Raw genomic sequence first — 57,671 nt, forward strand, 5'->3', positions numbered from 1 at the left:
GGCAAGGTGAGAATGGCGCAGGTACCACGCCCCGGCCGCGAACGCAGCTGCACATCGCCCTGATGGGCGCGCGCCACTGCCTTGACCACGGCCAGGCCAAGCCCGGTGCCGGTGGTTTTGGTGGTAAAAAAGGGTTCGCCAAGCCGCGCCAGTGTCGCGCTGTCTATGCCTGGGCCGTTGTCGCTGATGCACAGGCGCAGCGTTTCGCCGCGCTGATACAGATGAATCTTCAAACGCGCTTCACGGCCGCCGGCCTGAATCGCGTTCTCGATCAGATTGAGCACGGTGCCAACCAGGGTGTCGCGGTTGCACAGCAACTCGCCCGCACGGCTGTCGCACTGCCAGCGCACCTGCATATCCAGCACATGGGGCTCGGCGGCACTGCGCAGCGCATCGAATAGCGCCTTGGGCGCCAGACGATCCGGCAGCGGCAACTCACCACGGGCGAAGATCAGCATGTCGCGCACCTGATGCTCCAGCTCGTGCAGGCGCTCTTTCAGGCGTCCAGCAAAGCGCTGCTGTTGCTCAACTGGCAGCACCTGCTCGGTCAGGTGACTGGCATAGAGCAGTGCAGCGGAAAGTGGCGTGCGTATCTGGTGAGCCAGAGAAGCGACCATACGGCCCAAAGCAGACAACCGCTCATGACGAGACAATTGATCCTGCAAGCGCCGGGTTTCTGTCAGGTCAGTTAATAGCACCAGCTGACCAGGCTCGGCATGCAAGGAGCGGGTGGCAATCGACAAACGCCGGCCATCCTTCAGGGAGATTTCGTGACCGTCATCCTCGCGCGGGGCAAAGTTACGCGCGATGACCTGGCGCCAAAGCATGCCCACCAGCGGTTGGCCGAGCAGGTTACGCGCCACCGGGTTGGCCTCACGCACCACGCCCTGACCATCAATCACGATCACCCCGCCGGGCAGCAGATCCAGCAGGCTCTGCAGGCGATGAGCCAGGCGCTCTTTCTCGGCCAGCTCTTGCATACGCTGAGCACTTACCAGCGCCAACTGGCCCTTAAGCTCAGTTACCCGCGCCTCCAGCATGCTGTAGCTGGTGCTGAGTTGAGTCGACATCTGGTTGAACAAAGCAAAAGCCTGTTCGAGCCCGGCACGGCTGGCCTGCTCCGCGGGAGCGGGCGCTTCGGATTCTTCAGGGCGTTGGGCGTTAGCGTTCATGGTTCTCTCTCGCGCAGCGAGCCGTCATAAGACAGTCAGTTGCAAGAGAGTTAGCAATACCCGTGCCTGAAAAAATATCCTTTTAAATCAATACCATAAAAAACAAAGCCGAAGGTTTCGTCAAACCTTCGGCTTTATTAGGGAGACTGCGCCAAGTCACTGACGATTGCCTGACGCAGAAAGGTCAGTCGTCCAGACCCTCATCATCACGCCGGCTCATGCCGTACTTGCGCATTTTCTCGACCAGGGTGGTGCGCCGAATACGTAAACGTTCGGCAGCACGCGCCACCACACCACTGGCATCGTCGAGCGCCTGTTGAATCAAGCCCTGCTCAAGGTTGCCCAGGTAATCTTTCAGGTCCAGGCCTTCCGGCGGCAGCATGGCCATCGAATCCACACCCGGCAGACCGGCCAGGATAGTCGCGCGCTCATCCAGCTCATCACGCAAGCTGGCCACCATGTTCTCGTCTTCATCGTCGACATGGCGAAATTTCTTCGGCAGCTCGCCCACGCCAATCACGCCGTAGGGATGCATGATCGCCATGCGTTCGACCAAGTTGGCCAGCTCGCGCACGTTACCCGCCCAGTCATGCCGGCACAGCGACATAATGGCCGCCGAGTTGAAGCGGATAGAGCCACGTTTCTCGAACTCCATGCGCGAGATCAGCTCATTCATCAGCAGCGGGATGTCCTCGATACGCTCACGCAGCGGGGCCATCTCGATCGGGAAGACGTTGAGGCGGTAATACAGGTCCTCACGGAAGCTGCCGTCCTCGATCATTTTCTCGAGGTTCTTGTGCGTGGCCGCAATGATCCGCACATCGGCGCTCTGGGTCTTGTTGCTGCCGACGCGCTCGAAAGTGCGCTCCTGCAATACGCGCAACAGTTTGACCTGCATGGGCAGCGGCATGTCACCGATTTCATCGAGAAACAGGGTGCCGCCATTGGCCAGCTCAAAGCGCCCGGCCCGACTGGTGATTGCACCGGTAAACGCGCCCTTCTCATGGCCGAACAGCTCGCTCTCAAGCAACTCGGCAGGGATTGCGCCGCAATTGACTGGAACAAAAGGCGCTTCACGACGCTTGGAGTGGTAATGCAGATTGCGCGCGACCACTTCCTTACCCGTGCCCGATTCACCAAGGATCAGCACGCTGGCCTCGGTATCGGCCACCTGCTGCATCATCTGTCGCACTTGCTGGATGGCCCGGCTGGTACCAACGAGGCTGCGGAACAGATTGGTCTCGCGCTGACGGCCGCGCTCACGGGCCTGATCGTACATCTCGCGATAAACCTGGGCACGGTGCAGGGAGTCGAGCAGCTTGTTGTAGCTCATCGGCATTTCCAGCGTCGCCAGTACGCAGCGGCGCTGTTCTTCTGGCCACTCGGCAGCGACCTGATCGTTAATCAACAGCGTCGGCAGGAACTCATCCCAGACGGCCAGCTGTTTCAGCATCTCTAGCACGCCACCTTTGGCTTTCACTTCACCAAGCAAGACGCTAAGTACTTCACGACTAGACCCCAACTCCGCGACGCATTGGCGCCAGTTTTGACTGTCACACGCCAGATGATCTTCACCGAGAAAATTCAAGATCACCGTCAAGTCGCGACGGCGCTCGCTGTTATCGTCAATCAGGAGGATTTTGGTTTCACGCCACATAATTTATTTACTGATCCTGGAGTGAAAAACGCGCCCGCCGCCCAAACATCGCTCAACCCAGCGCCGGGAATTGGCCAGTAGTTAAGTCAATTTTTTGTTAATAGTCAATTTAATGGCGTGCTTTTTATTGGACTCGCCAAGCAAACTCAGCTTGAGCAACAACTTAGGGGAAATGGAGAGAAGATGAAGCGTTACCAGAAGGTCAATACTGGACAGCATCGACCGAAGACAGCCAATCAACCAAATAGCTGATAGACCTTGGCACCTTGTTGCGACTGGTTCAGCTGAACGAGCTCATGGGCCAAGCGCTGCTGTTCGGCTTGGCACACATTCACCAGTTCGCGATAAAGATCCAGCAACTCCTGCATGCGAGCACGCAGGGTTTCTTCATCGTTCGCAGATTCAACCATCGCTTCGTCAACAGCCAGGCGGCACTGTAGGTCTAACTCGCCAATGGCGGCCCAATCCTGACTGGCCAACGCAGTGCGCAATGCGCTACCGGTTTCTTCAAGACGCTGCACGGATGAACTCATAAACAATTCCTCAGGCGGGAAACAGCATCACTCAGCGATAGCATCCCAGCCAGCTTTTACATTACGCAGCAGGCCTGCAACTTCATCAAGCGGCGCGATCTCATTCTGCACATTGGCATCCACCAAACGCGTGGCCATGTATTCATACAGACTATCGAGATTGGCAGCGACTTCACCGCCTTGCTCAAGGTTAAGACCTTCACGCAAGCCGCCAATAATACCAATGGCCTTGCTGATCAGCTCCCCTTTGAGGGCGACCTGGTTGCGCTCCATCGCACCACGCGCTTGCGCCAAACGCGTCAGCCCACCTTCCATCAACATCTGAATCAAGCGATGCGGGCTGGCTTCAACAGCCTGAGCCTGAGTGTTGACGGTTTGATACTGCTTGAGAGCCGCCATAGCGTTCATCGTTGTTCTCGCTGTTCTGTTTACTGAATACCTTGGGTATCGGCGCTGCAGAACAAAGCTTTAACAACGAAATCAGTTTCCTACAGCTGGCTCGACTTCTGGACCGATGGCGTCCCATGCACTCTTGATTTGCTCAAGCAGCGCCTGAACCTCATCCAGCGTACGCGGCGTACTGTCTACTGCTACGCCCGCCAACCGACGTGTCATATAGTCGTAAAGCGAATCCAAGTTTTCGGCAATCTCACCACCCAGCTCTTTGTCCAAGCTGGCCTGTAATACACCCAGAATAGTAATGGTGCTACCAACAGCCATACCGCGAATCTCGGCATCGCCCTCAACCTGGGCATGCTTAGCCAACATCACACGTTGCAGGGCCCCCTCAAGCAGCAACTGAACAGTGCGATAGGGCGAAACATCATGACTGGTATTGACCTGTTTATAGGTGTCGATCGGTTTCTTGCTCATTACTAATCCTTTTTAACGAAGCCTGGCAGGCTGGCGAGCTGGCCTGCCAAACTTTCGCTGGTTTTCTGCAGACGCCCTACAAGGGAATCCATAGCGTTGTATTGAGCATAAAGGCGCGTCTGCAGGCTCTCGACTCGAACAGCCAATGCCTTGCGCTGCTCATCGACACCAACCTTAGTGGCTTGCAACGCATCAGTTCGCTGCTCGAGCACACCCGAGGCGCCAACATATGCGCCAACAGATTTGGATAGACGCCCCATCAGGCCATTGTCACCGGCAAGATAACCGGCCACTTGATCGAAATTGCTATCCAGCGATTTGGTTAACGCGGCGTCATCAATCTTGAGCTGACCGGTTTTCCAATCAGAGGTAATACCCAAATCTGCAAGCGCCCGCACACCGCCTTCACCGGTCAGATTGACCATTTCATTGCGCAAACTGGACAGCACATTGCGTATAGAGGAGTCACCGAGCAAAGGGCCCGTTACCGGCTTACCTCCATCGACCGGCACAACGGCGGTCAACTGAGAAGTCGTACTGATCAACGCGTTGTATGCATCAACAAACTTCTGCAGGTTGGTTTTCACTGCGCCTTTATCGACGCCAACAGTGACACTGATGGTTTTACCATCGGCCAAATCAGTGGAGCTCTGCGCTGCAGTCAGATCCAGCGTCACACCTTCTAGAGCGTCTTCAATGCGGTTGGTATTGCGCACCAACTCCAAACCATCAATCGATATCTTGGCCGACTGGGCCTTGCTGATCACACCACCAGTACCCGTAGTGGAATTAGGTTTAAGGAAGGCATCGGCATTGCCGGGGTCGACCGTCGGAGCAAACGCCTGAGAGGTCAACGCATTGGTTCCAGTGGTGACATTGTCTTCGCTGGCTACGACCTGAATATCATTGCCTGCACCACTTTTGGTTGAGTTCAGCACCAGCCGCGAGCCCGAATCATCCGTGATGACGGTTGCACTCACACCGCTGCTTTTACCCGCCTCGTTGATCGCATCGCGCATACCCGCCAGGGTGTTATTGCCTGAGGTAATGTTGACGCCGAAGCTCGAACTGCCCGTAGAAATAGTCAGTGAACCGCTGTTGAATGTAGCGGTATTACCACCAGTGACCGACTGCAACGCCACCTTGCTGCTGGTCGCCAGCTGCTTGACCTGCACGTTGTAGTTGCCTGCCGGGGCGGTAGTAGAGGCGGTGACCTTAAGAGCGCTGGTATTGGAAGAACTCGCCGTTCGCGACTCGAATAAGGAAGGCTTATTCAGCGAGTCGACGGCAGTTTTGAAGGTATTGAGCGCGCTGGTCAGCGAGCCCATGGCTGAGATGCGTGCAACGGTGGTTTTCTCGAGACGGTCAAGTTGGTTGGTCTTGGGTGCCCTTTCGGCATTGACCAACGCTGTGACGATTTCGTCGATTTTGATTCCTGAGCCAATGCCCGTAATCCCGACCATGCTTCACCTCGCCAAAATAATGACTGCAATCACGCTAGATAAGCGTTAACAGTCAAAAGCTGTGCCAACCTTGTTGGCTAGGCCTCAGCTTTGAATAACAAACTACGAACCTCCGAGAGATTCTCTGCTAATTGCAGCGCTTCCTCAGAAGGGATCTGCCGAATCACATCGCCTGACCCAGCATCAGTCACTTTGACCACGACACGCCCACTGCCCTCTTCAAGGGAGAAATTGAGGCTGCGACGAACCGATTGGACAAAGTCCTGAATCGTCGCAACTGCCGCTTCAACCTCTTCACGAGAAGACGCAGGGCCACTCTCTACCTGTGTAGCGCTTCCAGTTGTAGCGTCTTCAGAAGGCTTACGCTCAACACCATCGGCACCAACCTTGGCAGATGGACTGGGCGTACGCTCTGCTTTAGAAGCAACAGCGGTGGATGCCGACGAAACCTGAATTGAACTAATGTCCATAACTTTCTCCTCAGAATGAGGGAACGGGGAGAAGAGCTAAGCCCTTCTCCCCGGAGTCTAGCGCGTTTACCCTTAGCCGAGCAGGCTGAGTACAGCCTGTGGCAGCTGGTTAGCCTGGGCCAAGATCGCAGTACCAGCCTGCTGCAGGATCTGATTTTTGGTCAGTTCCGAAGTTTCAGCAGCGAAGTCAGTGTCACGGATCCGGCTGCGAGCTGCAGATGAGTTCTCAGAAATGTTCTGCAGGTTCGAGATGGTGTTCTCGAAACGGTTCTGAACAGCACCGAGCTGAGCACGCTGGCTATCGATGTTAGAGATCGCACCGTTGATGATACCCAGAGCATCTTGAGCACCTGTGGCAGTACTAATGTCGATTTCCTTAACGCTATCAAGCGAACTAAAGCCAGGAGTACCAAGACCGCCACCAGTACCTTTCACTTCAAATGCATCGGCAGCCTCAAGTTGCACTTGCCCATCAACGCGAGCACCACCGCCACTAGCAGCAACTGTTGCGGGGGTTCCCCCCACATTTGCCGAACCGTCAAAGTTTTTAGCTTGCAAGGTAGCTGTACCTACACTGCCACTACCAGCGGTATATCCAGTAATGCTGATAGCATCACCACGAGAGCTCACCAATTCGATAGTACTTCCTTTTGAAACAGCCGAAATACCAGTCTTTCCAGTCTCGCGGTTAATTGCATCAGCCAAAGCAGAAAGATCAGTGGTATCAGTCACTACTGCAGACACAGTGGCCGCATCGCCCGAAACAGAGTTACTGGTCACACCCGCCAAGTTAAACGAGATAGTACCCGATGAGGCAGCATCGACATCCAGCGAGGCAACTGTACGAGCATTAGCAGTAACACCTGTCTCATCGCTCTTAGCATTTACTGCCTTGGCAACTTCACTTGCAGATCCACTGGTAGCCAAGGAAATAGTGACATCTCCATCGGAAAGCTTGGAGTTAATAGTGAACGAACCACCACTGTATGCAGAGCCCGAAGTAGCACTAAAAGCAGCGCCCGCACCAATAGCTGCACCAGCAGCACCGCTGGTGGTGACTCGGTTGATACCAATACGGTCGGTTGCGGCCGAACCAATAGAGACACTGATAGTCTCGTAGGCATTAGCACCCACCTGAAACGCTTGAGAACCGAATGAACCGTCAAGGATCTTACGGCCACCAAAACTGGTGGTTTCAGAAATACGGTTCAATTCTTGTTGCAGCTGCGACACTTCGCCTTGCAGAGCGGCACGTTCGGTAGCGCCATTGGAACCGTTGGCCGACTGCAGAGCCAGGTCACGAATACGCTGCAGGATGCCAGTCGACTGCTGCAGTGCACCTTCAGCAGTTTGCGCCAGGGAAATGCCGTCGTTGGAGTTACGGGTCGCAACGTTCAGACCGTTGATCTGGCTGGTCAGACGGTTGGAAATCTGCAAGCCGGCGGCGTCATCCTTGGCGCTGTTGATACGGAAGCCCGTGGACAGGCGCTGCAGCGAAGTGTCCAGGCCTTTGGATGAGCTGTTGAGGTTACGCTGAGTGTTGAGTGACGCTACGTTTGTGTTGACTGTAAGGGCCATGGTGTTTGCCTCCAAAGGACCGTGCTACTGAGTTTGTCTGAGCCTGCGAGCTTCGGGCCTGCTTTGCTCAGACGCCCCATAAAGTTCGCATTCGATCTTTATATCGGCGGCCTTAGGAACAGCTTTAGCAACTCGTTCTATTTTTTTTTCCACAAACAGAACAGACACTTAAGCAGCACAGCCGAGAAAAATCGGGTATCTGTCGACATCCCGACGGCAAATACCAAGCTCTTCGCATACAAAAACAACCAACCACCGGCTCTACGCCGATTATCAACACTACATCAGCATCAGCATCAGCATCAGCATCAGCATCAATCAGGCAACCATGAGGTTCTCCATGCCTCAAGATTTATTCCCTCAAGCATCCAGCTGTCCTGCACCTGCTTACGCAGGTCATCACCCATCTTGGCGCTCGCGTCCAGATCACTGATGTGCATACGAATTGCATCAACCCAGTCCTTGAAACGGTTTTTTACCCTGGTGACCGGCAAAGCGCCCTGATAACAAACCAGATCACTGCAGACCACAGGGAATCCGCAGGCACCATACTCCAACAACCGCAGGTTACTCTTGCATTCGTTAAACAGGTTCTGCTCCACCGGTGCCAAGGCCAAGTCCAAATTCATACGAGCAAGCGCCGCAGGGTATTTGTCGATGGCAATTCCAGGATGGAATTCATGCACATAGGGCCGCAGCTTGTCCGGGCACATTCCAAAGAAAACCCACTCCACCTCATCAACCAGAGCTTTGACCACATCAGATATCATTTCCAGATCACCGGTATGGCTAACCCCACCGGCCCAACCAACACGTGGCTTCTTCGAACTGCGTCGCTGACTACTTAGGCCTCGCCACCACTGGGGATCCAAACGGTTGTGCACCACCCGGATATCATCATGCAAACCATAATATGCTTCGGCCAATGGCTCGGTTGAGACGACAAAACGATTGACGTAGCTCAGACCACGCCGCAAGGAGCGAGTAATATCTTTAGGCATGTGCGCGCGGTGAGCACTTTTCATAGGCAAATTAGGTAAGTAGTCGTCTAGCTCGAACACCTTGAAGGCTGCAGAGAAGGACTTAATACGTCGTATCTGTTCAATTTGTGCATCGCTGATCTGACGTTGCAGCACGATAGCGTCTGGCCTGAAACGTTCCAGTTCGGCCACAGTTAAGAACCGATCCGACAGTACACCATCGGCCAAGCCGGCCCGATTCAGGGCACCAAGCGGCTGGATAACCCGATAGTGTCCACATCCCATCGCATCGGCAGCATGAGCAAGCACGGTCGGCAGGGGCTTCCAGGAAGACAGAGGACGCCAACTCAAAGGACTCTCCGCCAACTTAAATCCAGAAGCGTCAGACAGCGATAAGTTCGGGTTATAAGCTGGATCGCACGCCAATTGCGGCAACCAGCGAGCATACATCGCGTCTTCCTCTTTTACACTCGCAGGCGGTAGCTCTTCTTCATTGATCAGCAACTCCACTCGAGGCGTCCAGACATTCAAGTAGCCAGCCTCATGCAGCCGTAAACACAAGTCAACATCAGCCCAACGAGCCAGATCACTGCTTTGCTCGAAACCACCCGCCTCAATAAACAACTGCTTGCGCAGCATCAGACACTGGCCACCCAAGGCCGTGTAGTTCTGATCGATCTGCAGGCGCTGTAAGTATCCCGGGGCGTCTGGAGAGAGACCAATGAACGCAGGACCTGCCACCCCCCCAAGCCCCAAGACGAGTCCCGCCTGGCGAACGCTGCGATCCCCCCCCAGAAGCTTAGCCCCTACCGCGCCCACCTCAGGACGAGCAGCATGATTGAGCAGTTGCTGCAACCACTCAGCCTCAAACACGGCAATACCCGAATCCAGCCACAAGAGAAACTCGCCCCGTGCCAGTTCAGCAGCCTGATTGCGCACCTGTGACGCAGGAATATCAGCGAAGCGCAGCACACGGATATGCTCTGTACCCAGTTGTTCCAGGCCAGCCAGCCATTCCAGTAGCACCGGGTCATCATTGCCCTGATCCAGTAACAGCACTTCGTAGTGCGGGTAGGATGTTCTCTCCAGCACGGATTCCAAACAGCGCTGGACTTTACCCAAAGCACCCTTGACCAGAACCAATATGCTCACCAGAGCATTGCTAGCAACACCATAGTCCAGGTCATAGCAACCGGATAAACGCGAGCCGAGCCGAGCATCCTGAAACCCCCGCGCAAGTAAGTGGCGCTGGATAGTGGCCCTCTCATCGGGGCTATCCTTTAAATTAAGGGCATTACATATCAGCAATGGCTCACTGATATGCCCAAGCCCATTGAAACCCTGAGCCTCAATCAAGCGCAATATGTAATCCAGTTCGAAAGCCTCACCAGCCTCGGCACGAAAACCGCCCATATCCAGCCATACATCACGTTTGAACAGCCAGTGACGAGACATGCCTGCAGGCAGACTCAACAACATATCTAGATTAAGGTCTGGGCGTAGGGCAATACCTAATCCGCCACCTGCCTGGCGTATTACCTCATCGCCGTATACAGCTCGAAGAGCTGGGGCCCCCAGCAAATCCAGCGCCGCGATAAGTAAACCGCTCGGAGTGAACTCATCACCGGCATTGACCAGCATCAACCAGTCGAAACTGCTTTGCTCGATGATCTGGTTGATCGCCTCGATATGATCGCGTCCGTCAAACCGAATAAAATGCAGCTTATCCTCAGCCGACGTTTGTGGCACCAACGCCGTCGTCAGTGCAAGGATACGCACAGACGCATAAAGGCTGTGCTCCAGGCCGAGACTACTCACCGTACGCACTAATCGCTCATTGCTGCCCTCAACATCCAGAATCAGCACACCGAAAACAGGGTTAGCCACCGTTTCCAGACGACGTGAGATCAGCTCATGTTGTGCCTTGGAGGGAATACGCTCACCAAGCCAGCGTAGAAGCTCATATTTGCCAGTATTTCCCGCTCGCTCCTTTGAGGCCGCCTGAGTTACTTCGATAAAATGATCCAGCGCCGGCCAGAACTCGGCCTCAAGCCTTAACCAATTATCACGCACCTGTGGAAGCGTACTCCGAGCGCGCTCAAGCTCTTCCGGCGCAACACCCCAGGCTACACCATCACTCTGAGTCTCGTGAACGCCTATTCTGGGTGCGCCCTCTTCTAAGATAACCACGCACAGGCAACCACAAAGTGCAGCCTCGGCTCCCAGTGCTGATGACCCGCAGCAGTAGAATGTCTCACACTGCTGAAAAAGGTCAGCCATCTCCTCCCAGGAAACGGGCCACTGTGCAGTTATTTCCACTGCATCCGGTGGCAGTAACGATGGATCGATATAAAGATCCCCCCGGCGCCCTCGGTAGTAACACACCTTACCCGACACCCGCTTCTCGGGATTCTCCGGGAGACGAAAAACCGTCAAATCAAAAGGCGGCAGCATCATCACCCGATCATCAGGAATACCGGGAATAAGAAGATCCCGAGAATAGGCAAAAAGAATATCCTCTTCGCCGAACTTACCACTACCCTCGATAAACCCTGGTCGATTCAACAGATAACGCGCCACGACGCCAGCGTTCAGGGGATTGCCTTCCACGATTTCAGGATAGACCGTAATAGGTTCAAGACCTTGGGTGCGGTGCAGCTTGACGACACCATCTGTCAGTTGAGGTGTCATCAATTCAGGATTAAGCACACTAGCAGTGACATAGGCCTCATGCCCCGTACGCATCAGTGCATCACAGAGCATATGCATGACCCGAACGCCGGCAGAAGTGCGCCGGTAATCCGGCGCGTAGATGTAATAAGGATGTGGCCGTTTTGAAAACAGTTTACGCATCGCTTTCATTCTCCACTGCCACTATGGCGATAAAAAGCCCAGACAACGATCATGCCCAAGACTACTTAATAAGGCGCACTCTGATTTCGCTATCAGCATATGAGCTTTATAAAAATCAATCAGTAAGCCTGTAAGCTTGCCTTCCCCAACAGGCCATGCTGTCGATGGAAATATCCAGATCTGTCCATACATCCAGCCCCAATGAGCGCGCCCGCCCAACATCTGGCACATAAAACGACCGGACACAGTCATCCTCATTGCCCAATATGTATAGCGGCTTCCCCGGTGCGACTCGGGAGATAACCCGACGTGCCAGATCGATGATGCTGATAGCCTGATCAGAACCAACGTTATAAGCCTGCCCAGATTCACCACGCACCAAAATAGTCAGCAGCCAGGCAGCAAGATCCGCCCCGTGCAAATAGCTGCGCATAGCCGTACCACTGGAGTTCAGGACAATGGCATCCGCATAAAGCGCATCGCGCACAAAATTGCCAATGGCAAAATGCTCATTAAGTGGAAGCCCTGGCCCGGAAAACGCGAAACACCTAGCGTGTACCAACTCGAAACCATGATGATCGGCATATAACGCAGCAAGTGTTTCCGCTGCTCGCTTGGCTTCTCCATATGCACTAGCCGCTTGTTCGGATGCGCAAGCCAGCCTGCAGCTCTCGCCGACCGGACCGAGTTGTGCGTCCAGCACGCCATATTGGGCACCTGAACCGACCAGCAGGACTCGTTCAATCCCAGCCTGCACTACATTCTCCAACATATTTCTCGTACCACCGAGAATGCTGTCGTAGATGTTCAGCTGATCCTGTTGGGCAGCCACAGATGTGTCCGTGGCACCATGCAGCAGCAGATCGAAACGTTGTGACGCCAACGACACATGCCGAACATCGGCCATGACCCAGTGCAGCCATCCAGCGTTCCGATAGAACGGATTGGCATCCAGAAAGCGCGCTGGGTCACGGGAAACGACCGTAACCTGAATATCGACTCCCTGTTCGCGAAGAACGGACAGCAGTATCAACAGCCACTTGCCGAAAAATCCGGTTCCACCAGTCAGCAACAAATGCTTGCACTCAAGCCATTCCGACAACTCAGGCAACCACTGCAACGCGCGGATGACTTCCTGACGAAGCAGGGAATGGTCAATCGAGAATGACCTTTGGATTCGTAGCTGTCCGCTCACAGCCCGCGTGTCTCGATCATCCGCTGCTGATCGCTGTCTAGAAAGTCTCCGGCAATATTTCCCAGCATCAATGCAGAGTCTGCAATGACGGCTTGCTTCACTCTCAATCCGTTGAGTATTTCCCGACAGGATAGCTGCCCTTTCTGCAGCGGAACCGCCAAGTAGAAGTCCTCGTTAAAAGTTGCATGACTAACCTCATAACCCGAAGGCAGGTTGCGTCGCGCGTAGACCCCCCGCACCAGGTTGTCAAGATATTGGATCTCCCTGCTTGGCAAGACCCTCCGCTGGCTACCAGCACCGCCGCACATCTCGCGTGCCTTATGATATGCCGAGAACCACTTGGTCGCCTGATGAGGCAAGGAGCAGTATGGCGCCACCGGGATTTCATCTGCGTCGATATCGATGTGCCGCTCCCAGGTTCTGGCCCCCTTGGCATAGGAGATGAGCATAGAACTGCTCCAGTCATGGTACTCATGGGTGGAAAAACCAATCACATGGTCGGGGTAGCGCTCACGCAAGTAGTCGATCTGGTTAAGCTCCAGCTCGTGGTCTTCAGAAGGATAAAGCGAGACGCAGTGATTGATTGCCAGTGGTATCTGTCTATTACCGAAGAATCTCACCACATCATCCAGGTTCTTATCGCTGGCACCTCCCGATGAAATGATCACCGGACGGCGGGTGTGGCCGACGCGCTCGATCAAAGGCCAATCGTTGATGTCCGAGCTGGCGATCTTGATAATCGGGAAATCAAATTTCTCACACAATTCGACCGAGCGCTCGTCGAAGGGTGTAGCCATCGGCAAACAACCAGAATGCTTGATAGCTTTAACTAAGGAAGAGAACTCACCCTCAGAAAGCTTAGTATCTAGCGTCTTTTTCACATAGCGAATATCTGTGCGATGCTTGAAATCTTTATGCACGAACGCATCTACATCGCGAAACTGCAGCTTGATGGCCGCTCGGACGTTGCTGAAGCGCACTGCACTGGAAAACTGCTGAATAATTTTTAGGCCACGACTCACGCTGCCCCAGTGATTATTCGCCAACTCAAGCACGAATAGGTCTTCGAATATCTTATTTTGGTCTTGCATGGCTCATCTTCCCCTACCGCTCTGCCAATTATGGCGGCCCTATTGATGGTCTTGGTAATAGGCATAGAAAACCGCGTCAAATGAATTGGATTTATGCACTTTGAGCACCACCTTGTAATTTTTGGACAAATCATTGATAAGCAAAGGAATACGCCATAGATCGTCCCAGCGGTGGTAACCCGCAATGGCAAGGAAAGGCGGAAAAGCCTCGGCAATCAGCTTACATGCGCCTTGGAGGGCAGGAATTTCACTGCCCTCGATATCAAGCTTGATGAAGTCAATACGGGTATGCCTAAACAGGTCGTCCAGAGCCGCAACCTGGATCGTGCAGTCACCCTCGCTGTCCAGACTGCTGGCGTCGCTCTGACCAGAGCGAAATCGGAGGAAGGCTGGCGTATCGGACAGCCCTAGCGGGAACTGGATTACCGAGGATGCCTGCCCTGCAGTGAAAGCACATAAGCGCTGATAGTTGCCAGGGTCTGGTTCAAAGGCATAGATCTGAGCCGGGCTCAGCGCGGATTGAGCCATACGCAGAGTATCGCCATCGTAGGCACCGCCATCCAAATAGCTGCAGCCGCTTGCGGGCATCCAGCGCCGCAGCGACTCGGGAAAATATTGCTGTTCGGCGCAAAGAGTAATGGGATCGTCCAGAACAATGCCCAAGCGAAAACTAACGATAGCGTCATAGGCTACACGACTCTCATCGTCCACCAGCAAACCTCGAGCCTGCTCAATCAATGGCCACTGCGAACGATAACCCTCCAGCGGTGCAAGCCAGTAGCGCCAGCCCATGGCAGGCGCTACCCACGAGAAGAACTCCTGCGGAGTCCGTACATCGCGAAATCCCAACGCCAGGCATTGCTTGCGCAACCCGGTCAACTCCGCATTGATGTGGTTATTAAAGATGCCGATCCAGATCGGGTAGTGCAGCAAGTCGGAGGGAAAAGTATCCCAGACATGGATAGTGAGCCCATCGATCTCATTATCCACCTGTGTTCTACTAGACACTATAAAAGCGTGAACCTTGATGCCCTGCCCTTGACAGGCCACACGCAGGGCGCGTGCAAAACCGCCAGCACCCATGATCGATATACCATCACGGCGCGCTAGCGCCAAGGCGGACTCCAGCTCTTGTTGCTGCACACAGGCCTGATGCTCGTCGAAGCTCATGCTCATCTCCTTACTGCATTGATAGCTGCCGCCTCTGCGCGCACAGCGCGAACTTGCTCGATATCGAGGAACGGATACATGTCATCCAGCTCAGGCGTCTGGAACTTACCGTCTTCGTCCATTCGTGATTTGAGGCGCGGCTCAAACTCTTGTTCAGGGTTGACAAGGACATGCAGCAGCATTGGACCATCCCCTTCCAGAATGGCCTCCAGTAAAGGAATATCGTCCACATCATTCAGCCGATATGCTGCTATGCCGTATGCCTCGGCAAGGTGCACATAATCAGGACAGTCCACGCCGCTCTGCGGTGTTGCGCCAACTACATGCCCGAAAAAGTTTTCATGGGTCTGGCGTATGGATAAATAGCCCTGGTTGTCGAGTACCACGATCACTACGTTGGGCCCGAGGGTGCACAACGTTTGCAACTCCTGAACATTCATCTGCAAGCTTCCATCCCCAGCAAAGCAGATAACCCGCCGACTAGGTGCCGCCAGCGCAGCTCCGAGCGCAGCTGGCAAGTCGTAGCCCATCGAAGCAGAGCCCGAGTTGCTGAACATGCGCTGGCCGGCCTGCAGGTGGCCTACCTGAAAAGGCAGAATGCAGGCAGAAGCATTGCCGCATACGATAATGTCATCTACACGCAAACGCTCGAAAACATATTCGACGAAAGCATAAGGGTTGAGTTTTTGACCAGCACAGTGGTCTATGCGCCTGAGAGGAAAACGCCCGGGTAAGGTTTTCAGCCAATGCACCCAAGGCGAGAAATCCGGCAATTGATGGAGATCAAGCGCTGCTTGCAATTCACTCAGAAACACCTTGATATCAGCCTCGATACGAACGTCCGTCTGCAGCGTTGGCTTGTTTAATTCAGCCGGGTCGATGTCAACATGTATCTTGAATGCCCTGCATGCAAAAGCATCCCAGTTATAACTCGTCTGGCGAATATTAAGGCGTGAGCCGAGCACTATAACCAAGTCGGCGTTTTGCAAGGTAAAATTACCGGCCCGTGTTCCAATCGTGCCAGGGCGACCGGCAAACAAAGGATGATCGCTGGCAATCAGGTCATGAGTCCAAGCAGTCGCCAGCGGAATCTGGTGGTGCTCGACAAACGCCAGTAACGCCTGTTCTGCCCCACTAAGTCGCACACCGGTTCCTGCAAGTATCAAGGGCCGATTGGCCGCCAACAGCTGCTGTACCACTTTGTCACAATCGAGCGACAGTGATCGGCTACTAATGTCCTCCGATGCTGGGCAAGGAACGAACTCAATGAGCTCCTTACTGCCCTGTAAATCCAAAGGAATATCAATCCATACAGGGCCGGGACGCCCCTCGCATGCCAGGTGAAGCAACTTGGGCAATGCTTCTCCCAACTCTTGTACACTACCGATTGCAAGTGCGGACTTACACACAGGCATGGCCATTGCCGTGATGGGAGCCTCCTGATCGCCCAATTGCCGAAGCCCCGGCAGTGGGCGATGATCCAGAGAGGTCTCGCGCTTCACCTGCCCAGAAATAACCAGCATAGGGATCGAGTCAGTAAAGGCTCCGAATACGCCATTGAGTGCGTTTATACCACCTGGACCGGTAGTGACGTTGACCACAGCGGGTTTACCGGTAATACGGGCATACCCTTCCGCAGCCATCGCACAGGCTTGCTCATGATGCATAAAGGTGCACTTGAGCCGGGGATGACTGGCCAATGCTTGGTTGAGGAACATAGCTCCACCACCTGTCACCGCAAATACTTGCTCGATACTCTGTGTTGCCAGCCAGTCGGCTATCTGTTCGGAAATCGTTTTCATAAGCCTGGAATCATCAAATTGATGGGTGTCGGCTGACTCAGGTCAGCCAGTGAATCGTTCTTCCAGGATGCGGGTCTCGCATTCTGCATTCGTCCGCTACCGATTGGGGATCGATTGCGACACAGAGCACTATCGGCAAACCACGATAACGGGCTAAGCCTTCATCAGGCGCCATAATTGGCAACCCGCCCAGGGTACGCCCTTGCTTGTTGCGGTCATTGTCGAGAAAACCCAGAATCCGGTAATCAGCCAGCCCTCCCGCACCCAACAACCTCTGGCTCATGGAGCCAGCTCCCCAGACCAGAATTTCTGCGGATCGAGGTAGCTGCGGGGTTACAGTCAACGTGCTCTCGCGTGCCGAATCTTCAAGATAGCGGCGCATTGACACCACCAAGCCTGCGTCAGGAAGTGAACAAAATCCATGATGACCGGCTACCAGTGTCAGTGCCGGATAATTGATGCCATCGGGCAAGGGCAGGTCAGTTATAGCGGCATGCCTCACTGTCAAACCCAGAGTTCTTATCAATCGGCCTAGCGAATGCACACCAAAATGGTTGATGTGCTCACTGTCGAGGTAGTAAAACGGGGTGCGCTCAAACGCTCCGTAACGACCGGCATCCGGCACTTCGATATAGATGTGGCCAGAGTCGCTCAATAGTCCGGTCACCGCAGCCAGCAGGTTCATATCCAAGAGGTGCTCCAATACATGACTGAGCACTACAAGTTCGAAACGCTGGCCAGCAAATATCTTTGCGACTTGACCCAAAGTCCCCGTGTGTATCCGAATGCCACGATCGACCGCCGACATTGAGCAATGAATGTCCGGATCCAGCCCCTGACCTTGAGTAAAACCCTGTTCAGCCATAGCCTCCAATAGCCCACCCCGACCACAACCGATATCCAGCCATGGTGCATGCCGATCAGGTAGCCACTGAGATAGCCTGGCTGCGGTTTGCTTAAGCCGCAGACGATCCGTGCCGCTCTCTCCAGAGCCACTAGCATGGGCGCTGGCATATTTCGCAAGGCCTGCATAATAGCGGTCGTAACAGGCCTGACTGGCTGCCGTATCCGCGTAGACGAAATCACATGCGAGGCAGGCGACCAGATCATATTGATCAGGTAACGGTGAGGTGCTCGGCTGTAATACGGACACTTGTTTAAGCCAAACTGCCTCAGTGCTGCTGCACAGAGGGCAGGAACGGTATAAGACTGGCTGAAGCTCAGCACGCGTCATTTACTCACCTTATTATCCTGATTCTGCTTCAGGAACGTCCCAATATTCTGCGCAGCGTGCTCCAAATGTTCTTCGCCAAGCCCAGGCCACACACCGATCCAGAAGGTGTCGTGCATCACTTTATCGGTTACCGACAACTCACCTGAGACCCTGAAATTGCGGCCTTGCATATAGGGCTGACGCACCAGGTTACCGGCAAACAGCAGCCGTGTACCGACACCTTGCGCATCCAGATATCGCAGCAACTCAACCCGACGGATACCGCAACCATCACGCAAGGTCATGGGGTAGCCAAACCAGGAAGGGTCACTACCAGGCGTGGCCTGCGGCAGAATTAGAAAATCCTGATAGCCGGCCAGGCGCTCACTGAGCCAAGTGAAATTACGCTTGCGGGCAACGATGAAGTCATCAACGCGGTCCATCTGCGCCAACGCACAGGCAGCCTGCATATCGGTGATCTTCAGGTTGTAGCCCAAGTGTGAGTAGGTGTACTTGTGGTCATAACCCTCTGGTAAATCGCCCAACTGCCAGCAAAAGCGCTTGCCACAGGTGTTGTCCTCACCTGGCGCGCAGTAGCAGTCACGCCCCCAGTCACGAAAGGATTCGATAATGCGTTTGAGCGCAGGGTTGTTGGTAAATACGGCGCCGCCCTCGCCCATGGTGATGTGGTGAGCCGGATAAAAACTGAGGGTACCGATATCGCCGAACGTACCGACCATATGCCCTTGATAGGTCGACCCAAGAGCATCGCAGCAGTCCTCGATCAACCACAGGCCGTACTTATCACACAGGGCGCGAACCACACTCAGATCGAAGGGATTACCCAGCGTGTGGGCCAACATGATGGCCTTGGTTTTCGGGCTGATTGCCGCCTCGATCTTCGCAGGATCGATGTTGTAGGTCGGCAATTCAACATCCACAAAAACCGGCACCGCACCGAATTGCAGGATGGGGTTGACGGTAGTCGGAAAGCCAGCCGCTACACCGATCACTTCGTCACCGGGCTTGATCGCCCGATCACCGAGACGCGGCGAGGTCAATGCGGAAAATGCCAGCAGGTTGGCTGATGAACCTGAGTTGGTGGTGAGGACGCAACGGCGTCCAAGGTACTTGGCCAGACGCTTCTCGAACGCCTCATTGAAGCGCCCGGTGGTCAGCCATCCATCGAGCACAGCCTCGGTCATCGACTGCAACTCACCCGCGCCAATCACTTTTCCCGATGGCGGCACCGAGCTCTGCCCCACCACAAATGGCTTAGGCGCCATCTGCAGTTCAGCATAGCGTCCGACCAACTCGGCAATCTGTTGGCGCAGCTGTTGCGCGGTGCTGTCACTCATTGAATTTCGCCTTGGTGAGCCGCGATCTGTTCGCGGGTAACGCATGCCATGTCACGCCCGTTTTGCCAGGCCAACTGCCAGTCCAGTGTGTGCTTCAGCGTCGTATCCAGTGACCAACGCGGCGCCCATCCCAGCGATTGTCTTGCCTTGCTGGAGTCCAGCGCCAGTAAACCCGCTTCATGCGGCTGGGCATCGGCAGAGATCGACCAGAGCGCCTCACCCGGCCAGAGCTCCGCAAGACGCCTCACGACCGCCTCCACTGTCGCGAGCCCGGCACTGTCTGGTCCAAAATTCCAAGCAGCAGCATGACGTTCAGGATCAGTCAGTAGTCCTTGGGCCAGCTGTAAATACCCCATTAATGGATCAAGCACGTGCTGCCAGGGACGAGTCGCATGGGGGTAGCGCAAAATCACTTCTCGGCCTTGCTGCCAAGCGCTGAAGATATCGGGGATCAAGCGCTCCGCAGACCAGTCACCACCACCCAAGACATTGCCCGCACGAGCAGTTGCCAAGGCAACACCTGAGGCCCTGAGGAAGGAGTCGCGGTAACTGGCGCACAGCACTTCAACACATGCCTTGCTGCTGCTATATGGATCAAAACCTCCGAGAGCATCTTGCTCCCGATAAGGCCATGGCCACTCGCGATTCTCGTAGCATTTGTCAGTGGTCACCACCACAACAGCGCGTACAGAATCACTAGAACGAATGGCTTCCAGCAGGTTGAGCGTACCCATGACATTGGTGGCATAAGTCTCCGCTGGCGCTCGGTAAGACTCACGTACCAAGGGTTGCGCAGCCAAGTGCAGAACCAGTTCAGGCTGAAACTCCAGCAACACATCACTCAACCTGGCGGCATCACGAATATCCGCAAACTCACCCGTGATCTGCTGATCCAGTTGCGCCACCTGCCACAGCGACGGTGTGGTAGCCGCGGGCAAGGCAAAGCCACGCAGATCAGCCCCGAGCTGACGCAACCACAGCGCCAGCCAGCCACCCTTGAAGCCGGTATGCCCAGTCAGCAGGACTTTACGCCCTCTCCAAAAGTCCGGGTTCACCGCCATAGCTGCCACTCCGCCTCACCGCTTTTCCAGCGATCTTCCAAGAGCACCCGATCACGCAGAGTGTCCATCGGCTGCCAGAAACCACGATGCAGGTGACTCATCAACTGCCCTTCGCTGGCCAGCGCACGCATGGGCTCAAACTCCCAGGTCGTGCCGTCATCCTCGATATAGTCGATTACCGCCGGTTCCAGTACAAAAAAACCGCCGTTGATCCAACCACCATCACCCAGCGGCTTCTCCTGAAACCCACTGACCACCTGCCCTTGGATATCAAGTGCACCGTAGCGACCTGGTGGCTGTACTGCGGTAACAGTGGCCAATTTGCCATGCTGTTTGTGGAAAGCGATCAGTGCTGGGATGTCGATATCGGATACCCCATCACCGTAGGTAAAGCAGAAGGCCTCATCACTCAGGTAGTCGCGTACACGCTTAAGACGACCGCCTGTACCCGTTGACTCACCCGTATCAACCAGCGTTACGCGCCACGGCTCAGCGTGACGCTGATGGATGTGCATACGGTTTTCGCCCATGTCAAAAGTGACATCCGACATGTGCAGGAAGTAGTTGGCAAAATATTCCTTGATTACATAGCCCTTGTAGCCCAGGCAAATAACAAAATCATTGATGCCATAGTGGGAGTAGATTTTCATGATGTGCCAAATGATCGGCTTGCCACCAATTTCGATCATGGGCTTTGGCTTGAGATGAGACTCCTCACTGATGCGAGTGCCCAACCCACCAGCCAAAATCACTGCCTTCATTATTCAAACCTCAAACAGGGCATCACTGAAAAATACCTGCGGGCCATTAATATAGGCCGCATTGGAAAGTGCCAATAAACCAGCACATTACCCGCTCTACTACCGATTAAGCAAAAAATTGGCCAACTATGCTTGATTAGACACTAGCAACCTACTGGCTAGGTCAAAACACCTGATCACAATCCTTCAGCGCCACGCTCCAGACAGGCTAAATAGGCAACTTCCCATACACCAGAAACGCGAAACCCCAGTAAGCTGGGGTTTCGCGTTAAGCAATCAACATATCAAAACCATGCCACATGGCTTCAGAGCCTATTGAGACCACTGCACCAGGGGGCGCTAACGCAACTGATTAAATAAATTTAACCCCGCGATCTTCACATAGCTCTGCTGAGCAGCCTCCAATACGATCGTTTGAAATGACAAGCGAGACAATGCCTCGGCATAGTCCAGCTCACGCAGATCAGCCTGCACGGATTTATTCACAAGGGTGACATCTTCGTTATCAATTTCGGTGGTTTCGATGAGGTTCATCCGCGCACCGATTTCAGTCTGCACCTCAAGCACCCTGCCCATGCCGTTGTCCAAGTTAGTCAGGGCAATTGCCACTTCGTTGCGCACACCGAGGTTACCGGCTGGCGATGTAGGGGAAGACTCGAGTGCCTGACGCAAGCGGCTGATGGTGTTGAGAATGCTGCGCTGTTCTTGAAACTGCGGCTGCAGGCCAAATTCATCGCCTACCGCTGGCGCGCCATTAATTTCAAAGCTGGCACCGAATACATTGATCGTGTCCGGCGGGCCGACCGTGATGGGCGCATTAGTCAGAATGGGGTTACCTGCCTTGTAGGGCTGCGAGTACACGTCGAAATTCGTACCATTGAAACTCAAGAGGACGCCGGAGGTTGGAAACATTCGGTCGAACACTTCCTGATTGGTCAAGGGCGCGAATGTCGGGTTGACCAAAGCATCTACAGTTCCGCTGCCGACTATCGCGGCCGAGTTATTGGTCGAGGAGCGACTCACAGCGAAATCAGTCGGAGCGGACTGCAGAGTGAAACTATGGGTGTTGATACCTGGGGCCCCCGGAGTGGCGGTATCAGCCAACAGGTTGTCCAGATCAAGCTCATTATCCCCAGGCTGCAGGACGACATCTAACTGGAAACGCATGCCACGAAAATTGATGGTGTTGCCGCTATTGATCAAGGGATCAATCACGCCACCGCCGGGTACCTCAGATGTGACGTCCGCGCCAGCACTGTCATAGATGCGAAATTCAGTACCGCTGACAAACGCCAGCGAATAGGGCTCGCCAGCGCGAAAGTTACTGTTGAAAGCTTGATTATCCTGCACCAGACCAGGCGAGATAAACACCCGCTGATCTGCCGGATCCACTGCAGCAATGTTATCTGCAGGCAACGGCACAGGCACATTACCAGCGGTGGTTAGCGCGGGGTTGTTAATACCACCTACCTCCACGACCCGATTGGCGTTACTCACATCCTCAAACAGACGCTTGCCGTTATCGTTGATCGCCACGTTGCTTGAACCCGCAACCTGCAGGCTACGCAGGCCCTCATCACCCTGATAGGAATACGTGCCGTCTGGGTTACGCAGAAAGGGTTCGGTTTTGCCAAGAAAACCGCTGAACAAATACTCACCACGGGCGTTACGACTGTTCATCAGGTTGAGCAGCTCACCCTCGCGTTCGCCCAGTTCTTTGGCGATTGAGCGACGGTCATTACCTGACAATGCGCCGCCACCGGCCTGCACGGCAAGCTCACGGATACGCTGCAACACGTTCACCACCGAGGTGATCGTGGTTTCTTCCTGAGTCAGACTGTTCTTCGCCGCCGTGAGGTTTTCCTTGTACTGACCCAATATCGCCTGCTGCTGTTCGAGCTGTAGCAAACGCACCGAGGCAACAGGATCATCGGCCGGGGTAAGAATACGGTTCCCGCTGCTGATCTGTTCCTGGGTCCGGATCACATTGGAATAGTTGCGCCCAAGACCGTTGACGCCGTTATTGAAGGCCTGGATCGAAGAGATGCGCATCACCATAAAACTAACCTCGAAGTTCTAGACGGCGCGTCAGAACGTATTAATCAGTGTATCGAACAGGCTGCGGGCAACTTGAATGATCTGCGCTGAGGCCTGGTAGTACTGCTCAAACTGAATCAATTTGGCCGCTTCTTCATCCAGATTGACGGCTGAAATCGAATCACGGTTATCGGTGGCCTGCTTGAGAATGGCGCCAGTGGCTTCACCATCAACCCGCGCCTGACTGGTCAGGGTGCCCACCCGCTCCACCAGATCGCCGTAAGCATCAGTAAAGCTTGATCCAGTGGTTGCTGGAGCCAATGGGTTGATCCCAATGGTCGTGCGATTTTGCAGATCAATCAGCTTTAGGGCATTACGGTTATCAGACACCCCATTGGTGTTGAAGGAAACCGAAAAATTGTCGCCTCCTTGCGGCCGGCCACTGATGGCCACTTCATAGTCAAAGGGCACCGGGACGGGGGGCGGTCCAGCGGTAGCGGGCACGGTAATCGTGATCTTGTTGTTCTGCCCCGGCACGATTACCCCGGTATCAATCACGTTGCCATTGATATCAACGACGTCATAGCCCTGGGTAGCAGCGCCACCGGCGCCCATGACAATACGCAGCGGCGGCGCATTGCGCAGGCTGGTTTCCAGGTTGGTTTGAGCCACTGGGTCATAGATGTCAATTTCAGTCAGCAGAGTGGGCTGGCTGATTACCCCCGCGCCGATATTGGCCGGGCTGGTTTGCGCTTTCAGCGGCGCGGCAAAGGCCAACTCTTCCGGCCGCTTCATATCAGCGCGGATATCCTGTCCAGCATTGCGGGTGGGCATGATGCGGAAGCGGTTATCCGGCACATAGTCGGCGTTGCTAAAGAGGGGAACAGGAACTGGCAGAGTTCGGTCCAGAGGAATTCTTACAGAAAAACCATCGAAAACATCCGGAGGAACACTGTCCAAATCGCCGGTGAAGGTCGTGCCGTCTGACACACGACGGACGCTAAACTCACCATTGACTCCAGTGAAGGTGACGTCATAGTCACTAGTTGTAAGCGCCGTGGTGTCCTCTATGAAGACTTCCAGATTCGCGTCCGGGTTACCGCCTACGTTATCGGGGCGTGCCAGGCTGCGCTGAGTGAGGATGGCCGGATCATTGAGGTCACGAAACAGGCCATTGCCAAACTGCCCATTGAGGTCAAGCCCCTGACCCAGCTGGCGATTAACCTGATCGGTAACCGACAGTGCCAAACGCCCGACCGCGTTCAGCGTGGTGTCCAGCACATCTTCACGGTAGCGAATCAACCCACCCATCTCGCCGCCAGTAATCAGCGAAGTAATGCCCTGGCGTGAGCTGCCGCTGACAAACTGCACTTCACTGCGCAGTGGGTCAGACAACCCAGGGCTCACTTCCAGACGCGCAGCCGTACTGCCAACCACCAACGGCTGGCCGGAGCCTACGAATAGGTTGTAGCTGCTGTCATCCTGGGCCACCACCGTCACACCGATAAAGGTCGACAGCTTACGCACTGCCTCCTCGCGAGCATCGAGCAAATCGTTGGGCTGCTGTCCATTGGATGCGGCAATGGCAATGGCATCGTTGTAACCGGCAATCGAGGTGGCCAACTGGTTGACCTGATCAGTCACTGCCGAGAGTTGCTTGTTGATAAAGGCGTTCTGCTCGTACAAGCGGTCGTACACGGTATTAAAGCGCTTGGCCAAGCCCTCAGCTTCAGACAGCGCCAACTGCCGCGCCGGGATGTTAGCCGGGTCTTCAGCTGCGGTTTGCAGCGCGGCAAACACTTTCTGCAGCCCCGGATTGACGCCGGTGGTGCTGCCAGCCAGCAATGAGTCGAGCTGATTGATCTGCCCCAGGTAGCTCTGGGTATCGCTGTTGAGCGCCGTGCTGCTGCGTACCTGGGTATTGAGAAATTCGTTATAGATGCGCCGTACATCGACCAGCGTGGTGCCCGAGCCGATATAGCCGGCACCACTAAACTGCGGAATACGCGTGGCCTGGACAGTCTCCTGGCGCGAGAAACCCGGTGTGTTGACGTTGGTGATGTTGTGACCGGTGACCGCCAACGAGGTCTTGTTAGCGGCAAGACCGGACAGGCCAATATTGAGTAAGTCAGCCATGGTTCATCATCCGTTGGTGGACGGCGTACTGACGGCCGCGACTGTTTGATAGGTCTGCATTTGCCGCGCTATCTGAGCAATCTTGCGGGCGTATTGCGGGTCCGTGGCGTAACCGGCTTTCTGCAGCTCTCGGGCGAACTGTTCAGGCTTGTCAGTGCTGGCCAGGGCTTTCTCGTAGCGGCCATTGCCCTGCAGGAAGCTCACAAAATCGTTAAAGCTGTGCTCGAAGGAGTCATAGGCGCGAAACGAAGCGGCTTCCTTGACGGCTTTGCCACCCTTGAATTCAGTGGTTAGCACCCTCGCCGAGTCGCCTTCCCAGGTGTTATGGGTCTTGATGCCAAACAGGTTGTGACTGCTGGTACCGTCCTGCTGACGAATGATCGATTTGCCCCAACCGGTTTCCAGTGCGGCCTGAGCCACCAGGTAACGCGGATCGACGCCAATCTTCTCGGCGGCCTTCTCGGCCATCGGCAACATGGCAGCAATAAACTCATCCTTCGAACCGAACGCGGCTTTGCCCGGCGCCAGCGGTGGTTGAGCAATGCGCCGGCCGGTGATCGCATCCGTGCCGTTAAGCCCCAGCGCGGTATCGGCGGGGGCGGCAAAAGCCTTGGCCGGAATCCAGTCATTCTGTGCCAACGGCTGACCCTCGGCGGCCGTGGCCGAAGGCACAATGCCCGCCAGCAGACGGTCCGTCAGCTTGCCCGGCAGAGACAGGCGCCGCTGGTTGATCAATGAGGTGTCGTCGCGCGCACTGTCGACCTTGGCCAGGGGCTTGCTGGGTGCGCTCGGCACCGGCTCATCCACCTGGGCAAACGGGTTAGGCCGGCTGCTCGCATCCTTGATCTTCGACATCTGCCGCACCAGCACATCGGCAAGACCGATGCCGTTCTGGTGGTTGGACAGGGTCACCGACAGCTGTTGATCGTGCATATCCTGATAGGTTTTGCTCTCGCTGCTGTTCATGAAGTTGCCTTCACCGAACACTTCGTTGGCCGAACGCATGGCCTTGAGCATTTCATTAAGAAACAGCGACTCGAACTCCTGAGCCACTTTCTTGATGTTTTTTTCGCTGTCACCGCCAACCTTGAATTGGTTGAGGCGATTGAGATCGTTATAGGCACCACTGTCGACAGTGCTGGTGCCGCCGAGCAAACCGGCTGAAAGGCGAGAGTCCATAGCGTGCGCTCCCTTAAATCACGATCAGATCAGCCTGCAGAGCGCCGGCTTGTTTCAGCGCCTCCAGGATGGCCATTAGGTCGGAAGGCGAAGCGCCCACCTGATTCACCGCACGGACGATTTCATCCAGCGTGGTCCCCGGGCCGAACTTGAACATCGGTTTGGCTTCTTCTTCGGCATTCACCTTCGACCGCGGCACGACCGCCGTCTGGCCGCCCGACAAGGCATCAGGCTGACTGACAATCGGGTCTTCGGTAATGGTCACAGTCAGGCTGCCATGAGTCACAGCAGCAGGTTGTACGCGCACGTTCTGGCCAATCACGATGGTGCCGGTACGCGAATTGATGATGACTTTGGCCACGGCCTGGCCGATTTCAACTTCGAGGTTTTCCAGAATCGACAGGTAGTCCACCCGCTGACCCGGATCAAGTGGCGCACTGACGCGAATCGAGCCGCCATCCACTGCCTGCGCCACACCTGGGCCCAGCAGTTCATTGATGTGATCAACAATATTCTTGGCAGTGGTGAAATCCGGACGGTTGAGGTTGAGGGTCAGGGTGTTGCCCTGATCGAAACCGCTAGGCACCGGGCGCTCGACCGTTGCCCCACCGGGAATGCGCCCCGCTGACGGTACGTTGACGGTAATCCGCGAACCATCGCCGCCTTCGGCGTCGAACCCACCGACCACCAGATTGCCCTGAGCAATGGCGTAAACGTTGCCGTCGATACCCTTCAGCGGCGTCATCAACAGGCTGCCGCCACGCAGGCTTTTGGCGTTACCGATGGAGGACACGGTGATGTCGATGGTCTGCCCGGGCTTGGCGAACGCCGGCAGGTCAGCATGGATCGACACTGCAGCCACGTTCTTCAACTGCACGTTGCCACCTTGCGGCACCTTGATACCGAACTGCGCCATCATGTTGTTGAAGGTCTGTACCGTGAACGGCGTCTGGGTGGTCTGGTCGCCGCTGCCATTAAGACCGACCACCAGGCCGTAGCCGATCAGTTGGTTAGAACGCACGCCCTGGATGCTGGCCAGATCTTTCAAGCGCTCGGCCTGCGCCAGCGACGCCATCAGCATGGCCGCAATCACCACTAGGTATTTAGGAAGCGTCATGGTGGCCATCCTCAGAACGGCCACATTGGGCTAATAAAGAAACGACTCATCCAACCCGGCTGGCTGGCATCAGCGAAGGCGCCAGTGCCAGAGTAGGTGATGCGTGCATCGGCAATACGGGTCGAGGACACGGTGTTGTCAGTGGCGATATCATCCGCGCGCACCAGGCCGGCAATCCGCACCAGTTCATCGCCGGTATTGAGGGTCATCCACTTTTCACCGCGTACCAGTAACACGCCGTTAGGCATCACTTCGGCCACCGACACGGTAATCGAGCCGGTAAGGCTATTACTTTGCCCGGCAGCACCAGAACCATCCGCCGAGCGCGTGGCATCGAAGCTGGCATCCAGGCCTAGGGTGTCATTGGTCATGCCCAAAGCACTAAGGCCTGCCAGTGGATTTTTCGGTGCCACAGTCATACCGAACAGGTTAGGCACGCCGATATTGGCGGAGCTGTCTTTACTGATCTGGCTGTTGCTGTTCTTGCTGGCCTGGGTGCGCTCATTCAGGGTGATGGTGATGATGTCACCCACGCGGTAAGCCTTGCGATCACCGAACAGACCATTCTCAAAACCGGCCTGATAGATCGAGCCGTTGTTCTGCGCAGCCGGCAGCGGTGTACGTGGCATCACAGGCGCGTAATAGGGATCATCCGGCTTAGGCGCGGGAGCCATGCAGCCGCTCAAAGCCAAAGGGCCAAGCAGTGCACTTATGATTGTCAGCCGGTTCATATCTACTACCTCATGCGTTGCCTGGGGTGGTGCGCAACCTGAGCCACCAGTACCCGTTCAAGCGATTCCTTGCCATATCCAAAGCCGAGCCCGTCGCTGAGCGACTAACCCGCCTTACCTATCAGAGATTCTGCGAAATAAAGCCAAGCATCTGGTCAGCGGTGGAAATGACCTTGGAGTTCATTTCATACGCACGCTGCGTGGTGATCATGTTCACCAACTCTTCAACCACGCTGACGTTGGAGTTTTCCAGAGTGTTCTGCAGCGTGGTGCCCAGGCCGTTCAGGCCCGGTGTACCGACTTGCGGCGCGCCGCTGGAAGCTGTTTCCAGAAACAGGTTGTTGCCGATGGCTTCCAGCCCCGCCGGGTTGATGAAATCTGCGGTCTGCAGGTTGCCAACGATCTGTGGCTGCGGGTTACCGGCAGTGGTGACTGACACAGTGCCGTCCTCACCCACGGTAAATGTGCGCACCTCGTTCGGCAGCACAATGGCAGGCTCCAAGGCATAACCGTTGGACGTCACCACCTGGCCATCGGAGTTCAGGTGAAAGCTACCGTCGCGGCTATAGGACACCGTGCCGTCCGGCAGCAGCACCTGGAAGAACCCCCGGCCATTGATCGCCATATCCAGTGGCTGCTCAGTGGTTTGCAGGCTACCGGCGGTGAAGATCTTTTGCGTGCCGACCACCCGTACACCCGTACCCAGCTGCAGACCGGACGGCAGTTGGCTGTCCTGACTGGATTGGCCACCCGGCTGACGACGAATCTGGTACAGCAGGTCCTCGAACTCGGCGCGATCACGTTTGAAGCCCGTGGTCGAAACGTTGGCCAGGTTGTTGGAAATAGTGGTCAGGTTCATGTCCTGGGCGGACAGACCGGTCTTGCTGACCCACAGTGCCGGAAGCATATCGACTCTCCTCGGGCGCCGTTTTAACGGCGCCGCGTGCTGATAATTAGGTCATCTGCAAGACGCGCGCCATGGCCGACGAATTGTCTTCGGCGGTGCGCATCATCTTCACTTGCAATTCGAATTGGCGTGACAACGAGAGAATTGCTGTCATCTCTTCCACAGCATTGACGTTGCTTGACTCGAGAAATCCCGAGGTGATTTCCGTAGTGGCGTCCGCCAACACGGGGCCTTGGCCCTTGAAGCGGATGAGGCCGTCAGTGCCCTTCTCCATCTGCTTGAGGTCTGGGTTAACCAGTTTCAGACGGTCCACCTCGGCCAACACATTGGGCGCCTCACCCAAGGCACGAATGCTGATGGTGCCGTCCTTGCCGATTTCGATTTTCTGCTCTGGCGGCACCGCAATCGGCCCGGCGTTGCCCATCACCGGCAAGCCATTGCCGGTACGCAACACGCCCAAGGCATCGACATTAAGGCTGGCGGTGCGCACGTAGGCTTCGCTGCCGTCAGGGGCCTGTACTGCCAACCAACCCTTACCACCTACGGCCACATCCAGATCGCGACCGGTTTCCTGCAAAGAGCCTGGAGTGAAGTCAGTACCCGGACGTTCGCTCATGGCGTAAACCCGCGACGGATAACTGTCACCAAAGATCGGCATGGAACGCGCCTGCTCAAAATCCCGGCGGAAACCATTGGTGGTGATGTTCGCCAGGTTGTTGGCGTGGGCACGCTGGGCCAGGGTGTTGTTGTGGGCACCAGTCATGGAAACGTACAGCATCTTGTCCATGGTTATTCTCCGAGTGGGCTTGCCGCCCCGCTGCTCTATGCAAGTTTTAAAGCAATGGTTGTGCCAGCACTCGAAAAATAAATATAAGAACTTGATTTATATGTAATTTATAAAATAAAAAAGGCTCCAAAAGGAGCCTTCTAAATGCCAGCGCGGCGTACTTTTGCCGCCCGCGACAGGCACGCGCCTGCCGCAGGCAACACCTATCAACGCAGGTTGATAATGGTCTGGGTCACCGCACTTTCGGTCTCAATGGTCTTGGCATTGGCCTGGTAGTTGCGCTGCGCCACGATCAAGTTGACCAACTGATCCGATAGCTCGACGTTGGAGTCCTCCAAGGCACCGGACTGCAGAGCACCCAGGGTGCCGCTGCGCGGGGTTCCGCGTACCGGCTCACCCGACTCGAAGGACTGCACCCAGGCAGTTTTGCCCACCGGCGTCAGGCCTTGCACGTTGGCAAAGTTGGCCAAAATCACCTGCCCCTGCACCTTTGACTGGCCGTTGGTGTAGCGCGCGAAGATCACCCCGGTGTCGTCAATCTCCAGGCCGGCCAGCTGGCCAGTGGTGTAACCGTCCTGGCTAACACTATTGACCGCAAAACTACTTGCATACTGAGTTGAACCACGCATGTCAAAAGTAAATCCCGCAGCCGCACTATTCGCTCCGTTGGGAACGAGATTGCCACTAACCGGGTCGCGCTCAGCCGGAACCCAGTCTGCCGAATTAAATGGGATGACGCCGTTAACAGTAGCCCCAGGAATAGGAGGAGCATCAAGTAAAGGATTTGGAGGCACGCTAGCAAGCGGCGTAAAAGCTGCAGGTGTAGCGGGAGGACCAGCCGAGAAAACAGACAATTGCCCAGCAGCATCGAAATTTAGGTCGTAACTAAACGGCTGAGTACTTGAAGGGTTACGAGGATTAACCCCATCGATCAGAATATGCATCGTCCAACTATTGTTTGCAGGAGCCGCATCTTTGACAAAATATTGCGTCATTACATGAGAATTACCCTGAGTGTCATAGATGTTGGTCGACGTTGACGAGTTGTAAGACAAAGGATCGGCAGGATCAAAAGTAGGGGCAGCCATAGGACCCGCATTGGTAGGCCGCACATTGTTCGAATTCACGTTGAACGTTTGTAAGACACTCTCGGTTGCACGCGGCTCCTGACTGGCCGTTTCAATGCGCAGATCACTGACCACACCATTTTGCAGGTTGCCAGCGGCGTCAACGGTATAGCCCTGCAGCCGATAGCCAAAGTTATTCACCATAAAGCCATCGCGGTCTGTACCGAAGTAACCTGCGCGGGTATAGCTGACCTCGCCGTTGTTGCTGGTCTGAAAGAAGCCATTGCCATTGATCGCCAGGTCCAGGGCATTCTGCGTGTAATTGATGTTGCCCTGATTGAACAGCTGCGACACATCCGCCAACAACACGCCACTGCCCTGCGGGTTCGAACCAGAACCCAATACGGACGCTGCATACACATCGGCAAACTCGGCACGTGACTGCTTGAAACCCGCAGTACCGGCGTTGGCGATGTTGTTGCCGGTCACGTTGAGGTCGCTGGTGGCGGCACGCAGACCGCTCAGACCGATATTGAAACCCATAGAAGACTCCTTTGCCGGACAGCCGGCGGCTATAACCTGGCTAAAACCTGTTAGTTACTGACCGATCACCTGGACTTGCGACATTGGCACGCTGCCGAGCCCAGCCAGGTTCAACATCAACTCTTTGCCGCCCAGGGTCACACTGTCGACGTTAGCCGGCAGCATGGTGTAAAGCCCCTTAGTGCCGTCGGCGTAGGTAGCCTGCGCCTCGAACTTGTATGTGCCAGGCGGCAACAGATTGCCGCTGGCATCCTTGCCGTCCCAGATAAAGCTGACATTACCGGCCGCCTGCTCACCCAAGTTCACACGCCCGACAGCGGCACCGGCCTTGTCGTAAATGTTGACGTAGACATTGCTGCTGCTCGCCGGCAGCACCAGGCTGGCTTTAAAGCTCTCGCTGGTATCAACCACGGCTTTTTCGCTTGGGATAATCACCTTGCGCCCCACCAGCGAAGAGGCCTGCAGCGCCTGGGAAGACTGATACCCCGTGAGTAGCGAACCCATGCTGGTATTGAGTTTTTCAATACCCTCCACCTGACTGAATTGCGCCAGCTGGGCGATAAACTCGCCGTTGCCTTGCGGCTCCAGCGGGTTCTGGTTATTCAACTGGGCCACCAGCAAGTTAAGAAACTCGTTTTTGCCCAGGTCTTTGTTCGTCTTGGTTTCGCTCTTGATCTGGTATTGATCCAGTGCCGAACCAGTCACATCGCCAACAGTACTCATCGGTCTGCGCTCCTTATCCGCTGGCTTACTGACCCAGGGTCAATACGCGCTGCATCATCTGCTTGGCGGTATTCATCATTTCGGTATTGGTCTGGAATGCCCGGCTGGCAGAGATCATGTCAGCCATCTCCTCCACCACATTGACGTTGGGGTAGTACACATAACCGCCGGCATCGGCCGCCGGATGATTCGGCTCATAGCGCGGCATCAGGCTGCTTTGATCTTCGACCACACCCAGCACCTGCACGCCTACGCCAGCTTCATCCTGCTCGGCAAACAGCGAGCCACGGTCGCCGTTCTGCGCGGACTGGAACATGGTGGCGAATACCGGATGGCGCGCGCGGTAGGTTTGATCAATGCTTGAAGAAACCGATTCAGCGTTGGCGATGTTGCTGGCGATGGTATTCAGGCGAGTGCTCTGAGCGCTCATACCGGTTCCGGCAATGTTGAACACACTGGCTAGTGACATGGCATCAGGCTCCTGTTATTCGCCGCGCAGGGCGTTGACCAGCCCTTTGAACTTACTGTTGAGGAAAGTGAAGCTGGCCTGGAACTGCACCGAGTTCTCGGCGTAGTTGGATTGCTCGATCTGCAGGTCGACAGTGTTCTGATCAATCGACGGGCTGAAAGGAATGCGGTACTCCAGGCTGACATCACCGCCGGCCACCCCCTCGGCAGCAATATGCTGGCTATCCGTACGGTTCAAGCTGACCGGGCCGCGCTGGCCCTTTGCACTCTGCTCCGCCAGCACATTGGCAAACTGCAGATCACGCGCCTTGTAGTTCGGCGTATCCGCGTTGGCGATGTTGTTGGCCAACACTTCTGCGCGCTGAGCGCGAAAGCCCAGTGCTTTTTCATGGATGCCGAGTGCCCGATCGAAACTGATGCTCATGGTCTAAAACCTTTGCCGGTGGGTGGTGCGCCTTTCCGTGCAAGACCATAAGCAAGGCCTGTGCCATATTATTTTTTACTTATTTATCAACTACTTAATTTATAAATGGGACGCCGAGCGTGGGAAAGCGGCAATTGCTTTCCGCCTATTGGCAAGCAGACGGCAACGAATCTCAGTCGATTGCCGCACGCCCGATCACTCACAGCTAACTGCCACATGGGCCGCGATGACTCAAAGCAAATCACCTCACCCGCTGGCAGACGCTCACTTGCACCGTCCGTCAGGCAATTCGCAATCAACCACACACAGTTTTGACAAGCATTCTCATTAACATTAGTATCCTTCGCACTAGCCACTGCCCTGCCACGAGCCTTAACCATGTACGTGTGTCTCTGCGAAGGTATTACTGACGGTCAGATCCGCGAAGCCATCTACGAAGGCTGCTGCAGCTACCGTGACATGCGCGCCACCCTGGGTGTTGCGAGCCAGTGCGGTAAATGTGCTTGCCTGGCCAAACAAGTGGTACGCGACACCCTAAGCGAAGTACAAAGCAGCCAAGCGGCCATGGCCTACCCGGCAAACTTTGTTGCCGCATGAATTTTAGGCATAAAAAACCGGACCTAGCGTCCGGTTTTTTATGCCTAAAATTCAACACCTTAGCGCCCAAGCGCAGAACTTAAGCATTCGTATTCATATTAATTTTAACTTTAAATTCAAATACTTAGGTTTGACAGCCGAAAACCATCGGCCCAGAATTTGACGCTAACTCCCCCTGCAAGGCAGACGCAGACATGAAAGGCGACAAGAAGGTCATCCAGCATCTGAACAAGATCCTCGGTAACGAGCTGGTCGCGATCAACCAGTACTTCCTGCACGCACGCATGTATGAAGACTGGGGCCTGAAGAAACTCGGTGAGCACGAGTATCACGAGTCCATCGACGAGATGAAGCATGCGGACAAGCTGATCAAGCGCATCCTTTTCCTCGAAGGCCTGCCAAACCTTCAAGACCTCGGCAAGATCCTGATCGGTGAAAACACCAAGGAAATGCTCGAGTGCGACCTGAAGATTGAACACAAAGCGCATATCGACCTGAAAGCGGCGATTGCTTACTGCGAAAGCATCGGCGACTACGCCAGCCGCGAATTGCTCGAAGAAATTCTCTGCTCGGAAGAAGACCACATCGACTGGCTGGAAACCCAACTCAGCCTGATCGAAGCCGTAGGCCTGCAGAACTACCTGCAGTCGCAGATGGACGAATAAGCGCAAACCACTGCGCCATAAACAACAAACCCCGCTCTTGGCGGGGTTTGTTGTTTATGGCGCAGCCGAATTAAGCGCTGGCTTTCTGCACGGCGTCCTTGATCAGGGTCTGCAGCTCACCCTTATCAAACATTTCCGCGAGGATGTCGCTGCCGCCGACCAGTTCACCGCCCACCCACAGCTGTGGGAAGGTTGGCCAGTTGGCATACTTCGGCAGGTTGGCGCGGATTTCAGGGTTTTGCAGGATGTCGACGTAGGCGAATTTTTCGCCACAGGCCATCACAACCTGCGCAGCTTTGGAGGAAAAGCCGCACTGTGGAGCGTTCGGCGAGCCTTTCATGTACAGCAGAACGGTGTTATTGCCGATCTGTTCTTTGATAGTTTCGATGATATCCATTGGGCACCTCAGGACTTAACTTCCCGACTCACGGGTCGGCACGGTGACGGCATTGTAACGAAAAGCCGAGCGTGATGCTCGGCCTTCCCTGCCACTTTACTTATGCCGAATATCGCCTGATCAGGCCGCCTCAACCTGCACCGGCACACCGTTAAGCGCCGCATTACCGGACAAGGCGTCGAGTTGTCGCTCATCGGTCAGGTCATTGGCGCTGGCACCTGGCTGTTCACTGGCGATGCTCATCTGCACGCCGGGGCGCGCATGCCCCCAGCCATGCGGCAGGCTGACCACACCGGCCATCATGTCCTCACTGGCAGCCACTTCCACTTCGATGACTCCGACCCGCGAACGCACGCGCACCAATTGGCCATCGGTCAGCCCCCGCTGGCTCAAATCCACCGGATGCATCAGCAGCTGATGGCGCGGCTTACCTTTAACCAAGCGGTGGTAGTTATGCATCCAGGAATTATTACTGCGCACATGCCGGCGACCAATCAGCAGCAGCTCATCCGCCTTGGCAGCAGGCTGCGCGGCAAAGCGCTGCAGATCAGCCATGATCACCTCAGGTGCCGCTTGAATCTGCTTATTGGCGGTTTTCAGACGACCGCTCAGGTTGGGTTTAAGCGCCCCTAGGTCGAGCCCATGCGGGTGCTCACGCAGCGCAGCCAACGACAGTTTATGTTCCGACTTGTCGCCGTAACTACCAAACCGCAGACCCATATCGATCATCTGCTCGGGGGCCATGGTCGGTTTCAGCTCCACGCCCGTCTTGGCGGCAAAGGCCTTGGCCAGACCGACGAAGATTTCCCAGTCATGCAGCGCGCCGACAGGTTTGGCCAGCACCGCCTCATTGAAGCGGGTGACATTGCGCACCGCGAACATATTGAACGTGGTGTCATAGTGATCATGCTCCAGCGGCCCAGTCGGCGGCAGGATCAGGTCGGCATAGCGGGTGGTTTCATTGATATAGAAGTCGACGCTGAGCATGAACTCCAAACCATCCAACGCTTGCTCCAGCTGACGACCATTGGGCGTGGACAGCACCGGGTTGCCCGCCACTGTGACCAGCGCACGCACCTGCCCTTCGCCCTCATTGAGCATTTCCTCAGCCAAAGCCGACACCGGCAATTCACCGCCGTACTCCGGCAAGCCGGATACGCGACTCTGCCAGCGGTTGAAATGCCCACCGGAGGTTGAGGCCACCAGGTCCACGGCCGGCTCGGTGCAAAGTACGCCACCAACGCGATCCAGATTGCCAGTGACCAGGTTGATCAACTGCACCAGCCACTGACACAGGGTGCCGAAAGCCTGGGTCGAAACGCCCATGCGGCCATAGCAGACCGCCGATTCGGCAGCGGCAAAGTCGCGCGCCAACTGGCGGATCGTTTGCGCCGGCACGCCGCATTGGACGCTCATGCTTTCGGCGGTGAAACCGGCAATCGCCTGACGCACCTCATCCAGCCCATCAACTGCCAGGTGACTGGCACGGCCGAGGTTTTCTTCAAACAGGGTATTGAGCAAACCGAACAGCAACGCGGCATCTTGCCCCGGACGCACGAACACATGCTGGTCGGCAATCGCTGCTGTTTCGCTGCGCCGTGGATCCACCACCACCAATTTACCGCCGCGCTTCTGGATGGCTTTCAAGCGTTTTTCCACATCCGGTACGGTCATGATGCTGCCGTTGGACGCCAGCGGGTTGCCGCCGAGGATCAACATAAAGTCGGTGTGGTCGATGTCCGGAATCGGAATCAGCAGACCGTGGCCGTACATAAGGTGACTGGTCAGGTGATGCGGTAGCTGATCGACCGAGGTGGCGGAATAGCGGTTACGGGTTTTCAGCTGGCCAAGGAAGTAGTTGCTGTGGGTCATCAGGCCGTAGTTATGCACACTCGGATTGCCCTGATACACCGCCACGGTGTTCTGCCCGTGCCGCGCCTGCAGCTCACTCAGGCGCGTGGCCACCAACTCAAAGGCGTCATCCCATTCGATGGCTTGCCACTCATTGCCCACCCGGCGCATGGGCTGACGCAGACGGTCAGGGTCGCTCTGGATATCCTGCAGGGCCACGGCCTTGGGGCAAATATGGCCACGGCTGAAGCTGTCCTGGGCATCGCCCTTGATCGAACGGATCTGCGTGGAGCCGTCGTCCTGCACTTCGGTCTCAATGGTCAGGCCACAAATGGCTTCACAGAGATGGCATGCACGGTGGTGGAGGGTTTTGGTCATGGCCGAGCCTCTTGTTTTGATTCGATGCACGCAGCACCGTAAACCATGACTATGGCGGCTGCCTGCCCTCTGCACCAGCAGGGTTCGTTACGTGAATTGCCCGGCATCAGGTCGACCGATGGATGGTCTTTCACACAGCCCCTGTCGCTGTGACCGTGCAGGCAATTTGCGCCTGATCGGCGTTTGCTTATAAGATCGCGACTTCCCCGTTTCGTCGCATAGTGCGGCCCCCCAGCCGCAGGTTCTGCCGTTTCTTCTATTTAATTAGGCCATTGAACCTGCGCCCAGCTGTCAAAAGGTAGTTAACGATGAGCGCAAGACACTTTCTCTCGCTGATGGATTGCACACCGGATGAACTGGTGAGCCTGATCCGCCGCGGCATGGAGCTGAAGGACTTGCGCAACCGCGGTGTACTCTTTGAGCCGCTGAAGAATCGCGTACTGGGCATGATCTTCGAGAAGGCCTCGACCCGCACCCGCCTGTCGTTCGAAGCCGGCATGATCCAGCTCGGCGGCCAGGCCATCTTTCTGTCGCCGCGTGACACCCAACTGGGCCGTGGTGAGCCGATCGGCGATGCCGCCATCGTCATGTCTCGTATGCTCGATGCGGTGATGATCCGCACCTTCGCCCACAGCACCCTGACTGAGTTCGCCGCCAACTCACGGGTCGCAGTGATCAACGGCCTGTCTGATGACCTGCACCCCTGCCAACTGCTGGCCGACATGCAGACCTATCAGGAGCATCGCGGCAGCATCAAAGGCAAGACCGTGGCCTGGATCGGCGACGGCAACAACATGTGCAACTCCTATATAGAAGCGGCGATGCAGTTCGACTTCCAACTGCGCGTCGCCTGCCCCGAGGGCTATGAGCCAAACGCCACGTTCCTCGCCGCTGCCGGCGACCGTGTGCAGATCGTGCGCGACCCTCGCGAAGCGGTTGCCGGCGCACACTTGGTAAGCACCGACGTATGGGCCTCAATGGGCCAGGAAGACGAAGCTGCCGAACGTTTGAAGCTGTTCCAGCCCTACCAGGTCAACCGTGCACTGCTCGATGCCGCTGCCGACGAAGTGCTGTTCCTGCACTGCCTGCCGGCTCACCGTGGCGAGGAAATCAGCGAAGATTTGCTCGACGACCCGCGCTCGGCCGCCTGGGATCAAGCGGAAAACCGCCTGCATGTACAAAAGGCACTGCTCGAATTTCTGGTTGAACCGGCGTACCACCACGCATGAACCAGCCCCTGCTGAACTTACGTGACCTGAGCTGCGGCTACCCCGGACACACGGTGGTACAGAACCTTAATCTGCATCTGAATGCCGGTGATATCGGCTGTCTGCTCGGCCCTTCGGGATGCGGCAAGACCACCACGCTGCGCGCCATCGCCGGTTTTGAGCCGGTGCTGGAAGGCGAGATCCAGCTGGCCGATCAGGTTATCTCCAAAGCTGGCTTTACCTTGGCCCCGGAGAAACGCCGGATTGGCATGGTGTTCCAGGATTACGCGCTGTTCCCGCACCTGAGCGTGGCGGAGAACATAGGCTTCGGCATCCGCAAGCAACCTAATTGCGAGCGGGTTACCCAGGAGCTGATGGAGCTGGTCAAGCTTGGTCACCTCGGCAAGCGCTACCCGCATGAACTGTCCGGCGGCCAACAGCAACGCGTGGCCCTGGCCCGAGCCCTGGCGCCGGAACCGCAATTACTGCTGCTTGATGAGCCATTTTCCAACCTGGATGGCGAGCTGCGCCGGCGCTTGAGCCATGAAGTGCGCGATATTCTCAAAGCCCGTGGCACCAGCGCGATTCTAGTGACCCATGACCAGGAAGAAGCATTTGCCGTCAGCGATCACGTCGGCGTGTTCAAGGAAGGCAAGCTGGAGCAGTGGGATACCCCATTCAACCTCTACCACGAACCGCTGACGCCGTTTGTCGCCAGCTTTATCGGCCAGGGCTACTTTATTCGCGGCCAGTTGCTTAGCCCGGACTCTGTTCAGACTGAACTGGGTCTGATTCGCGGCAACCGCGCCTACAACTGGCCAACCGGCAGTGCGGTCGACGTACTGCTGCGTCCAGACGATATCGTGTATGACCCGGACAGCACGCAAAAGGCGCTGATCGTCGGCAAGACATTCCTCGGTGCAGCGACCCTGTATCGCCTGCAACTGCCCACTGGCAGCCAGCTGGAATCAATCTTCCCCAGCCACGCCGATCACTTACCCGGCCAGCAGGTCGGCATCCGCGTCGCCGCCGACCATCTGGTGGTATTCCCCGCACCCGGCAGCATCGCCGCCCAGGTCAACCTGGGTGAGTCGGGCGTGCGTCGCTACAGCAGCGACAGCTGACCTACCCCAACAGTAACCGGCCACTGGCAATCAACAACGCCTGGCCGGCAATCTTTACCCGCTCGCCAACCAGCTCACAGTGCAACTCGCCGCCGCGCGCCGAACACTGGAACGCACTCAGCCGGGTCTTGCCCAGGCGTTGCGCCCAGTAGGGCGTAAGGATGCAATGGGTTGAGCCAGTCACCGGGTCTTCATTGATACCGATAGACGGGGCGAAGTAGCGCGAGACGAAGTCATGCTGCTCACCTGGCGCACTGATCAGCAAGCCCAGTCCGGGCAGCGTGGCCACAGCGGCTAGATCGGGCTTATACGCTTGCACCGCCGCTTCGCTCGGCAGAACCGCTAGCAGTTCCTGAATCCCCTGCCCTTCATGCAACGCCAACACACTGTCCACCGGCAACCCCAGCACCCGCTCAACGTCTGCGTGTAAGTCGCACGGTTGCGCGCGGCGCACAGGGAAATCCAGCACCAGCATGCCGCCTGCGCGACTGACCCGCAGCGCACCCGACAAGCAGGTGAAATCAAGTACATCACCTGGCTCACCGTAGACCTCAAACAGCACATGGGCACTGGCCAAGGTGGCATGGCCGCACAGCGGCACTTCGGCCGTAGGAGTAAACCAGCGTATATGCCAGGCCGCGCCTTCCTTCACTACAAAGGCGGTTTCCGCCAGGTTGTGCTCGGCGGCAATCTGCTGCATCAGGGCATCGTCCAGCCAACGATCCAAGCGATAGACCATCGCTGGGTTACCGGTAAACGGTTGCGAGGCAAAGGCATCGACTTGGTGAAATTCAAGCTGCATGGGACGCACTCCGGATTCTTCGTGCGTTAAAGCATGCCGAAAACAGACTCGACATGACCGCTACAGCGGCGGCCAATTACAGCCATACAGCGCGCCCACAAGCCTTGCTCAGCAAGCAGACAACCATGGTCAGGGGCCCTGCACCCCATACGCCGCCAGTAAAGCTTGCAAACGACCATTGGCCCGATAACGCTGCACACCCTGCTCAAACAACGCGACATAGCGTGGACTGCTTTCCAGTGTCGGGGAGAACGCCAGGTAGATCGGCACATCCGGAGCGCGGCATCCGGCCTCACGCAAGCCTCCCGCCTGCCCCTGACTGGCCAGCATGGCCTGCATCACCCAGGCGTTTTCCAGCACTACATCCACTCGGCCGTGCATCAGCTTGCCGATGTTCAAGGCCAATGCCTTATCACCGGCGGCAATCTGGATGCGCTCGCTGTCACCGTGGTACAAGGCGATATAGGTGTTCAGTTCATCGCCATAGCTGTAGTCATTGATGACTCCCAGGCGTTGCTCGGCGAGTGATTCAGTACCGCTAAAGTGCCAGGTGGAGTCCGGCAAGGTAAAAAAACAACTACGCGACGACGCAACGGGGGTAGAACCAAAAAGAAAATCCGGCGCATCCTCAACTCCCGCGCCGATGGCCGCATTCAGCTCCCCGCGGCGCACCTGTTGCAGAGTACGCGCCCAGTTCAGCGCCTGGTACTGCACCTCGATACCGGCTTCGGCAAAGATCTCCCGCGCCAGCTCAACAAAGATGCCTGGCCGCTCGGCACCTGGCTGGCAATTCACCGGGCACCAGATATCCCCGGCGATCACCAGCGTCTCGGCCCGCGCCCAGCCGGCTACGCCCAGCAGCGTCAACAACAATCCACGAGCAACCAGCTGACGGCATATCGACATGCAGGGCTCCAAAGACCAATAAGCTTGCAGCGAGTTTTACCATCCTCAGCCTTCGCTGCGCACCCTTTTCACCGCATCCAGCCACCCGTCATAGAGTTTGCTGCGATGACTGTCCGCCATGCGCGGATCGAACCGCTGCTGACGGTGCCAATGCCGGGCAATGCTCGCCAGGTCTTTGTAAAGCCCGGCTTGCAGGCCGGCCAGATAGGCAACGCCAAGCGCAGTGGTTTCCGTCACTTCCGGACGTTCCACCGGCACCCCCAGGATGTCGGCAAGAAACTGCATGACCCAGTTGTTTTCCACCATACCGCCATCGACCCGCAGCGCACTCGGCTCAGCTGCGCCGTCCTGGCGCATGGCTTCAAGCAGGTCACGGGTCTGATAGCACACTGACTGCAAGCCGGCGGTAACGATTTCCTTGATCCCGGTATCGCGGGTCAAGCCGAAGATTGCCCCACGGGCTTTCGGATCCCAGTACGGTGCGCCCAGGCCGGTGAAGGCTGGCACCAGGTAAACGCCGCAAGCATCGCCGGTCTGCTCGGCCATGGCTTCGGTATCGCGGGCATGGCTGATCAGCTTGATGCCATCGCGCAACCACTGCACAGCAGCGCCAGCGACAAAGATGCTGCCCTCCACTGCATAGGTGACCTGGCCATTCAGGCGATAGCCAACCGTGGTGAGCAGGCGGTTTTTCGAGATCACCGGGGTGCTACCGGTGTTCTGGATCATGAAACAGCCGGTGCCATAGGTGCTTTTGACCATACCTGGCTCGAAGCACGCTTGACCGATCAGGGCTGCCTGCTGATCACCGGCCATGCCCAGCACCGGAATGGCGGCGCCGAGCAGATTGGCGTCGGTAATGCCAAAGTCGGCAGCGCAATCGAGCACCTCCGGCAGCAGGCTGGCGGGAATCTCGAACAGCTTGAGCAGCTCTTCATCCCACTGCTGGGTGTGGATATTGAACAGCAGGGTACGCGAGGCGTTGCTGGCATCAGTCTTGTGCGATTTGCCACCGGTCAGGCGCCACAGCAAAAAGGAATCCACGGTGCCAAAGCGCAGCTCGCCACGTTCGGCGCGCTCACGGGCGCCGGGCACTTTATGCAGAATCCAGCGCAGCTTGGTGGCCGAGAAATACGGATCAATCAGCAGCCCGGTCTTGGCCGCTACCGCGGCTTCATGCCCGGCGTCTTTCAGCTCGGCGCAATAGTCAGCGGTACGGCGGTCTTGCCAGACAATAGCCGGATGGATCGGTGTGCCGGTCTGCGCATCCCACACCAAGGTGGTTTCACGCTGATTGGTGATGCCGATAGCCGCCACATCACTGGCACTCAAACCGCTCTGCTTGAGCGCCTCACGGCAGACCTTGAGAGTACTCAGCCACAGCTCTTCGCCGTCATGTTCAACCCAGCCATCCTGCGGGAAGTATTGCTTGAACTCCTGCTGCGCACGCGCCACGGGCAGCCCTTGGGCACTGAAGACAATTGCCCGGCTGCTGGTGGTGCCTTGGTCGATGGCAAGCAGGTAATGAGACATGCAGATTTCCTTATTTTTATAGGCTGTAAAGCGGCTGCTAGCCGCGACCAATTGGTGCAAAGATTGCCTGCGTCAGCTGGGCCAGCACAGTAGCTTCCAGCTGCACCTCCAGTCCGCGCCGTCCGGCACTGACATAAATGCTGGGAAACTGCTGCGCCGATTCATCGATAAAAGTACGCAGGCGCTTCTTCTGCCCCAGCGGGCTGATGCCGCCGAGCAGGTAACCGGTAGCGCGCTGTGCTGCAGCGGGGTCGGACATATCGGCTTTCTTCACCCCGGCGGCCTGCGCCAGGGCTTTCAGGTCAAGCGTACCGGCCACCGGCACCACCGCCACCAGCAACTCGCCCTTCTCAGTAGCGGCCAGCAGCGTCTTGAACACTTGGGCAGGCTCAAGGCTCAGCTTTTCTGCAGCTTCCAGGCCATAAGAAGCCGCCTTGGGATCGTGGTGATAACTGTGCACCTGGTGCGCAGCTTTAGCCTTTTTCAGCAGATCGATAGCGGGGGTCATGTTCGAATGTGAAAACAATCTGACAAAGTTGGCGTACCTTAGCCGAAAAAACTGCCGGGAGCAGTTTTTAACGTCGCGTAGCAACGTCCCGAAGGGTGGCCGCTACGGACGGCAGGCCATAAAATCCGCGCGGCAGCCTATAATGGCGCGCACTTTCAAGGAGTTTTCATGACCCTGCCGCCACGCCAACACGACATTCTCGAACTCGCCCGCGAACGCGGCTATGTCAGCATCGACGAGTTGGCCCAGGCGTTTGCCGTCACCCCGCAGACCATTCGCCGCGACATCAATCAGCTTGCTGAACAAGGCCTGCTGCGCCGCACCCACGGCGGAGCAGCCAGTGAAAGCTCCAGTACGCAGAACACCGCCTACAGCATGCGCGCCGGGCAGATGCGCGATGAAAAGCAACGCATCGCTGCCGCCATTGCCGCACAGATTCCCAACCACGCCTCGCTCTTCATCAACATTGGTACCACCACCGAAGCCATTGCCCGTGAGCTGCTCGGCCACAAGGGCCTGAAGATCATCACCAACAACCTGCATGTAGCGGCCCAGCTCAGCGCCAAGGCCGACTTCGAAGTGCTGCTGGCCGGCGGTACGGTGCGCAGCGACGGCGGCATCGTCGGCCAGGCAGCGGTGGATTTTATCCAACAGTTCAAGGTCGATTTCGCCCTGGTCGGCATCAGTGGCATCGATGAAGACGGCAGCCTGCTCGACTTCGACTACCAGGAAGTGCGGGTCTCCCAGGCGATTATCAGCAATGCGCGCCAGGTCTTTCTGGCCGTCGACTCCAGCAAGTTCGGCCGCAACGCAGTCGTGCGTCTGGGCTCGGTTGCCCTGGTCGATCGGGTGTTCACCGATGCCGCGCCGTCCGCAGCCATAAACCGCCTGCTGACCGAGCACAAAGTACACCTCGACCTGGTGTAAGACCGCCAGCACTCGCCTGGCAGCTGCCTGGCTGGTATCCCGTTACCAATTCCTCACAACCGCTGAGAGCGAAAGCGCACTTCGGGGTGGCGAAGCCGTGCATATTCGACTAGCATATTTTCGAAAGTGAACATTTAAAGTTCAATACTGACTTTCGGTGCCGCCATGCCTACTCGTCCCGCCAGCAACACTCCACTCGCTGAAGTCTATGACCTTGCCGTGATCGGCGGCGGTATCAATGGTGTCGGGATTGCCGCCGATGCAGCCGGGCGCGGTTTGTCCGTGTTCCTTTGCGAAAAAGACGACCTGGCGCAACACACCTCGTCGGCCAGCAGCAAACTGATCCATGGCGGCCTGCGCTACCTGGAACACTATGAATTCCGCCTGGTGCGCGAAGCGCTAGCCGAGCGCGAGGTGTTGCTGAGCAAAGCCCCACATATCGTCAAACCTATGCGTTTTATCCTCCCCCACCGCCCGCACCTGCGCCCGGCCTGGATGATCCGTGCCGGGCTGTTTCTCTATGATCATCTGGGCAAGCGCGAGCAACTGGCAGGCTCGCGTAGCCTACGCTTTGGCGCCGGCAGCCCGTTGAAAAGCGAGATCAGCCGCGGTTTCGAGTATTCCGATTGCTGGGTTGATGACGCCCGCCTGGTGGTACTCAACGCCATGGCAGCCCGCGAGCAAGGCGCTCACGTGCACAGTCGCACCCGTTGCGTCAGTGCGCGGCGCAGCAAGGGCCTGTGGCATATCCACCTGGAACGCAGCGACGGTAGCCTGTTTTCAATCCGCGCCCGCGCTCTGGTCAATGCTGCCGGCCCTTGGGTCGCGCGGTTTATCCGCGAGGATCTGAAACAGGAATCGCCTTACGGCATCCGCCTGATTCAAGGCAGCCATATCGTGGTGCCGCAGTTGTTCGAAGGCGAGCAGGCCTACATCCTGCAAAACGAGGACCGCCGCATCGTCTTTGCCATCCCCTATCAGGAGCGTTTCACCCTGATCGGCACCACAGACCGCGAATACCAGGGCGACCCAGCCAAAGTGGCGATCAGCGAGGAAGAAACCGACTACCTGCTGAACGTGGTCAACGCCCACTTCAAGAAGCAGCTGCAGCGCAGCGACATCCTGCACACCTATGCCGGCGTGCGGCCGCTGTGTGATGACGAATCGGACGACCCATCGGCAGTCACCCGTGACTACACCCTATCGCTCTCCGCTCATCCCGGCGAAGCGCCGTTGCTATCGGTGTTCGGCGGCAAGCTCACCACTTACCGCAAGCTTGCCGAATCGGCGCTGGCGCAACTGGCGCCCTTCTTCCCCAAGATGGGTCCAAGTTGGACCGCCAGCAGCCTGCTGCCCGGCGCCGAACAAATGGACAGTCAGAGCGCACTGATTGAAGCCCTGTGCGCCCGCTTTGGCTGGCTGCCCACCTCACTGGCGCGGCGCTGGGCCAGCAGCTACGGCAGCCGCAGCTGGTTGATGCTCAAAGGCGTGAGCAACCTCAGTGACCTGGGCGAACACCTGGGCGGCGGCCTGTACACCCGTGAAGTCGACTACCTGTGCCAGGAAGAATGGGCCATGCAGGCGGACGATATTCTCTGGCGCCGCAGCAAACTCGGCCTGTTCACCACCCCGGCGCAGCAAGCCAAACTCGACAGCTACCTGCGCATCGAATCACCGCGCAGCCCAGAAGATGCGCACGCCGCCTGAGCACATGCGCCGATAAGTCTGAGGCCATAAAAAAGGGCGACCGAAGTCGCCCAAATTGCCTTGCGTGCCCCTGACAGCAGAATCAGCCCTGCTTGCGCTTGTGCGAATCCTGCCAGATGAAATAACCGACACCGGCGAAGAAGGCGACCATCAGACCGACGGTGCCGATACCGGCGAGAACTACGACATCGATAAACATGGTTGCCTCCTGCTGTGAAGCCTGTGTGGGTATGGCTTCAAATTAACAGGGGCGGCAGGGGCGCTATTGATCCAGATCAACAAGCGGCGGGCGCTGGCGGGATGAGGCTTTGATTAGCTGATCCAGATCAACAAATCAGCCTATGCCAGAACAGTTTCAAGGCTTTTTCGGTTTGCCCTTGGGCTTTTTCTTGCCTTTGGGCAGCGGCAGGGCCTGTTCGAAGGCATCGCGCATTTCATTGAGTTTCTTGTCGCGCAGGTCATGGATGCGCTTGTCGCGCTCGGCGGCGAAATCAATCAGCTTGTCGTCTTTGCTCATGGTCTCGGCTTGATCAAACGAAAGGTCAGGTTCAGGCGTGGCGCGCAGGCGCTGCGCGTCTTCGCCACTTGATGCTGCCAATAATGCTGGGTTGGCCCGCGCATGACCAGCAGCGAACCATGCGGCAGCGGCAATGAGTGTTCGATGCGGCTCTGCCCTTTTCGGCGCAGATCAAAGCGCCGGGTGCCACCCAGATTCAGCGAGGCGATTAGCGGGTTGGCGCCCAACTCAGCCTCATCATCACTGTGCCAGCCCATGGAGTCCTGCCCATCACGGTAATAATTGAGCAACACGCCATTCAGTGGTTGCCCCACGGCCCGCTCCACCTGCGCACGAATCTGCGCCAGCAGCGGCGTCCAGGGCAACGGCTGATGGGTCAACCCGGAATAGCGATAACTGGCCTCGTCGTCACCGTACCAAGCCACTAATCGCGGCACCGGCAGTTGCCGCCCATATATCTGCACCTGCGGCTGCTGCCAGGGCGTCTGCGCACTCAACTCGGCCAGCCAATGATCGGCGGTGGCTGCATCAAGCCAGCTCGCGTGCAACTGCAAGTCAGCATCAGGCAACTGCAACGGGCTGTCGGCAAATAGATCCACGGAACAAAACTCGAACGGGCGGAACACCTAGTGTGCCCAGCTCAGACTTCCACATCCACCCACAAACCCTGACGTGGCAGTTCACTGACCACCGCCTCATCGGCCTCGGCCACTTCACCTTCGGCCAGTTCTTCCGGGGTGTAGCCATGACGGCGCTGGCGACGGCGCTGCTCTTCGCGCAACAGCATTTCCGCTTCCTGCGGATGGCGTTTATCCAGGCTCACGCCACTTTCCTTGGAGCTTTCCGCAGAGGCTGTAACCGGCGGGATTTCCGGGCGCGGCTTGACCACGTCCTGCTGGACGGTAACCGGAACCAGACTGTGGGGGATCGGCGGCAGCATCTATTTAGCCCTCCTTTGGTCAGACTGTCGGCCAGCCAAGCCGCGACTTGAGCCTTGCCTCGCTACACTTTTGATCAACCTAATCACACAAAGTGCCCGATGCGTAGCAATGCGCCTTTGGCCATGGCCCGACGCTGCGTTAACATAGTCGGCTTTTTCACGCGGGAGACAAGCATGGCGCAGTATGAACCGGGGCAACGCTGGATCAGTGACAGCGAAGCGGAGCTGGGGCTGGGAACCGTTCTGATGCAGGACGGCCGCATGCTTACCGTGCTCTACCCGGCCACTGGCGAAACCCGCCAGTACGCCCTGCGCAATGCGCCGTTGACCCGCGTACGCTTTTCGCCGGGCGATGAAATCACCCACTTCGAAGGCTGGAAACTGACCGTACAGGAAGTCGACGACATCGACGGCCTGCTGGTCTATCACGGCCTCAACGCGCAGCATGAAAGCGTTACCCTGCCGGAAACCCAGTTGTCGAACTTTATCCAGTTCCGCCTAGCCAGTGATCGTCTGTTTGCCGGGCAAATCGACCCGCTGCCCTGGTTCGCCCTGCGCTACCACACCCTCGATTACACCAGCCGCCAATTGCAATCCAGCCTCTGGGGCCTGGGCGGCGTGCGCGCGCAACCGATTGCGCACCAGCTGCACATCGCCCGCGAAGTCGCCGACCGCATCGCCCCGCGCGTATTGCTGGCCGACGAAGTGGGCCTGGGCAAGACCATCGAAGCCGGCCTGGTGATTCACCGTCAGCTGCTCTCCGGGCGCGCCAGCCGGGTGCTGATCCTGGTACCGGAAAACCTCCAGCACCAGTGGCTGGTGGAAATGCGCCGACGCTTCAACCTGGATGTTGCGCTGTTCGATGAAGAGCGCTTTATCGAAAGCGATGCCAGCAACCCGTTTGAAGACTGCCAGCTGGCCTTGGTCGCGCTGGAATGGCTGTGCGAGGACGAAAAGGCCCAGGATGCGCTGTTTGCCGCCGGCTGGGACCTGATGGTGGTCGACGAAGCGCACCACCTGGTTTGGCATCCGGAACATGCTAGCCCCGAGTACGCCCTGGTCGAACAGCTGGCTCAGGTCATCCCGGGCGTGCTGCTGCTCACCGCGACCCCGGAACAGCTCGGTCAGGACAGCCACTTTGCCCGCCTGCGCCTGCTCGACCCGAACCGCTTCCATGATCTGGCCGCCTTCCGCGCCGAAAGTGAGCACTACAAGCCGATTGCCGAAGCCGTGCAGGAACTGCTCGACCAGGGCCGCTTGTCGGATGCCGCACACAAAACCATTCATGATTTCCTCGGCGCCGGCGGTGAAGAGCTGCTGGCTGCGGTCAACGCCGGTGACAGCGAAGCCTCCGCGCGCCTGGTGCGCGAGTTGCTGGATCGCCATGGCACCGGTCGCCTGTTGTTCCGTAACACCCGCGCCGCCGTGCAGGGTTTTCCGGACCGTGAAGTGCACCCCTACCCGTTGGCCAGCCCCGATGAATATATGGAGCTGCCGATTGGCGAGCACGCTGACCTGTACCCGGAAGTCAGCTACCAGGCGCAGCCGGATGTCGATGAAGAGCAGCGTTGGTGGAAATTCGACCCGCGCGTCGAGTGGTTGATCGACACTCTTAAGATGCTCAAAAAATTCAAGGTGCTGGTGATCTGTGCCCATGCCGAGACCGCCATGGACCTGGAAGACGCCCTGCGAGTGCGCAAAGGCATCCCGGCTACGGTGTTCCATGAAGGCATGAGCATCCTGGAACGCGACCGCGCAGCGGCCTATTTTGCCGACGAAGAGTTCGGTGCCCAGGTGCTGATCTGCTCGGAAATCGGCTCGGAAGGTCGTAACTTCCAGTTTGCCCACCACCTGGTGCTGTTCGACCTGCCGGCTCACCCTGATTTGCTTGAGCAGCGCATCGGCCGCCTCGACCGGATCGGTCAGAAGCACCGTATCCAGCTGCATGTGCCGTACCTGGAAAACAGCCCGCAAGAACGCCTATTCCAGTGGTATCACCAGGCACTGAACGCCTTCCTCGCCACCTGCCCGACCGGTAACGCCCTGCAGCACCAGTTCGGCAGCCGCCTGCTGCCGCTGCTGGAAAGCGGCGACGACGGTGAATGGCAAGCGCTGGTTGATGACGCCAAAGCTGAGCGCATTCGCCTGGAAGGTGAGTTGCACGCTGGACGCGACCGCCTGCTGGAACTCAACTCCGGCGGTGCTGGCGAAGGCGAGTCATTGGTTGAGGCGATCCTCGAGCAGGATGACCAGTTCGCGCTGCCGATCTATATGGAGCAGTTGTTCGACGCCTTTGGTATCGACAGCGAAGACCATTCCGACAACGCGCTGATCCTGCGCCCCAGCGAGAAGATGTTGGATGCCAGCTTCCCCCTCGGCGACGACGAAGGCGTGACCATCACCTATGACCGCGACCTGGCCCTGGCCCGCGAAGACATGCAGTTCCTCACCTGGGAACACCCCATGGTGCAAGGCGGCATGGACCTGGTGCGCTCCGGCTCGATGGGCAATACCGGCGTGGCGCTGATCAAGAACAAGGCGCTGAAACCCGGCACCGTGTTGCTGGAACTGCTGTATGTTAGCGAAGTGGTAGCGCCGCGCACCCTGCAACTGGGCCGCTACCTGCCGCCGATCGCCCTGCGCTGCCTGCTCGATGCCAACGGTAACGACCTGGCGGCCAAGGTCTCGTTCGAGAAGCTCAACGAGCAGCTGGAAACCGTGCCACGCGCCAGTGCCAACAAGTTCGTCCAGGCCCAGCGCGACAGCCTCAACCCGCTGATCAACGCCGGCGAAGGCAAGGTCGCTGAACGCCACACAGCGCGCGTCGACGAAGCCAAGCGTCGCCTGGCCGCCGAAACCGATGAAGAGCTGGCGCGCCTGATCGCCCTGCAAGCGGTCAACCCCAGCGTGCGAGACAGCGAACTCAACGCCCTGCGCCAGCTGCGCGAGCAAGGCCTGGCCATGCTCGACAAGGCGGCGTTGCGTTTGGAAGCCATACGCGTCTTGGTTGCCGGTTAATTTCGCCGAGAAAACAAAAGGCCCGCAGATGCGGGCCTTTTTTTTTGGGGTCAGGCAGGCACCGCCTCAGTCATACCCTGCTGCATCTTGGCCGCATCGGCGACGAAACAGCGCGAGGCTTGCAACAGCGCCACCATGGTCAGCATCAAGGCCACGGGAATCAGGTACATGGCGTTATGCAGGCCTACCGCCTTGAAGGTTTCGTTCATTTCACTGGCCCCAGCGGCGAGCATCGCTGCATGGGAGTAGTGATCCGACAGCATGCCCACGGCCAATGGGCCAAGGCCGCCACCGAGCAGATACAGGCCGGCGAAGAACAGCGCCATGGCAGTGGCACGCAGGCGGGGCTCGATCACATCCTGAATCGCGGTGTAAACACAGGTGTAGAAGTTGTAGGCAAACAGCCAGCCAATGCTGAACAGCGCCACGAACACAGCGATTTCAATTTGCCCGGCCAGCAGGGCGTAGCCCGTGGCGACAGAGGCAATCAACATGCTCAGTGCGGCAAACAGCAGCCGCCCGGTCTGCCAGCGCTGGTGAATTTTGTCTGCCAGCCAGCCGCCCAGAGTCAGGCCGACCAAGCCGGTTAACCCAACGATGACCCCGGTGGCCATTGCGGCCTGCTCCAGCGGCATCAGGAAGTAGCGTTGCAGCATCGGCACCATGAACGAGTTGCAGGCATAGGTGGCGAAGTTGAAGGCCAGGCCGGCCATCACCAGCCACCAGAAGGTACGAATCGCCATGACCTTGCGCAGGGGTTTTTCCACCGGCGTGGTGCGCGACTGCACCAGCTCGGCCGCACCGCGTTTGGGTTCTTTGATAAAGAACATAAACAGCGCGAGGATCAGTCCCGGCACGGCGGCAATAAAGAAGGGGGCGCGCCAGCTGTCGAACGCCTTGACCATCGCACCAATGGTGAAAAACGCCAGCAGCAGGCCAATGGGCAGGCCGAGCATAAAGATGCCCATGGCCCGCGCACGTTTGTGCGCTGGGAACAGATCGCCGATCAGCGAGTTGGCCGCCGGTGCATAACTGGCCTCACCAATGCCGACGCCCATGCGAATCAGCAGGAAGCTCCAGAAGTTCCAGGCCAGACCGTTGACCGCCGTCAGGCCACTCCAGACCGCCAGGCCCCACCCCATGATCTTGCGCCGCGCACCGGTATCGGCCATGCGCCCAAGCGGGATGCCGGCAATCGCATAGACGATGGTAAAGGCGGTACCGATCAAGCCCAGCTGCAAGTCACTGAGATTCCACTCCATGCGGATGGGCTCGATGATGATCGCCGGAATGGTGCGGTCGAAGAAGTTGAACAGGTTGGCGAGAAAAAGCAGGAACAGAATGCGCCAGGCATTCGTCGCTTGAAGGGACTGCTGCAGCATGGAATCCATCTCTATTGTTGTTATTGAAGCAAGTCGGTGACGCTTGGCCAACCGCTGTATCCAGCACGTGAAGGCGCAATCTAGAGCCTTGCGACTATGCTGTCTGTGACTATTTGTGGTGTGTATGCCGGGTAATGGGCGCCCGAGCAAGCACCCAGGTCACAAAGTGCATCGGAAAAACTCCGAATATGCCTAAGTAAAACCATGTGAAACCGCGAGATTTTCCATTTTTCATGCTACAAACAAGCCTGTTGAGCGAAATGTGGCCATTTGCCGCTCCACCCTCGTTAGCCGCCGGACTGTCTCCAAATGAAAACAAAAAAAGACGCTGTGACCCCACCTGCGACCGAAGCCACACTGGCGGGCTTGGCTGATACGCTGCTGGCCCCGCTTGAACCGTTGCCGCCCCCCGCACCGCTGGTACCGGTGCGCATCGACAGCAGCGGTGAGCAATACATGTATTTCACCGAGCGCGACATTGATCGCATCCTCGACAACCTCGACGGCCTGCGCAGCCTGGTCTTTCCTCCAGCGCCACATGACGAAGAGAACGACCGACGGGTACAGCATTTCCCATCGGTGTGTCTGATTGGCCTTGGCCGCTGCGGCTCGAACATCGCCCTAGATGTCGCCTCACTGGTCTACAACGCTCGGCAGTTCTACCTGAGCGAATTCAAAAGCGAAGAAAAAACCGTTGCCGAACAGGACTTCCGCCCGACCCGCTGGATTCGCAGCAACCTGCTGCGGGCACCGAGCAAGGACAGCAAGCCAGTATTTCTGATCGAGCCACTGGTCATGCTCGGCGATCTGGACAAGGACATCGAGGGGCGCATCCGCTTCTCGCGCAAGGGCGAAACCAGCGGTTTCCTCAGCGACTACAGCAAGATGAAGATCATGGACCTCTCCGAGGTGCATGCCGGCGGCGCCGGTAACGCGCCGATCCTCGGGCAATACCTGGCCAAGATCATCCTCAACAAGGATACCCAGCGCTTTACCAATGAAGACTGGAAATTCATTCACAGCTACCTGATCGACTCCTGCGGCATCAAGGCCAACCAGTCGCGCCTGTACTTCTACATTTTCAGCGCCGGCGGCGGCACCGGTTCGGGCATGGCCTCAGAGTTCGGCCTGGCCCAGCAATTCGCCTACATGAGCAAGACCTTCGACACCAAGAGCTTCGACGAAACCCCGGAAAACCGCGACCACAGCTTTGTCTTCGAGCCGATCTTCACCAGCGGCATCTGCATCCTGCCGAACATCTCCGACCAACGCAGCGAGATGTCCGAAGCCCTGCACATCAACGCCGGTCGCCTGCTGTGTAAGTACCTCGCCGAGGAATGGGATTTCTCCTACAACTTCGACAATGAAGAGAACAGCGAAGAAAGCGTGATGCGCCGCATCCGCCCATGGAACGCCATGATGCTGATTTCCAACGACATCATGCGCTACGCCGAGGAAAGCGATGACGGCAATATCCAGAATATCGACGTCAACGCCATGGAGCGTCACGCCAACCAGTACATCTCGCAGCAAATCTTCAACATCCTCACCGCCCAGGCGGTGACCACCGACTACGACCAGAACTACTTCCGCCGCGCGGGCATCGACATAGGCGAAACCATTCGCCTGGACGCCAACGACCTGTTTATGAGCTTGGCCGGCCCAGTGGCGGTGGCGTATGCCGAATCAGTGGTGCCTGAACAAAGCACCGCCGCACTGGACAAATTCCGCGTACTGGACAAAGAACCGTCACGCCTGAATATCGACGACCTGTTCTTCCGCTCCATCGACCTGCCGCACTTCAACAAGGTCACCCAGGCCATTGAGGGCATCAGCCTGCTGCCGATCGAGTCCAAGCGGTATCGCGAAGCGCTGGATGAGTACAAGAAGTCCGATTACAACGCCGCCAAACTCAGCGACCTGCACTTCTTCAAGAACTGCTCCTCCGTGGTGTCGATCGTTTCACTGCCGAAAGACTATAAGCTGTCCTACATGGACCTGAACCGGCTGAAGACCCACCTCAATAGCTTGTTCCCTAACACCACATTGAAGCGCTATGCATTGGTCATCGGCGCGTCGGCCAACCTGTCGCTGACCACCTTGATCGCCAAGAGCCCGTGCCTGTCGGACGACTTCCTGACGCTGATCGTGGCCTTTATCAAGCGCTGCTTCGCCCGCGACCCGCATCGTTTCGATGAAAGCCTGGACAACGCCATTCTCGATTTCATCATGAGCGAGGAGTTCGACGAAGTACGGGTCGACGCCATGCTCAACGAGTATGAAAATCCGGCGAAAATCCTCGACACCAACTGGTACGCGATCAAGCCGATGTATGAGAAGAAGTACCGCGAGTTGATCCATGACCAGGACAAGTTTGTCTCGATCAACGACATCCGCCTGTCCCGTGAAAGCGTGAAAAAGGCGATCAAGTACCTGCGTGAGATCTACCGTCACCGCATCGGCAAGACTCGGGTTATCTCGCTCAACAAGTACCAAGAAGACCCGCAAGAGTAAGGCCGACGCGCCTGTTTTTCGCTGCAGTCGCTGCGAAAAACAGGCGCCTCATTCAGACGAGCATTGCTCGCCATTCACTCAGCCAGTTCAGGCTGACCTGGGTGCCGGCCTCTCCCGGTCGGTATTCCGCTGCCAGCCAGCCCTGATACCCACCGTCACGCAAAGCCTTGAGCAACGGCGCGAACTGCAACTCGCCGCTGCCCGGCGCACCACGCCCCGGGTAATCGGCAAACTGCACATGGCCGATACGCCCTGCCAACAACGCGATACCAGTCTGTATATCCAGGCCCTGCCGCGCCATATGGTAGAGGTCGTACTGCGCCGCCAGGTTGGGATGACCCACAGCCTTGAGCAACTCATCCAGTTGCGCCGGGGTGTTGATCAGAAAGCCGGGCATATCCAGCGGGTTGATCGCTTCTACCACCACGCCAATGCCCAATAGCTGAAAAGCTTCGGCGGTCTTGCGCAGGTTGGCGATCAAACAGGCCAACGCCTGCTCAGGCTCAACGCCCTCAGCCAGGCGACCCGGCAACACATTGACCAGCGCTGGCCGCACCATCGCGGCGTAGCTCAAGGCCTGCTGCAACGCTGCAGCAAACTCGGCCTGTCGCGCAGGCACTGCAGCCTGACCTGGCCCGCCGCTCATCAGGTCGCCGGCTGGTAGGTTGATCAGGCGCAGCGGCATACCCGCAGCCTCCAGCGCCTCTTTCAGGCGAACGGCTGGCAGCTCGTAGGGAAACTGGATTTCCACGCCATCAAAGCCTGCTGCAGAGGCAGCCACCACTCGTTCGATAAGCGGCAGCTCAGTAAACAGCAGCGACAAGTTAGCCGCGATCTTCATGACTGTGGCTCTTGAGGCTGCTGCGCACGATACAGCTGCACCAGCGTCGCCGGGTCACGCTCCAGATTGCCCTGGCTGCCGTGTTGGCGCATCAGCTGCGCGGCCAGACCGCTGAGCGGTGTAGCCGAGCCGACCTGCTGCGACAGTTTGACCGCCGTGTCGAGATCCTTGAGCAAAGTGCGCACATGCCATTTAACCGGCTCGAACTGACTCTCGGCCATCTGCGGCGCGAGAATCTGCAGCGGTTTGGAATCGGCAAAACCGCCGGCCAGCGCCGGTGCAATCAAGCTGGCATCAACCCCAGCCTGCTCGGCCAGGGCCACTACTTCGGCGATCACCAACGCGTTACAGGCAACGATCATCTGGTTGCACACTTTGGTTACCTGGCCCGCACCGACATCGCCCATGCGCGTCAGGCGTTGCCCCAGGTGCGCGAGGATCGGCCGCACCCGTTCGATGTCCTCAACCCGCCCTCCGGCCATGATTGCCAGCGTGCCATTGGCCGCACCCGGCGTGCCGCCGGACACGGGCGCATCGACCCAGTGCATGCCGCAACGGGCGTGCAACTCAGCTGCCATCTCACGGGTGGCGGCCGGTTCCAGACTAGAGAAGTCCACCAACACCTGTCCGGGCTTGGCCATTTCCGCGATGCCGCCAGAGCCAAACACCACCTCGCGCACCACCTCGGTATTGGCCAGGCAAAGCATGACGATATCGGCCCGAGCACAGAGCAGCGCCGGGCTTGCCATCACCTGCGCGCCCAACGCTTGCAGTGGCGCGCACTTATCAGGGGAACGGTTCCACACGCTCAGCGGATAGCCAGCGGCCAGCAGCCGCTGGGTCATAGGCAGGCCCATCAGGCCAATACCAGCAAATGCCAAAGCAGGAAGGGAGGTGGACATAGGCAGACTCCGACTCATTGATGGTCGCCATCTTAACCTAGTGGCTGCGGAACCTGTCCCGCCAGTCAACGCCAGAGCAACAGGCCTACAGGCCGTCTTTTTCCAGATGATCGAGGTTGACCGGCTCGCCGCTCTGCGCGCCGAGTTTGGCGCGGATGTCTTCGAACATCAGGTCGTACTCGGCATGGCTGCGCATGATCAGGCTGCTGTTGGTCGGCAAGCCATGCTTGTGCGCCAGGCGCGTGGCCACGCTGGCGAAGTTGAAGGCGGTATCGCGGTGCAGTTCGAAGATTTCCTCAAACGCTTTACCCTCCACCTGACCGTGCATACGCATATGCAACATCGGGCCTTCAGTCGGGTCCTTGCGTACTTCGTAATGCAAGTCGACGCTAAACAGCGGCGCCTCGGCCGTAGCCACGGTATTGGCGCGATGCAAATGTCCGGGTTCAAACATGCTGGCAGTTCCTGCAATCAGTCCATGGTGCTGCCAGCATAGTTACTCTGGATAAAGCGTGATACGCGCGCCAGATCAGTGCAGCGGCGCGCGCTCAATGCGTTCCTGCGCCAGCACCCAGGGCGCCACTACCACCGCCCACAGCTCTGGATCGCGCGTTAGCAGGTCTTCGGCGCGGCTGTCGTCGGCCTTGCTCAAGATACCTGCAGCCAGCCAGGCGGCGACCTTTTCCTGATCGTTCTGCGCCACAGCCTGCGCCACTTCGATCAGATCCTGAGCGCCGTCGACCAGCAGCAAGGCGCCTCGGGCGAAGAAAGGTTGCAGCTCCTGCCAGGTAATAGCTGCAGTTTCACCAAGCAGCTTGGCATAGAGGGTGCTAGGTTGTTCTGTCATGGATTGCCCTGTCATTGGTGACCGCTTTTTTAATCGGCCGCCATGATAGCGTCGACCAGCCCGCTGGCAAATTCGCAACGCTGTTCGCGACGTTGCCAACGGCGATCAAGACACGCCGTTTTTCTATACGTTTATTGCGTTAAAGCGACACCTCAGGGTTTTGCCCCCAGCAAGCCGCTTTTCAAGCCGCAAAGCCGCGCTCTACACTGCACCGGTACAGTTGCCGGGGGGATGACCGGGGGAACAACCCGGTTCTGCAGCTTTGGCCGCCAGAACTACAACAATCAAAACCAATAAGAGTGGAGCACTATGAACAAGGCTACTAAGCAGATTTCCAAACTGTTTGCCGCCATGGCCATGGCTGGCGTTGCCAGCTACTCGGTAGCGGCTGACACCATCAAGATTGGCCTGGCAGGCCCAGTCACCGGCGCCGTCGCGCAATACGGTGAAATGCAGTTCATCGGCGCCAAAATGGCTATCGAGCAGATCAACAAGGCCGGCGGGGTGAACGGCGCAATGCTCGAAGGCGTGGTTTATGACGACGCCTGCGATCCAAAGCAAGCCGTTGCCGTTGCTAACAAAATCGTCAACGACGAAGTTAAATTCGTAGTTGGCCACCTGTGCTCCAGCTCCACCCAGCCAGCGTCCGACATCTACGAAGACGAAGGTATTCTGATGGTCACCGCGGCTTCTACCAGCCCGGATATCACTGCTCGCGGTTACGAGCTGGTGTTCCGCACCATCGGTCTGGACAGCCT

Annotated in this window: 52 protein-coding genes (2 of these 52 only partly in view); 9 read left to right on the forward strand and 43 right to left on the reverse strand. The window is 57.2% G+C overall.

Annotated features, from left to right (window positions below; all coding sequences use genetic code 11):
- The 28 genes from BLO50_RS01755 to flgB form a co-directional block, all read right to left on the reverse strand.
- A protein-coding gene (locus BLO50_RS01755) for a sensor histidine kinase (RefSeq protein WP_090248240.1) crosses the window boundary here: on the reverse strand, window positions 1–1,172 show its 5' portion. The gene continues 37 nt to the left of window position 1, outside the view; only the first 1,172 of its 1,209 coding nucleotides appear in the window; it begins with the start codon at window positions 1,170–1,172; the stop codon falls past the left edge of the window.
- Between the two features lie 184 nt (window positions 1,173–1,356).
- The gene (locus tag BLO50_RS01760) at window positions 1,357–2,829 is read right to left on the reverse strand and encodes a sigma-54 dependent transcriptional regulator (protein ID WP_090248242.1); all 1,473 of its coding nucleotides are present in this window, start codon (window positions 2,827–2,829) and stop codon (window positions 1,357–1,359) included.
- Between the two features lie 236 nt (window positions 2,830–3,065).
- Window positions 3,066–3,362 (reverse strand): flagellar protein FliT, encoded by a 297-nt coding sequence (gene fliT / locus BLO50_RS01765; RefSeq protein WP_090248244.1) that lies wholly within the window; start codon window positions 3,360–3,362, stop codon window positions 3,066–3,068.
- Between the two features lie 27 nt (window positions 3,363–3,389).
- Entirely contained in the window at window positions 3,390–3,770 is a 381-nt protein-coding gene (fliS, locus tag BLO50_RS01770; RefSeq protein ID WP_090248246.1) for a flagellar export chaperone FliS, read from the reverse strand.
- A gap of 72 nt (window positions 3,771–3,842) precedes the next feature.
- On the reverse strand, window positions 3,843–4,235 hold the full coding sequence (gene fliS, locus BLO50_RS01775) for a flagellar export chaperone FliS (RefSeq protein ID WP_090248247.1): 393 nt from the start codon (window positions 4,233–4,235) through the stop codon (window positions 3,843–3,845).
- Window positions 4,236–4,237: 2 nt separating this feature from the next.
- Window positions 4,238–5,698, reverse strand: a complete 1,461-nt coding sequence (gene fliD / locus BLO50_RS01780) for a flagellar filament capping protein FliD (RefSeq protein WP_090248249.1) — start codon at window positions 5,696–5,698, stop codon at window positions 4,238–4,240.
- A 77-nt stretch (window positions 5,699–5,775) separates the two neighbouring features.
- Complete coding sequence (locus BLO50_RS01785) at window positions 5,776–6,168, reverse strand: flagellar protein FlaG (RefSeq protein WP_090248251.1); 393 nt, start codon at window positions 6,166–6,168, stop codon at window positions 5,776–5,778.
- 72 nt (window positions 6,169–6,240) lie between these two features.
- Window positions 6,241–7,746, reverse strand: a complete 1,506-nt coding sequence (locus tag BLO50_RS01790) for a flagellin (protein WP_090248253.1) — start codon at window positions 7,744–7,746, stop codon at window positions 6,241–6,243.
- A gap of 314 nt (window positions 7,747–8,060) precedes the next feature.
- Entirely contained in the window at window positions 8,061–11,579 is a 3,519-nt protein-coding gene (locus tag BLO50_RS01795; protein WP_244152821.1) for a glycosyltransferase, read from the reverse strand.
- Between the two features lie 115 nt (window positions 11,580–11,694).
- Window positions 11,695–12,774: an NAD-dependent epimerase/dehydratase family protein gene (locus BLO50_RS01800; RefSeq protein WP_244152822.1), complete on the reverse strand. Its 1,080-nt coding sequence runs from the start codon at window positions 12,772–12,774 to the stop codon at window positions 11,695–11,697.
- Window positions 12,771–13,865, reverse strand: coding sequence for an N-acetylneuraminate synthase family protein (locus BLO50_RS01805; protein WP_090248256.1), 1,095 nt, complete (start codon window positions 13,863–13,865; stop codon window positions 12,771–12,773). Before BLO50_RS01805 ends, BLO50_RS01800 begins: the two co-directional genes overlap by 4 nt.
- A 39-nt stretch (window positions 13,866–13,904) precedes the next feature.
- A complete protein-coding gene (locus BLO50_RS01810; protein ID WP_167354418.1) occupies window positions 13,905–15,035 on the reverse strand; it encodes an FkbM family methyltransferase in 1,131 nt (376 codons plus the stop codon).
- A 2-nt stretch (window positions 15,036–15,037) separates the two neighbouring features.
- Window positions 15,038–16,837 (reverse strand): thiamine pyrophosphate-binding protein, encoded by a 1,800-nt coding sequence (locus BLO50_RS01815; protein WP_090248259.1) that lies wholly within the window; start codon window positions 16,835–16,837, stop codon window positions 15,038–15,040.
- A gap of 37 nt (window positions 16,838–16,874) precedes the next feature.
- Entirely contained in the window at window positions 16,875–18,071 is a 1,197-nt protein-coding gene (locus tag BLO50_RS01820; protein ID WP_090248260.1) for a methyltransferase domain-containing protein, read from the reverse strand.
- The gene (gene rfbH, locus BLO50_RS01825) at window positions 18,068–19,408 is read right to left on the reverse strand and encodes a lipopolysaccharide biosynthesis protein RfbH (RefSeq protein ID WP_090248262.1); all 1,341 of its coding nucleotides are present in this window, start codon (window positions 19,406–19,408) and stop codon (window positions 18,068–18,070) included. The genes BLO50_RS01820 and rfbH overlap by 4 nt, the downstream gene beginning before the upstream one ends.
- Entirely contained in the window at window positions 19,405–20,469 is a 1,065-nt protein-coding gene (gene rfbG, locus BLO50_RS01830; RefSeq protein WP_090248263.1) for a CDP-glucose 4,6-dehydratase, read from the reverse strand. The genes rfbH and rfbG overlap by 4 nt, the downstream gene beginning before the upstream one ends.
- A complete protein-coding gene (gene rfbF, locus BLO50_RS01835) occupies window positions 20,460–21,230 on the reverse strand; it encodes a glucose-1-phosphate cytidylyltransferase (protein ID WP_090248265.1) in 771 nt (256 codons plus the stop codon). The genes rfbG and rfbF overlap by 10 nt, the downstream gene beginning before the upstream one ends.
- A 339-nt stretch (window positions 21,231–21,569) precedes the next feature.
- A complete protein-coding gene (locus BLO50_RS01840) occupies window positions 21,570–23,288 on the reverse strand; it encodes a flagellar hook-associated protein 3 (protein ID WP_090248266.1) in 1,719 nt (572 codons plus the stop codon).
- A gap of 30 nt (window positions 23,289–23,318) precedes the next feature.
- Window positions 23,319–25,403, reverse strand: coding sequence for a flagellar hook-associated protein FlgK (gene flgK / locus BLO50_RS01845; protein ID WP_090248267.1), 2,085 nt, complete (start codon window positions 25,401–25,403; stop codon window positions 23,319–23,321).
- A gap of 6 nt (window positions 25,404–25,409) precedes the next feature.
- Complete coding sequence (gene flgJ, locus BLO50_RS01850; RefSeq protein WP_090248269.1) at window positions 25,410–26,582, reverse strand: flagellar assembly peptidoglycan hydrolase FlgJ; 1,173 nt, start codon at window positions 26,580–26,582, stop codon at window positions 25,410–25,412.
- Between the two features lie 13 nt (window positions 26,583–26,595).
- A complete protein-coding gene (locus BLO50_RS01855; protein ID WP_090251112.1) occupies window positions 26,596–27,699 on the reverse strand; it encodes a flagellar basal body P-ring protein FlgI in 1,104 nt (367 codons plus the stop codon).
- Between the two features lie 11 nt (window positions 27,700–27,710).
- Window positions 27,711–28,430 (reverse strand): flagellar basal body L-ring protein FlgH, encoded by a 720-nt coding sequence (gene flgH, locus BLO50_RS01860; protein ID WP_090248271.1) that lies wholly within the window; start codon window positions 28,428–28,430, stop codon window positions 27,711–27,713.
- Between the two features lie 121 nt (window positions 28,431–28,551).
- Window positions 28,552–29,337 (reverse strand): flagellar basal-body rod protein FlgG, encoded by a 786-nt coding sequence (flgG, locus tag BLO50_RS01865; protein WP_090248273.1) that lies wholly within the window; start codon window positions 29,335–29,337, stop codon window positions 28,552–28,554.
- 46 nt (window positions 29,338–29,383) lie between these two features.
- A complete protein-coding gene (locus BLO50_RS01870) occupies window positions 29,384–30,124 on the reverse strand; it encodes a flagellar basal body rod protein FlgF (RefSeq protein WP_090248274.1) in 741 nt (246 codons plus the stop codon).
- A 206-nt stretch (window positions 30,125–30,330) separates the two neighbouring features.
- Entirely contained in the window at window positions 30,331–31,734 is a 1,404-nt protein-coding gene (gene flgE / locus BLO50_RS01875; RefSeq protein WP_090248275.1) for a flagellar hook protein FlgE, read from the reverse strand.
- 54 nt (window positions 31,735–31,788) lie between these two features.
- Window positions 31,789–32,457 (reverse strand): flagellar hook assembly protein FlgD, encoded by a 669-nt coding sequence (gene flgD / locus BLO50_RS01880; RefSeq protein ID WP_090248277.1) that lies wholly within the window; start codon window positions 32,455–32,457, stop codon window positions 31,789–31,791.
- A 25-nt stretch (window positions 32,458–32,482) separates the two neighbouring features.
- On the reverse strand, window positions 32,483–32,926 hold the full coding sequence (flgC, locus tag BLO50_RS01885) for a flagellar basal body rod protein FlgC (RefSeq protein WP_090248278.1): 444 nt from the start codon (window positions 32,924–32,926) through the stop codon (window positions 32,483–32,485).
- Between the two features lie 15 nt (window positions 32,927–32,941).
- Window positions 32,942–33,349, reverse strand: coding sequence for a flagellar basal body rod protein FlgB (gene flgB / locus BLO50_RS01890; protein ID WP_090248280.1), 408 nt, complete (start codon window positions 33,347–33,349; stop codon window positions 32,942–32,944).
- Between the two features lie 378 nt (window positions 33,350–33,727).
- Here flgB and BLO50_RS01895 point away from each other — a divergent pair, with 378 nt between their 5' ends.
- On the forward strand, window positions 33,728–33,946 hold the full coding sequence (locus tag BLO50_RS01895) for a bacterioferritin-associated ferredoxin (RefSeq protein WP_090248281.1): 219 nt from the start codon (window positions 33,728–33,730) through the stop codon (window positions 33,944–33,946).
- 194 nt (window positions 33,947–34,140) lie between these two features.
- Window positions 34,141–34,611, forward strand: coding sequence for a bacterioferritin (gene bfr / locus BLO50_RS01900; protein ID WP_090248283.1), 471 nt, complete (start codon window positions 34,141–34,143; stop codon window positions 34,609–34,611).
- Window positions 34,612–34,681: 70 nt separating this feature from the next.
- On the opposite strand, the gene grxD is transcribed toward bfr, so the two are convergent.
- Together grxD and BLO50_RS01910 are read right to left on the reverse strand one after the other, a co-directional pair.
- Window positions 34,682–35,008, reverse strand: a complete 327-nt coding sequence (grxD, locus tag BLO50_RS01905; protein ID WP_090248284.1) for a Grx4 family monothiol glutaredoxin — start codon at window positions 35,006–35,008, stop codon at window positions 34,682–34,684.
- A 120-nt stretch (window positions 35,009–35,128) separates the two neighbouring features.
- Window positions 35,129–37,237: a molybdopterin oxidoreductase family protein gene (locus BLO50_RS01910; RefSeq protein ID WP_090248286.1), complete on the reverse strand. Its 2,109-nt coding sequence runs from the start codon at window positions 37,235–37,237 to the stop codon at window positions 35,129–35,131.
- Between the two features lie 308 nt (window positions 37,238–37,545).
- Here BLO50_RS01910 and argF point away from each other — a divergent pair, with 308 nt between their 5' ends.
- Window positions 37,546–38,466 carry an ornithine carbamoyltransferase gene (argF, locus tag BLO50_RS01915; RefSeq protein ID WP_090248288.1) on the forward strand — a complete coding sequence of 307 codons (921 nt, stop codon included), beginning with the start codon at window positions 37,546–37,548 and terminating at the stop codon, window positions 38,464–38,466.
- A complete protein-coding gene (locus tag BLO50_RS01920; protein ID WP_090248289.1) occupies window positions 38,463–39,569 on the forward strand; it encodes an ABC transporter ATP-binding protein in 1,107 nt (368 codons plus the stop codon). Before argF ends, BLO50_RS01920 begins: the two co-directional genes overlap by 4 nt.
- Before the next feature lies 1 nt (window position 39,570).
- On the opposite strand, the gene BLO50_RS01925 is transcribed toward BLO50_RS01920, so the two are convergent.
- The 4 genes from BLO50_RS01925 to ybaK form a co-directional block, all read right to left on the reverse strand.
- On the reverse strand, window positions 39,571–40,371 hold the full coding sequence (locus tag BLO50_RS01925) for a PhzF family phenazine biosynthesis protein (protein ID WP_090248290.1): 801 nt from the start codon (window positions 40,369–40,371) through the stop codon (window positions 39,571–39,573).
- A 129-nt stretch (window positions 40,372–40,500) separates the two neighbouring features.
- On the reverse strand, window positions 40,501–41,277 hold the full coding sequence (locus BLO50_RS01930) for a substrate-binding periplasmic protein (protein WP_090248292.1): 777 nt from the start codon (window positions 41,275–41,277) through the stop codon (window positions 40,501–40,503).
- Window positions 41,278–41,322: 45 nt separating this feature from the next.
- Complete coding sequence (gene glpK / locus BLO50_RS01935; RefSeq protein ID WP_090248293.1) at window positions 41,323–42,810, reverse strand: glycerol kinase GlpK; 1,488 nt, start codon at window positions 42,808–42,810, stop codon at window positions 41,323–41,325.
- A gap of 37 nt (window positions 42,811–42,847) precedes the next feature.
- Complete coding sequence (gene ybaK / locus BLO50_RS01940; protein WP_090248294.1) at window positions 42,848–43,318, reverse strand: Cys-tRNA(Pro) deacylase; 471 nt, start codon at window positions 43,316–43,318, stop codon at window positions 42,848–42,850.
- A 168-nt stretch (window positions 43,319–43,486) separates the two neighbouring features.
- Between ybaK and BLO50_RS01945 the strand changes: the two genes are divergently transcribed.
- Together BLO50_RS01945 and glpD are read left to right on the forward strand one after the other, a co-directional pair.
- Entirely contained in the window at window positions 43,487–44,245 is a 759-nt protein-coding gene (locus BLO50_RS01945) for a DeoR family transcriptional regulator (RefSeq protein WP_090248296.1), read from the forward strand.
- Between the two features lie 165 nt (window positions 44,246–44,410).
- Window positions 44,411–45,952, forward strand: coding sequence for a glycerol-3-phosphate dehydrogenase (glpD, locus tag BLO50_RS01950; protein ID WP_090248297.1), 1,542 nt, complete (start codon window positions 44,411–44,413; stop codon window positions 45,950–45,952).
- Between the two features lie 82 nt (window positions 45,953–46,034).
- Here glpD and ccoM read toward each other — a convergent pair whose 3' ends face one another.
- From ccoM to BLO50_RS01965, 4 genes are all read right to left on the reverse strand, one after another.
- Window positions 46,035–46,151: a cytochrome c oxidase subunit CcoM gene (ccoM, locus tag BLO50_RS22135; protein ID WP_275941110.1), complete on the reverse strand. Its 117-nt coding sequence runs from the start codon at window positions 46,149–46,151 to the stop codon at window positions 46,035–46,037.
- Window positions 46,152–46,307: 156 nt separating this feature from the next.
- Window positions 46,308–46,469 carry a hypothetical protein gene (locus BLO50_RS21775; RefSeq protein WP_090248299.1) on the reverse strand — a complete coding sequence of 54 codons (162 nt, stop codon included), beginning with the start codon at window positions 46,467–46,469 and terminating at the stop codon, window positions 46,308–46,310.
- Window positions 46,466–47,068, reverse strand: a complete 603-nt coding sequence (locus tag BLO50_RS01960) for an alpha-ketoglutarate-dependent dioxygenase AlkB family protein (RefSeq protein WP_090248301.1) — start codon at window positions 47,066–47,068, stop codon at window positions 46,466–46,468. The genes BLO50_RS21775 and BLO50_RS01960 overlap by 4 nt, the downstream gene beginning before the upstream one ends.
- A 41-nt stretch (window positions 47,069–47,109) precedes the next feature.
- On the reverse strand, window positions 47,110–47,409 hold the full coding sequence (locus tag BLO50_RS01965; protein ID WP_090248302.1) for an aspartate-semialdehyde dehydrogenase: 300 nt from the start codon (window positions 47,407–47,409) through the stop codon (window positions 47,110–47,112).
- Between the two features lie 174 nt (window positions 47,410–47,583).
- Here BLO50_RS01965 and rapA point away from each other — a divergent pair, with 174 nt between their 5' ends.
- Window positions 47,584–50,427, forward strand: coding sequence for an RNA polymerase-associated protein RapA (gene rapA, locus BLO50_RS01970; protein WP_090248304.1), 2,844 nt, complete (start codon window positions 47,584–47,586; stop codon window positions 50,425–50,427).
- A 50-nt stretch (window positions 50,428–50,477) separates the two neighbouring features.
- Here the strand turns inward: rapA and BLO50_RS01975 are convergent, their stop codons facing one another.
- On the reverse strand, window positions 50,478–51,806 hold the full coding sequence (locus BLO50_RS01975) for a spinster family MFS transporter (protein ID WP_090251115.1): 1,329 nt from the start codon (window positions 51,804–51,806) through the stop codon (window positions 50,478–50,480).
- A gap of 312 nt (window positions 51,807–52,118) precedes the next feature.
- Here BLO50_RS01975 and BLO50_RS01980 point away from each other — a divergent pair, with 312 nt between their 5' ends.
- Window positions 52,119–54,323 (forward strand): hypothetical protein, encoded by a 2,205-nt coding sequence (locus BLO50_RS01980; RefSeq protein WP_090248305.1) that lies wholly within the window; start codon window positions 52,119–52,121, stop codon window positions 54,321–54,323.
- A 52-nt stretch (window positions 54,324–54,375) separates the two neighbouring features.
- On the opposite strand, the gene BLO50_RS01985 is transcribed toward BLO50_RS01980, so the two are convergent.
- The 4 genes from BLO50_RS01985 to BLO50_RS02000 form a co-directional block, all read right to left on the reverse strand.
- On the reverse strand, window positions 54,376–55,164 hold the full coding sequence (locus tag BLO50_RS01985; RefSeq protein ID WP_090248307.1) for a hydroxypyruvate isomerase family protein: 789 nt from the start codon (window positions 55,162–55,164) through the stop codon (window positions 54,376–54,378).
- A complete protein-coding gene (locus BLO50_RS01990; protein ID WP_090248308.1) occupies window positions 55,161–56,066 on the reverse strand; it encodes an NAD(P)-dependent oxidoreductase in 906 nt (301 codons plus the stop codon). The genes BLO50_RS01985 and BLO50_RS01990 overlap by 4 nt, the downstream gene beginning before the upstream one ends.
- An 85-nt stretch (window positions 56,067–56,151) precedes the next feature.
- Window positions 56,152–56,520: a DUF5064 family protein gene (locus tag BLO50_RS01995; RefSeq protein ID WP_090248310.1), complete on the reverse strand. Its 369-nt coding sequence runs from the start codon at window positions 56,518–56,520 to the stop codon at window positions 56,152–56,154.
- A 75-nt stretch (window positions 56,521–56,595) separates the two neighbouring features.
- Window positions 56,596–56,913, reverse strand: a complete 318-nt coding sequence (locus BLO50_RS02000) for a DUF2288 domain-containing protein (RefSeq protein WP_090248311.1) — start codon at window positions 56,911–56,913, stop codon at window positions 56,596–56,598.
- 309 nt (window positions 56,914–57,222) lie between these two features.
- Here BLO50_RS02000 and BLO50_RS02005 point away from each other — a divergent pair, with 309 nt between their 5' ends.
- Window positions 57,223–57,671 carry the beginning of a branched-chain amino acid ABC transporter substrate-binding protein gene (locus BLO50_RS02005; protein ID WP_090248313.1) on the forward strand. 673 nt of this gene lie beyond the right edge of the window, so the window shows 449 of its 1,122 coding nt (coding positions 1–449); its start codon is at window positions 57,223–57,225; its stop codon lies beyond the right edge, outside the window.

The sequence above is a fragment of the Pseudomonas peli genome (assembly GCF_900099645.1).
Classification (GTDB): Bacteria; Pseudomonadota; Gammaproteobacteria; order Pseudomonadales; family Pseudomonadaceae; genus Aquipseudomonas; species Aquipseudomonas peli.

What these genes read in the sequence shown, in the direction of transcription:
- BLO50_RS01760 (WP_090248242.1), bottom strand. Translation starts at nt 2,829, where the DNA reads ATGTGGCGTGAAACCAAAATCCTCCTGATTGACGATAACAGCGAGCGC.
- fliT (WP_090248244.1), bottom strand. Translation starts at nt 3,362, where the DNA reads ATGAGTTCATCCGTGCAGCGTCTTGAAGAAACCGGTAGCGCATTGCGC.
- fliS (WP_090248246.1), bottom strand. Translation starts at nt 3,770, where the DNA reads ATGAACGCTATGGCGGCTCTCAAGCAGTATCAAACCGTCAACACTCAG.
- fliS (WP_090248247.1), bottom strand. Translation starts at nt 4,235, where the DNA reads ATGAGCAAGAAACCGATCGACACCTATAAACAGGTCAATACCAGTCAT.
- fliD (WP_090248249.1), bottom strand. Translation starts at nt 5,698, where the DNA reads ATGGTCGGGATTACGGGCATTGGCTCAGGAATCAAAATCGACGAAATC.
- BLO50_RS01785 (WP_090248251.1), bottom strand. Translation starts at nt 6,168, where the DNA reads ATGGACATTAGTTCAATTCAGGTTTCGTCGGCATCCACCGCTGTTGCT.
- BLO50_RS01790 (WP_090248253.1), bottom strand. Translation starts at nt 7,746, where the DNA reads ATGGCCCTTACAGTCAACACAAACGTAGCGTCACTCAACACTCAGCGT.
- BLO50_RS01795 (WP_244152821.1), bottom strand. Translation starts at nt 11,579, where the DNA reads ATGCGTAAACTGTTTTCAAAACGGCCACATCCTTATTACATCTACGCG.
- BLO50_RS01805 (WP_090248256.1), bottom strand. Translation starts at nt 13,865, where the DNA reads ATGCAAGACCAAAATAAGATATTCGAAGACCTATTCGTGCTTGAGTTG.
- BLO50_RS01810 (WP_167354418.1), bottom strand. Translation starts at nt 15,035, where the DNA reads ATGAGCTTCGACGAGCATCAGGCCTGTGTGCAGCAACAAGAGCTGGAG.
- BLO50_RS01815 (WP_090248259.1), bottom strand. Translation starts at nt 16,837, where the DNA reads ATGAAAACGATTTCCGAACAGATAGCCGACTGGCTGGCAACACAGAGT.
- BLO50_RS01820 (WP_090248260.1), bottom strand. Translation starts at nt 18,071, where the DNA reads ATGACGCGTGCTGAGCTTCAGCCAGTCTTATACCGTTCCTGCCCTCTG.
- rfbH (WP_090248262.1), bottom strand. Translation starts at nt 19,408, where the DNA reads ATGAGTGACAGCACCGCGCAACAGCTGCGCCAACAGATTGCCGAGTTG.
- rfbG (WP_090248263.1), bottom strand. Translation starts at nt 20,469, where the DNA reads ATGGCGGTGAACCCGGACTTTTGGAGAGGGCGTAAAGTCCTGCTGACT.
- rfbF (WP_090248265.1), bottom strand. Translation starts at nt 21,230, where the DNA reads ATGAAGGCAGTGATTTTGGCTGGTGGGTTGGGCACTCGCATCAGTGAG.
- BLO50_RS01840 (WP_090248266.1), bottom strand. Translation starts at nt 23,288, where the DNA reads ATGGTGATGCGCATCTCTTCGATCCAGGCCTTCAATAACGGCGTCAAC.
- flgK (WP_090248267.1), bottom strand. Translation starts at nt 25,403, where the DNA reads ATGGCTGACTTACTCAATATTGGCCTGTCCGGTCTTGCCGCTAACAAG.
- flgJ (WP_090248269.1), bottom strand. Translation starts at nt 26,582, where the DNA reads ATGGACTCTCGCCTTTCAGCCGGTTTGCTCGGCGGCACCAGCACTGTC.
- BLO50_RS01855 (WP_090251112.1), bottom strand. Translation starts at nt 27,699, where the DNA reads ATGACGCTTCCTAAATACCTAGTGGTGATTGCGGCCATGCTGATGGCG.
- flgH (WP_090248271.1), bottom strand. Translation starts at nt 28,430, where the DNA reads ATGAACCGGCTGACAATCATAAGTGCACTGCTTGGCCCTTTGGCTTTG.
- flgG (WP_090248273.1), bottom strand. Translation starts at nt 29,337, where the DNA reads ATGCTTCCGGCACTGTGGGTCAGCAAGACCGGTCTGTCCGCCCAGGAC.
- BLO50_RS01870 (WP_090248274.1), bottom strand. Translation starts at nt 30,124, where the DNA reads ATGGACAAGATGCTGTACGTTTCCATGACTGGTGCCCACAACAACACC.
- flgE (WP_090248275.1), bottom strand. Translation starts at nt 31,734, where the DNA reads ATGGGTTTCAATATCGGTCTGAGCGGTCTGCGTGCCGCCACCAGCGAC.
- flgD (WP_090248277.1), bottom strand. Translation starts at nt 32,457, where the DNA reads ATGAGTACTGTTGGCGATGTGACTGGTTCGGCACTGGATCAATACCAG.
- flgC (WP_090248278.1), bottom strand. Translation starts at nt 32,926, where the DNA reads ATGTCACTAGCCAGTGTGTTCAACATTGCCGGAACCGGTATGAGCGCT.
- flgB (WP_090248280.1), bottom strand. Translation starts at nt 33,349, where the DNA reads ATGAGCATCAGTTTCGATCGGGCACTCGGCATCCATGAAAAAGCACTG.
- BLO50_RS01895 (WP_090248281.1), top strand. Translation starts at nt 33,728, where the DNA reads ATGTACGTGTGTCTCTGCGAAGGTATTACTGACGGTCAGATCCGCGAA.
- bfr (WP_090248283.1), top strand. Translation starts at nt 34,141, where the DNA reads ATGAAAGGCGACAAGAAGGTCATCCAGCATCTGAACAAGATCCTCGGT.
- grxD (WP_090248284.1), bottom strand. Translation starts at nt 35,008, where the DNA reads ATGGATATCATCGAAACTATCAAAGAACAGATCGGCAATAACACCGTT.
- BLO50_RS01910 (WP_090248286.1), bottom strand. Translation starts at nt 37,237, where the DNA reads ATGACCAAAACCCTCCACCACCGTGCATGCCATCTCTGTGAAGCCATT.
- argF (WP_090248288.1), top strand. Translation starts at nt 37,546, where the DNA reads ATGAGCGCAAGACACTTTCTCTCGCTGATGGATTGCACACCGGATGAA.
- BLO50_RS01920 (WP_090248289.1), top strand. Translation starts at nt 38,463, where the DNA reads ATGAACCAGCCCCTGCTGAACTTACGTGACCTGAGCTGCGGCTACCCC.
- BLO50_RS01925 (WP_090248290.1), bottom strand. Translation starts at nt 40,371, where the DNA reads ATGCAGCTTGAATTTCACCAAGTCGATGCCTTTGCCTCGCAACCGTTT.
- BLO50_RS01930 (WP_090248292.1), bottom strand. Translation starts at nt 41,277, where the DNA reads ATGTCGATATGCCGTCAGCTGGTTGCTCGTGGATTGTTGTTGACGCTG.
- glpK (WP_090248293.1), bottom strand. Translation starts at nt 42,810, where the DNA reads ATGTCTCATTACCTGCTTGCCATCGACCAAGGCACCACCAGCAGCCGG.
- ybaK (WP_090248294.1), bottom strand. Translation starts at nt 43,318, where the DNA reads ATGACCCCCGCTATCGATCTGCTGAAAAAGGCTAAAGCTGCGCACCAG.
- BLO50_RS01945 (WP_090248296.1), top strand. Translation starts at nt 43,487, where the DNA reads ATGACCCTGCCGCCACGCCAACACGACATTCTCGAACTCGCCCGCGAA.
- glpD (WP_090248297.1), top strand. Translation starts at nt 44,411, where the DNA reads ATGCCTACTCGTCCCGCCAGCAACACTCCACTCGCTGAAGTCTATGAC.
- ccoM (WP_275941110.1), bottom strand. Translation starts at nt 46,151, where the DNA reads ATGTTTATCGATGTCGTAGTTCTCGCCGGTATCGGCACCGTCGGTCTG.
- BLO50_RS21775 (WP_090248299.1), bottom strand. Translation starts at nt 46,469, where the DNA reads ATGAGCAAAGACGACAAGCTGATTGATTTCGCCGCCGAGCGCGACAAG.
- BLO50_RS01965 (WP_090248302.1), bottom strand. Translation starts at nt 47,409, where the DNA reads ATGCTGCCGCCGATCCCCCACAGTCTGGTTCCGGTTACCGTCCAGCAG.
- rapA (WP_090248304.1), top strand. Translation starts at nt 47,584, where the DNA reads ATGGCGCAGTATGAACCGGGGCAACGCTGGATCAGTGACAGCGAAGCG.
- BLO50_RS01980 (WP_090248305.1), top strand. Translation starts at nt 52,119, where the DNA reads ATGAAAACAAAAAAAGACGCTGTGACCCCACCTGCGACCGAAGCCACA.
- BLO50_RS01985 (WP_090248307.1), bottom strand. Translation starts at nt 55,164, where the DNA reads ATGAAGATCGCGGCTAACTTGTCGCTGCTGTTTACTGAGCTGCCGCTT.
- BLO50_RS01990 (WP_090248308.1), bottom strand. Translation starts at nt 56,066, where the DNA reads ATGTCCACCTCCCTTCCTGCTTTGGCATTTGCTGGTATTGGCCTGATG.
- BLO50_RS01995 (WP_090248310.1), bottom strand. Translation starts at nt 56,520, where the DNA reads ATGTTTGAACCCGGACATTTGCATCGCGCCAATACCGTGGCTACGGCC.
- BLO50_RS02000 (WP_090248311.1), bottom strand. Translation starts at nt 56,913, where the DNA reads ATGACAGAACAACCTAGCACCCTCTATGCCAAGCTGCTTGGTGAAACT.